Annotated in this window: 56 protein-coding genes and 1 other RNA gene (2 of these 57 cut by a window edge); 29 read left to right on the forward strand and 28 right to left on the reverse strand. The window is 49.6% G+C overall.

The window, feature by feature from the left end:
* Positions 1-222, forward strand: the 3' portion of a protein-coding gene (locus ACU8YC_RS18000) for an oxidoreductase (RefSeq protein WP_446895620.1). Its footprint begins 1,797 nt before the window's first position; the window shows 222 of its 2,019 coding nt (coding positions 1,798-2,019); the start codon falls outside the window, past its left edge; it ends in the stop codon at positions 220-222.
* 54 nt (positions 223-276) lie between these two features.
* Here ACU8YC_RS18000 and rlmG read toward each other — a convergent pair whose 3' ends face one another.
* The gene (gene rlmG, locus ACU8YC_RS18005; protein ID WP_151217808.1) at positions 277-1,413 is read right to left on the reverse strand and encodes a 23S rRNA (guanine(1835)-N(2))-methyltransferase RlmG; all 1,137 of its coding nucleotides are present in this window, start codon (positions 1,411-1,413) and stop codon (positions 277-279) included.
* A 201-nt stretch (positions 1,414-1,614) separates the two neighbouring features.
* On the opposite strand from rlmG, the gene ACU8YC_RS18010 reads away from it, so the two are divergent.
* The 4 genes from ACU8YC_RS18010 to sstT all read left to right on the forward strand — a co-directional run bounded on the left by ACU8YC_RS18010 (position 1,615) and on the right by sstT (position 5,913).
* The gene (locus ACU8YC_RS18010) at positions 1,615-2,118 is read left to right on the forward strand and encodes a M48 metallopeptidase family protein (RefSeq protein ID WP_151217809.1); all 504 of its coding nucleotides are present in this window, start codon (positions 1,615-1,617) and stop codon (positions 2,116-2,118) included.
* Positions 2,119-2,187: 69 nt separating this feature from the next.
* The gene (locus tag ACU8YC_RS18015; protein ID WP_446895621.1) at positions 2,188-3,186 is read left to right on the forward strand and encodes a Gfo/Idh/MocA family protein; all 999 of its coding nucleotides are present in this window, start codon (positions 2,188-2,190) and stop codon (positions 3,184-3,186) included.
* A gap of 271 nt (positions 3,187-3,457) precedes the next feature.
* Positions 3,458-4,426, forward strand: coding sequence for a TerC family protein (locus ACU8YC_RS18020; RefSeq protein ID WP_151217811.1), 969 nt, complete (start codon positions 3,458-3,460; stop codon positions 4,424-4,426).
* Between the two features lie 242 nt (positions 4,427-4,668).
* The gene (sstT, locus tag ACU8YC_RS18025; RefSeq protein WP_151217812.1) at positions 4,669-5,913 is read left to right on the forward strand and encodes a serine/threonine transporter SstT; all 1,245 of its coding nucleotides are present in this window, start codon (positions 4,669-4,671) and stop codon (positions 5,911-5,913) included.
* 16 nt (positions 5,914-5,929) lie between these two features.
* On the opposite strand, the gene ACU8YC_RS18030 is transcribed toward sstT, so the two are convergent.
* The gene (locus ACU8YC_RS18030) at positions 5,930-6,484 is read right to left on the reverse strand and encodes a YgjV family protein (RefSeq protein WP_446895622.1); all 555 of its coding nucleotides are present in this window, start codon (positions 6,482-6,484) and stop codon (positions 5,930-5,932) included.
* Here ACU8YC_RS18030 and ACU8YC_RS18035 point away from each other — a divergent pair.
* Positions 6,483-6,650, forward strand: a complete 168-nt coding sequence (locus ACU8YC_RS18035) for a hypothetical protein (RefSeq protein WP_279574265.1) — start codon at positions 6,483-6,485, stop codon at positions 6,648-6,650. The genes ACU8YC_RS18030 and ACU8YC_RS18035 overlap by 2 nt on opposite strands.
* A gap of 40 nt (positions 6,651-6,690) precedes the next feature.
* Here ACU8YC_RS18035 and ACU8YC_RS18040 read toward each other — a convergent pair whose 3' ends face one another.
* On the reverse strand, positions 6,691-8,178 hold the full coding sequence (locus tag ACU8YC_RS18040; RefSeq protein ID WP_151217813.1) for a UxaA family hydrolase: 1,488 nt from the start codon (positions 8,176-8,178) through the stop codon (positions 6,691-6,693).
* 15 nt (positions 8,179-8,193) lie between these two features.
* On the reverse strand, positions 8,194-9,606 hold the full coding sequence (uxaC, locus tag ACU8YC_RS18045; RefSeq protein WP_151217814.1) for a glucuronate isomerase: 1,413 nt from the start codon (positions 9,604-9,606) through the stop codon (positions 8,194-8,196).
* Positions 9,607-10,079: 473 nt separating this feature from the next.
* Between uxaC and ACU8YC_RS18050 the strand changes: the two genes are divergently transcribed.
* From ACU8YC_RS18050 to ACU8YC_RS18100, 11 genes are all read left to right on the forward strand, one after another.
* Positions 10,080-11,381, forward strand: a complete 1,302-nt coding sequence (locus tag ACU8YC_RS18050; RefSeq protein ID WP_151217815.1) for an MFS transporter — start codon at positions 10,080-10,082, stop codon at positions 11,379-11,381.
* 134 nt (positions 11,382-11,515) lie between these two features.
* Complete coding sequence (gene exuR, locus ACU8YC_RS18055) at positions 11,516-12,292, forward strand: transcriptional regulator ExuR (RefSeq protein WP_003024817.1); 777 nt, start codon at positions 11,516-11,518, stop codon at positions 12,290-12,292.
* Between the two features lie 348 nt (positions 12,293-12,640).
* A complete protein-coding gene (gene yqjA, locus ACU8YC_RS18060) occupies positions 12,641-13,303 on the forward strand; it encodes a DedA family general envelope maintenance protein YqjA (protein ID WP_151217816.1) in 663 nt (220 codons plus the stop codon).
* 18 nt (positions 13,304-13,321) lie between these two features.
* A complete protein-coding gene (gene mzrA, locus ACU8YC_RS18065) occupies positions 13,322-13,690 on the forward strand; it encodes an EnvZ/OmpR regulon moderator MzrA (protein WP_187253354.1) in 369 nt (122 codons plus the stop codon).
* 148 nt (positions 13,691-13,838) lie between these two features.
* Positions 13,839-14,207 carry a DUF1090 domain-containing protein gene (locus ACU8YC_RS18070; RefSeq protein WP_187253301.1) on the forward strand — a complete coding sequence of 123 codons (369 nt, stop codon included), beginning with the start codon at positions 13,839-13,841 and terminating at the stop codon, positions 14,205-14,207.
* A 33-nt stretch (positions 14,208-14,240) separates the two neighbouring features.
* Positions 14,241-14,546 carry a DUF883 family protein gene (locus ACU8YC_RS18075; protein ID WP_151217818.1) on the forward strand — a complete coding sequence of 102 codons (306 nt, stop codon included), beginning with the start codon at positions 14,241-14,243 and terminating at the stop codon, positions 14,544-14,546.
* Positions 14,547-14,548: 2 nt separating this feature from the next.
* Entirely contained in the window at positions 14,549-14,944 is a 396-nt protein-coding gene (locus tag ACU8YC_RS18080; protein WP_151217819.1) for a phage holin family protein, read from the forward strand.
* Positions 14,944-15,243, forward strand: a complete 300-nt coding sequence (locus ACU8YC_RS18085) for a YqjK-like family protein (RefSeq protein ID WP_151217820.1) — start codon at positions 14,944-14,946, stop codon at positions 15,241-15,243. Before ACU8YC_RS18080 ends, ACU8YC_RS18085 begins: the two co-directional genes overlap by 1 nt.
* 175 nt (positions 15,244-15,418) lie before the next feature.
* Positions 15,419-15,811: a DoxX family protein gene (locus tag ACU8YC_RS18090; RefSeq protein WP_005131473.1), complete on the forward strand. Its 393-nt coding sequence runs from the start codon at positions 15,419-15,421 to the stop codon at positions 15,809-15,811.
* Between the two features lie 72 nt (positions 15,812-15,883).
* A complete protein-coding gene (gene yqjG, locus ACU8YC_RS18095) occupies positions 15,884-16,870 on the forward strand; it encodes a glutathionyl-hydroquinone reductase YqjG (protein WP_187259057.1) in 987 nt (328 codons plus the stop codon).
* Positions 16,871-16,994: 124 nt separating this feature from the next.
* Positions 16,995-17,360, forward strand: a complete 366-nt coding sequence (locus tag ACU8YC_RS18100; RefSeq protein WP_003024853.1) for a DUF805 domain-containing protein — start codon at positions 16,995-16,997, stop codon at positions 17,358-17,360.
* 37 nt (positions 17,361-17,397) lie between these two features.
* Here ACU8YC_RS18100 and yhaJ read toward each other — a convergent pair whose 3' ends face one another.
* Entirely contained in the window at positions 17,398-18,294 is an 897-nt protein-coding gene (gene yhaJ, locus ACU8YC_RS18105; RefSeq protein ID WP_003024855.1) for a DNA-binding transcriptional regulator YhaJ, read from the reverse strand.
* A 104-nt stretch (positions 18,295-18,398) separates the two neighbouring features.
* Between yhaJ and ACU8YC_RS18110 the strand changes: the two genes are divergently transcribed.
* Positions 18,399-19,100 carry a pirin family protein gene (locus tag ACU8YC_RS18110; protein WP_151224390.1) on the forward strand — a complete coding sequence of 234 codons (702 nt, stop codon included), beginning with the start codon at positions 18,399-18,401 and terminating at the stop codon, positions 19,098-19,100.
* A 26-nt stretch (positions 19,101-19,126) separates the two neighbouring features.
* Positions 19,127-19,276, forward strand: a complete 150-nt coding sequence (locus tag ACU8YC_RS18115) for a hypothetical protein (protein ID WP_151217824.1) — start codon at positions 19,127-19,129, stop codon at positions 19,274-19,276.
* 54 nt (positions 19,277-19,330) lie between these two features.
* On the opposite strand, the gene ACU8YC_RS18120 is transcribed toward ACU8YC_RS18115, so the two are convergent.
* The 9 genes from ACU8YC_RS18120 to tdcA form a co-directional block, all read right to left on the reverse strand.
* Complete coding sequence (locus ACU8YC_RS18120; RefSeq protein WP_151224391.1) at positions 19,331-20,641, reverse strand: L-cysteine desulfidase family protein; 1,311 nt, start codon at positions 20,639-20,641, stop codon at positions 19,331-19,333.
* Positions 20,642-20,665: 24 nt separating this feature from the next.
* Positions 20,666-21,997 carry a hypothetical protein gene (locus ACU8YC_RS18125; RefSeq protein WP_446895623.1) on the reverse strand — a complete coding sequence of 444 codons (1,332 nt, stop codon included), beginning with the start codon at positions 21,995-21,997 and terminating at the stop codon, positions 20,666-20,668.
* 283 nt (positions 21,998-22,280) lie between these two features.
* On the reverse strand, positions 22,281-23,645 hold the full coding sequence (gene tdcG / locus ACU8YC_RS18130) for an L-serine ammonia-lyase (RefSeq protein ID WP_151217827.1): 1,365 nt from the start codon (positions 23,643-23,645) through the stop codon (positions 22,281-22,283).
* A gap of 87 nt (positions 23,646-23,732) precedes the next feature.
* The gene (locus ACU8YC_RS18135; RefSeq protein WP_003828585.1) at positions 23,733-24,128 is read right to left on the reverse strand and encodes an enamine/imine deaminase; all 396 of its coding nucleotides are present in this window, start codon (positions 24,126-24,128) and stop codon (positions 23,733-23,735) included.
* A 13-nt stretch (positions 24,129-24,141) separates the two neighbouring features.
* Positions 24,142-26,436 (reverse strand): formate C-acetyltransferase, encoded by a 2,295-nt coding sequence (gene pflB, locus ACU8YC_RS18140; RefSeq protein ID WP_446895624.1) that lies wholly within the window; start codon positions 26,434-26,436, stop codon positions 24,142-24,144.
* Between the two features lie 28 nt (positions 26,437-26,464).
* Positions 26,465-27,673 carry a propionate kinase gene (gene tdcD, locus ACU8YC_RS18145; RefSeq protein ID WP_187253308.1) on the reverse strand — a complete coding sequence of 403 codons (1,209 nt, stop codon included), beginning with the start codon at positions 27,671-27,673 and terminating at the stop codon, positions 26,465-26,467.
* Between the two features lie 31 nt (positions 27,674-27,704).
* Positions 27,705-29,036, reverse strand: coding sequence for a threonine/serine transporter TdcC (tdcC, locus tag ACU8YC_RS18150; RefSeq protein ID WP_005131699.1), 1,332 nt, complete (start codon positions 29,034-29,036; stop codon positions 27,705-27,707).
* Positions 29,037-29,058: 22 nt separating this feature from the next.
* On the reverse strand, positions 29,059-30,048 hold the full coding sequence (tdcB, locus tag ACU8YC_RS18155) for a bifunctional threonine ammonia-lyase/L-serine ammonia-lyase TdcB (protein ID WP_187253309.1): 990 nt from the start codon (positions 30,046-30,048) through the stop codon (positions 29,059-29,061).
* Between the two features lie 98 nt (positions 30,049-30,146).
* Positions 30,147-31,085 carry a transcriptional regulator TdcA gene (tdcA, locus tag ACU8YC_RS18160; RefSeq protein WP_151224393.1) on the reverse strand — a complete coding sequence of 313 codons (939 nt, stop codon included), beginning with the start codon at positions 31,083-31,085 and terminating at the stop codon, positions 30,147-30,149.
* 1,379 nt (positions 31,086-32,464) lie between these two features.
* On the opposite strand from tdcA, the gene ACU8YC_RS18165 reads away from it, so the two are divergent.
* Positions 32,465-33,673, forward strand: coding sequence for a type II restriction endonuclease (locus ACU8YC_RS18165; RefSeq protein WP_047351815.1), 1,209 nt, complete (start codon positions 32,465-32,467; stop codon positions 33,671-33,673).
* Between the two features lie 34 nt (positions 33,674-33,707).
* On the opposite strand, the gene ACU8YC_RS18170 is transcribed toward ACU8YC_RS18165, so the two are convergent.
* A complete protein-coding gene (locus ACU8YC_RS18170; RefSeq protein WP_446895625.1) occupies positions 33,708-35,132 on the reverse strand; it encodes a DNA cytosine methyltransferase in 1,425 nt (474 codons plus the stop codon).
* A gap of 714 nt (positions 35,133-35,846) precedes the next feature.
* Complete coding sequence (locus ACU8YC_RS18175; RefSeq protein WP_446895626.1) at positions 35,847-38,027, reverse strand: AAA family ATPase; 2,181 nt, start codon at positions 38,025-38,027, stop codon at positions 35,847-35,849.
* A 317-nt stretch (positions 38,028-38,344) separates the two neighbouring features.
* Between ACU8YC_RS18175 and ACU8YC_RS18180 the strand changes: the two genes are divergently transcribed.
* Entirely contained in the window at positions 38,345-38,959 is a 615-nt protein-coding gene (locus ACU8YC_RS18180) for a recombinase family protein (protein WP_446895645.1), read from the forward strand.
* Positions 38,960-38,975: 16 nt separating this feature from the next.
* Here ACU8YC_RS18180 and ACU8YC_RS18185 read toward each other — a convergent pair whose 3' ends face one another.
* Complete coding sequence (locus ACU8YC_RS18185; protein ID WP_446895627.1) at positions 38,976-39,326, reverse strand: hypothetical protein; 351 nt, start codon at positions 39,324-39,326, stop codon at positions 38,976-38,978.
* A 182-nt stretch (positions 39,327-39,508) separates the two neighbouring features.
* On the opposite strand from ACU8YC_RS18185, the gene ACU8YC_RS18190 reads away from it, so the two are divergent.
* The gene (locus ACU8YC_RS18190; RefSeq protein ID WP_045616205.1) at positions 39,509-39,715 is read left to right on the forward strand and encodes a hypothetical protein; all 207 of its coding nucleotides are present in this window, start codon (positions 39,509-39,511) and stop codon (positions 39,713-39,715) included.
* A 46-nt stretch (positions 39,716-39,761) separates the two neighbouring features.
* On the opposite strand, the gene ACU8YC_RS18195 is transcribed toward ACU8YC_RS18190, so the two are convergent.
* The 11 genes from ACU8YC_RS18195 to garP form a co-directional block, all read right to left on the reverse strand.
* Positions 39,762-40,052, reverse strand: a complete 291-nt coding sequence (locus ACU8YC_RS18195) for a hypothetical protein (protein WP_023568338.1) — start codon at positions 40,050-40,052, stop codon at positions 39,762-39,764.
* A 335-nt stretch (positions 40,053-40,387) separates the two neighbouring features.
* Positions 40,388-41,647 (reverse strand): primase-helicase family protein, encoded by a 1,260-nt coding sequence (locus tag ACU8YC_RS18200; RefSeq protein WP_446895628.1) that lies wholly within the window; start codon positions 41,645-41,647, stop codon positions 40,388-40,390.
* Positions 41,604-41,762 carry a hypothetical protein gene (locus tag ACU8YC_RS18205; protein ID WP_023568340.1) on the reverse strand — a complete coding sequence of 53 codons (159 nt, stop codon included), beginning with the start codon at positions 41,760-41,762 and terminating at the stop codon, positions 41,604-41,606. Before ACU8YC_RS18205 ends, ACU8YC_RS18200 begins: the two co-directional genes overlap by 44 nt.
* Before the next feature lie 464 nt (positions 41,763-42,226).
* Complete coding sequence (locus ACU8YC_RS18210; RefSeq protein WP_446895629.1) at positions 42,227-42,658, reverse strand: hypothetical protein; 432 nt, start codon at positions 42,656-42,658, stop codon at positions 42,227-42,229.
* A complete protein-coding gene (locus tag ACU8YC_RS18215; RefSeq protein ID WP_003844871.1) occupies positions 42,645-43,037 on the reverse strand; it encodes a hypothetical protein in 393 nt (130 codons plus the stop codon). The genes ACU8YC_RS18210 and ACU8YC_RS18215 overlap by 14 nt, the downstream gene beginning before the upstream one ends.
* 311 nt (positions 43,038-43,348) lie before the next feature.
* Complete coding sequence (locus tag ACU8YC_RS18220) at positions 43,349-44,746, reverse strand: tyrosine-type recombinase/integrase (RefSeq protein WP_446895630.1); 1,398 nt, start codon at positions 44,744-44,746, stop codon at positions 43,349-43,351.
* A 278-nt stretch (positions 44,747-45,024) separates the two neighbouring features.
* Positions 45,025-45,401: RNase P RNA component class A (gene rnpB, locus ACU8YC_RS18225), an RNA gene on the reverse strand.
* A 32-nt stretch (positions 45,402-45,433) separates the two neighbouring features.
* Positions 45,434-46,579 carry a glycerate 2-kinase gene (gene garK / locus ACU8YC_RS18230; protein ID WP_210905428.1) on the reverse strand — a complete coding sequence of 382 codons (1,146 nt, stop codon included), beginning with the start codon at positions 46,577-46,579 and terminating at the stop codon, positions 45,434-45,436.
* Positions 46,580-46,644: 65 nt separating this feature from the next.
* Positions 46,645-47,535, reverse strand: coding sequence for a 2-hydroxy-3-oxopropionate reductase (garR, locus tag ACU8YC_RS18235; RefSeq protein WP_003024889.1), 891 nt, complete (start codon positions 47,533-47,535; stop codon positions 46,645-46,647).
* Between the two features lie 30 nt (positions 47,536-47,565).
* Entirely contained in the window at positions 47,566-48,336 is a 771-nt protein-coding gene (garL, locus tag ACU8YC_RS18240) for a 2-dehydro-3-deoxyglucarate aldolase (RefSeq protein WP_151217829.1), read from the reverse strand.
* A 15-nt stretch (positions 48,337-48,351) separates the two neighbouring features.
* Positions 48,352-49,686: a galactarate/glucarate/glycerate transporter GarP gene (garP, locus tag ACU8YC_RS18245; RefSeq protein WP_003024898.1), complete on the reverse strand. Its 1,335-nt coding sequence runs from the start codon at positions 49,684-49,686 to the stop codon at positions 48,352-48,354.
* 402 nt (positions 49,687-50,088) lie between these two features.
* Here garP and garD point away from each other — a divergent pair, with 402 nt between their 5' ends.
* The 7 genes from garD to ACU8YC_RS18280 all read left to right on the forward strand — a co-directional run.
* Positions 50,089-51,660 carry a galactarate dehydratase gene (gene garD, locus ACU8YC_RS18250; protein ID WP_446895631.1) on the forward strand — a complete coding sequence of 524 codons (1,572 nt, stop codon included), beginning with the start codon at positions 50,089-50,091 and terminating at the stop codon, positions 51,658-51,660.
* 355 nt (positions 51,661-52,015) lie between these two features.
* Positions 52,016-53,275, forward strand: a complete 1,260-nt coding sequence (locus ACU8YC_RS18255; RefSeq protein ID WP_446895632.1) for an ABC transporter substrate-binding protein — start codon at positions 52,016-52,018, stop codon at positions 53,273-53,275.
* Positions 53,276-53,353: 78 nt separating this feature from the next.
* Positions 53,354-54,298 carry a carbohydrate ABC transporter permease gene (locus ACU8YC_RS18260; protein ID WP_187253311.1) on the forward strand — a complete coding sequence of 315 codons (945 nt, stop codon included), beginning with the start codon at positions 53,354-53,356 and terminating at the stop codon, positions 54,296-54,298.
* A 10-nt stretch (positions 54,299-54,308) separates the two neighbouring features.
* The gene (locus tag ACU8YC_RS18265; RefSeq protein WP_003024907.1) at positions 54,309-55,133 is read left to right on the forward strand and encodes a carbohydrate ABC transporter permease; all 825 of its coding nucleotides are present in this window, start codon (positions 54,309-54,311) and stop codon (positions 55,131-55,133) included.
* A gap of 11 nt (positions 55,134-55,144) precedes the next feature.
* A complete protein-coding gene (locus tag ACU8YC_RS18270) occupies positions 55,145-56,251 on the forward strand; it encodes an ABC transporter ATP-binding protein (RefSeq protein WP_187253312.1) in 1,107 nt (368 codons plus the stop codon).
* A 36-nt stretch (positions 56,252-56,287) separates the two neighbouring features.
* On the forward strand, positions 56,288-57,544 hold the full coding sequence (locus tag ACU8YC_RS18275) for a Gfo/Idh/MocA family protein (RefSeq protein WP_252838722.1): 1,257 nt from the start codon (positions 56,288-56,290) through the stop codon (positions 57,542-57,544).
* An 18-nt stretch (positions 57,545-57,562) separates the two neighbouring features.
* On the forward strand, positions 57,563-57,671 hold the beginning of the coding sequence (locus ACU8YC_RS18280; protein ID WP_187253314.1) for an ROK family protein. 812 nt of this gene lie beyond the right edge of the window; 109 of the gene's 921 nt are visible here — the first part of the coding sequence; its start codon is at positions 57,563-57,565; its stop codon lies off the right edge, out of view.

A 57,671-nucleotide genomic window follows, 5' to 3' on the forward strand; every position in this document is an offset into this window, starting at 1 on the left:
ATTGATGATGATGGCTTACACGTTGTGCTGAACGGCGAACCGGTGATCTTTAACGTGGATCACGTGGTGATTTGCGCCGGACAAGAGCCGCGCCGTGAGCTGGTCGATCCGCTCCACGCAGCGGGTAAAACGGTGCATCTGATCGGCGGCTGCGACGTGGCGATGGAACTGGATGCCCGACGCGCTATTGCGCAAGGGACGAGGCTGGCGCTGGAGATTTAACAAATTGTATCCCGGTGGCCGGATAAGGCGTTAGCCGCTATCCGGCACAAGGGCTTAACGACGACGACCGGTTTTGACCGCTTTCAGCACCACGAATTTATTATTGGTGGCGATGGTCACGCAGTTGCCAAAAATCTTCTTCAGCTTGTGGAAGTAGTCGAGATGACGGTTAGCCACAATGTACAGCTCGCCGTTGATTTTCAGACAGCGGCGGGCGTGGTGGAACATCTCCCAGGCGATGTTATCGGTCAGCGCGTGCTTCTGGTGGAACGGCGGATTACACAATACGGCGTTAAAGCGGAACGGTTCGACACCAGACAGCGCGTTGTTGATCATAAACTCACAGCGATCCATCGCTTCCGGCATGTTACTTTCCACGTTCAAACGGCTAGAAGCCACCGCCATGGGCGATTCATCAACAAATACCACGCTGGCTTCTGGGTTCTTCGCCAGCAGTGTCATACCGATGACGCCGTTACCACAGCCGAGGTCAACAATCTCCCCTTCGAGGTTTTCCGGCAAATGCTCGATAAAAAAGCGCGCGCCGATATCCAGTCCGGTACGGGAGAAAACATTGGCGTGGTTATGGATAGTCCAGTCAGTGCCTTCCAGCTTCCAGCTCAGCGTTTGCGAGGCAGTGGCCAGCTCAGGTTTGCTGAATGTGCAGTTGATCAGACGGGCTTTTTTCCACGCCAGCGTCGTGGTGGTTGGCCCTAACACTTTTTCGAACAGCTCCAGCGTCGAGGTATGCACATCGCGCGCCTTCGCGCCCGCGATGATGCGCGTTTGCGGCGTCACCACTTCACGCAGCGCGCGCAGCTGCTGTTCGAGCAGCGCCATGGTTTTTGGCAGCTTAATCAGCACCACGCCCGGTGCCTGCGGATATTCAGCGGTACTGTCGAGGAATTTGACGCTCGACTCGGCAATATCGTTGTGACGCAGGTTCTCGCGGGTGGCAAGCTCACTTAAGTAGGAATCGCCGATGCTGTACGGCGTATGTTCCGCCAGCGCACAGCCCAGCGCACCAAAGGTATCATTCAGGATCAGCACCGGGCCGCTAATCTCGGTATCGTCCAGCTGTTGCAGCAGATATTCATCTGCTGCTTCCCACGCCAGCAGCGGGTTAACGTCATCCGTTTCCGGGAAACGTTTAAGTGACAGCGAACGGAAACCGTTGTCTATGTGGCTCATCGGCCCTCCTGAATGGTAAAATTTCGGCGTATCCCTGAAAAGGGTGCGTGAGTATACAACATTTTGAATACACAAAATCATTCAAGTTGCGTCAAGGCGGCAAGTGAGTGAATCCCCAGGAGCGTACATAAGTACGTGACTGGAGTGCGCGAACGCAGCCAACACAGAGGCAGCTTGAAGGATGAAGTGGATGGGACATGAATGAACCAACTAACTTACCTCCAGGGCTACCCGGAACATTTGCTTTCTCAGGTGAGAACGCTGATTGCTGAACAGCGTCTGGGCGCAGTGCTGGAGAAGCGCTATCCGGGTACGCATGATTTCGCGACCGACAAAGCGCTCTGGCAATATACTCAGGATCTGAAAAATCAGTTTCTGCGTAACGCCCCACCACTGAATAAAGTCATGTATGACAGTAAGATCCACGTTCTGAAAAATGCGCTGGGCCTGCATACCGCCGTCTCTCGTGTGCAGGGTGGTAAGCTAAAGGCTAAAGCAGAAATCCGCGTCGCCACCGTGTTTCGCAATGCCCCTGAGCCCTTTTTACGCATGATCGTCGTGCATGAGCTGGCGCATCTGAAAGAAAAAGAGCACGACAAAGCGTTTTACCAGCTGTGCTGCCATATGGAGCCTCAGTATCATCAACTGGAGTTCGATACCCGCCTGTGGTTAACGCAACATTCGTTAAAGCAAACTGCGCCGTAGCGCACTGGCTTTGTCTTCAGGGCATGCTAAATTGACGAAAGAATCCCTTTCCACAGCCTGAAGGCCTTTATGATACGTTTCGCAGTAATTGGCACAAACTGGATCACCCGCCAGTTTGTCGATGCCGCCCATGAAACCGGCAAATATAAGTTAACCGCAGTCTATTCCCGTAGCCTTAAGCAGGCGCAGACCTTCGCCAACGATTACCCCGTTGAGCATCTGTTTACCTCACTGGAAGCGATGGCGCAAAGCGAGGCGATTGACGCCCTCTACATCGCCAGTCCAAACTCTCTGCATTTCCCGCAGACAGAGCTGTTTTTGCGGCACAAAAAGCATGTTATTTGCGAAAAACCGCTGGCCTCAAACCTGGCGCAAGCCGAAGCCGCTATCGCCTGCGCGCGCGAAAACCAGGTGGTACTATTTGAAGCATTTAAGACCGCCAGCCTGCCTAACTTCCTGTTGTTGCAGCAATCGCTACCCAAAGTTGGAAGAATCAGAAAAGCATTTATCAATTACTGCCAGTACTCCTCACGTTACCAGCGCTATCTGGACGGTGAAAATCCAAATACGTTTAATCCAGCGTTCTCAAATGGCTCGATTATGGATATTGGTTTTTACTGCCTGGCCTCAGCGGTTGCGCTATGGGGTGAGCCGCAGAGCGTTCAGGCCAGCGCCAGCCTGCTGGAGAGCGGCGTGGACGCCCACGGCGTGGTGGTGCTGAATTACGGTGACTTTAGCGTCACGCTTCAGCACTCAAAAGTCAGCGACTCGGTATTAGCCAGTGAAATTCAGGGCGAGTCAGGATCGCTGGTGATCGAGCACATCTCCGAATGTCAAAAAGTGTGCTTCGTTCCGCGCGGGGGGAAAACACAGGATCTGACGACGCCTCAGCACATCAATACTATGCTGTATGAGGCAGAGGCATTTGCTCATTTGGTTGAATCCGGCGAAGTGGATCACCCGGCACTGGCCGTCAGCCGTATCACCGCTAAACTGCAAACGGAGATTCGCCGCCAGACCGGCGTGGTTTTCCCGGCAGACGAAACGGTAACCTCGCTGACTGCGTAAAAGTGTGTAAATGGAATGTTGCAGGCCATTGACTGAAAGCATGGCCTGTAATATTTTGTAACCCGCAAAGGGGAGTAACTTCGTTGTCGGTTGATCGTCATTACGATGTGTGAAAAACCACATCCGGTCACCGGGCGATAACAAAGGAATACGCCATCGTATTCCTTTGTTGTTGTAAGTGAGACCTTGCCGAATGGCAAGGTCTATGCATAAAAAGCAGCGGCTAACGTCATTCGGCGTTGGCCGTTTTTTTTATGCATGGGGAAATACAATGAATACTGTTGGCACACCGTTGTTATGGGGTGGCTTCGCTGTCGTGGTGGTAATTATGCTGGCCATCGACCTGCTGTTGCAGGGGCGTCGTGGTGCGCATACGATGTCGATGAAGCAGGCTGCGGCCTGGTCCATCGTCTGGGTAACGTTGTCGTTACTGTTTAACGCCGCCTTCTGGTGGTATCTGGCGCAAACCCAGGGCCGAGCCGTTGCTGACCCGCAGGCACTGGCGTTCCTTACCGGCTATTTAATTGAAAAATCGCTGGCTGTAGATAACGTCTTCGTCTGGTTGATGCTGTTCAGTTACTTCTCCGTACCACCTGCATTGCAGCGTCGGGTGCTGGTGTATGGTGTGCTGGGAGCCATTGTTCTGCGTACGATCATGATCTTCGCTGGCACCTGGCTTATCACCCAGTTTGAATGGCTGCTGTACGTGTTCGGCGCGTTCCTGCTGTTTACCGGGGTGAAAATGGCGCTGGCAAAAGAGGATGAATCAGGCATTGGCGACAAACCGCTGGTACGCTGGCTACGTAGCCATTTGCGCATGACCGATACCATCGAAAACGAGCACTTCTTCGTGCGTAAGAACGGGCTGCTGTTTGTCACGCCGCTGATGCTGGTATTGATTCTGGTTGAGTTGAGCGACGTGATTTTTGCCGTCGACAGTATTCCGGCAATCTTCGCCGTCACTACCGACCCGTTCATCGTGTTGACCTCGAACCTGTTTGCTATTTTGGGTCTGCGCGCGATGTACTTCCTGCTGGCGGGCGTGGCGGAGCGTTTCTCCATGCTGAAGTACGGTCTGGCGGTCATTCTGGTGTTTATCGGTATTAAGATGCTGATCGTCGATTTCTACCATATCCCGATCGCTATCTCGCTAGGCGTGGTATTTGGCATCCTGTTTGTGACATTGATTGTCAACGCGTGGGTCAACCACCAGCACGATAAAAAGCAGCAAATACAGTAACTTTATCTGCTAGCTGAAAAGCCCGACGGCACACTGCGTGCGTTGGGCTTTTTGTTTATCATGTCAAAATAATGTTAACTCAAAGTTATAAAATATGATCTCAACGTGGAATCCAGCATATTTCTCTTCCCGAAGCTTTATCTTTCCTTATACTCAACCAGGCAAACACTTTGTTACATCCAGAAAGATGCGTCCTGAGAACGCACGATGGATGAGCAACAACACAATGAAAGGATCACGACATGACTACGCAACGTTCATCGGGGCTACTCTCGCGTTTGGCGCAAGGGAGCCTGGTTAAACAAATTTTGATCGGCTTGGTACTGGGGATTTTACTTGCACTGGTGTCAAAACCTGCGGCAGAAGCCGTTGGTCTGCTGGGTACGCTATTCGTCGGCGCATTAAAAGCCGTCGCGCCAATTCTGGTTCTGATGCTGGTAATGGCCTCTATCGCCAACCACCAGCACGGGCAAAAAACCAACATCCGCCCGATTCTGTTCCTCTACCTGCTCGGAACGTTTTCAGCCGCGTTAGCGGCCGTCGTCTTCAGCTTCGCCTTCCCGTCTACACTGCATCTTTCCAGCAGCGCCAGCGATATCGTGCCGCCATCCGGTATTGTTGAAGTGATGCGTGGACTGCTGATGAGCATGGTTTCCAACCCAATTGATGCCCTGCTTAACGCCAACTATATCGGTATTCTGGTATGGGCCGTTGGTCTGGGCTTTGCGCTGCGCCATGGTAATGAAACGACCAAAAACCTGGTCAATGATATGTCCAACGCCGTCACCTTTATGGTGAAGCTGGTGATCCGTTTTGCCCCGATCGGTATCTTCGGCCTGGTCTCTTCTACCCTGGCAACCACCGGTTTTGCCACGCTGTGGGGCTATGCTCATCTGCTGACCGTGCTGGTAGGCTGTATGCTGCTAGTGGCGCTGGTGGTCAACCCGCTGCTGGTATTCTGGAAAATTCGTCGTAACCCATATCCGCTGGTGCTGGCCTGTCTGCGCGAAAGCGGCGTGTACGCTTTCTTTACCCGCAGCTCCGCCGCCAACATTCCGGTGAATATGGCACTGTGTGAGAAGCTGAATCTGGATCGTGATACCTACTCGGTATCTATCCCGCTGGGCGCCACCATCAATATGGCGGGTGCGGCGATCACCATTACCGTGCTGACGCTGGCGGCGGTGAATACGCTGGGTATTCCGGTCGATTTACCGACGGCGCTGTTACTGAGCGTGGTGGCGTCGCTGTGCGCCTGTGGCGCATCGGGCGTGGCAGGTGGCTCCCTGCTGCTGATCCCGCTGGCATGCAATATGTTTGGTATCCCAAATGACATCGCCATGCAGGTGGTAGCCGTTGGCTTCATCATCGGCGTACTGCAGGATTCCTGTGAAACGGCGCTGAACTCTTCTACTGACGTTCTGTTTACCGCGGCAGCCTGCCAGGCTGAAGACGAACGTCTGGCAAATAACGCTCTGCGCGGCTAATCCCTGCGCCCCTCCGTTATCGGGCGGAGGGGCTCTTTTCTTGTACGCTTTTTTCAATTTTGAACGGATCAATTCCGAGTTTTTGCATCCGCCGGAAGCGCATAATGTTCAGGCCATTCATCACCAGAAAGCTGCCTTCGATCATCGTCCCGCCAATCGATCCCAACCAGAAATTATGAATAACCCAGCAGGCGGTTGCGCACCACATCACGCAGCGCACGGTTAACCCCTGGCAGCGAAACAGCGCCCAGGTGCTGGCCAGCGTGCCGATTATCGGCAACAGCTCCATCGCATGCTGTAACTTTGCCAGCCCGAGAACCAGAGTGAGAAGAATAAAAACGGCCATTACCCACAGTTTGCGGGTATGCATTGAGACGAGCGTGCGGATGGTGTTGAGCTCGGCGCTCATTCCCGCAGGCCAGGCGCCCATCAAAAAAAAATGCACGCCAATGGTGGCGCTGTAAACGGCCAGTTGCAGCCGGAACCGGCGCTCATCACGATTAAAAAAGGTGGTAATGCCGATCAGAAAGGCGATGACACCTACGCCCTGGGCCAGCCAATACGCGGTCATGAATGATCCTTATCAGGTAATGCAAAAACAAACGGCGTTCCAAATGATGAAACGCCGTTTTTTAAATCCACTCCATTTCGATTACCCAATTGATTTCGTGCCACAGCAAGGCGGCAAGTTCGCTCATCCCCGGGAGCTTACTGAAGTAAGTGACCGGGGTGAATGAACGCAGTCAACGCAGCTGCCGCGCGAAAGATGAAGGGTAATTACAACGTTACGCCGCTCTTAAATATTGCCAGTTCCCGGAAATCGTTGCGCTCATTGCAGGTCTGCTTGCCGTTGGCGAACTCAACGATGGTATCAACAAACTCACTCAGCAGTTGCGGCATCGCTTTACCGTGGATCAGCTGTCCGGCGTCAAAATCGATCCAGTGTTTTTTCTTCGCCGCCAGCTCGCTATTGGTGGCGATTTTCACTGTCGGCACAAAACCACCGTACGGTGTTCCACGTCCGGTACTAAATAGCACCATGTGGCAGCCCGCGCCCGCCAGCGCGCTGGTGGCGACCGCGTCGTTACCCGGCGCGCTCAGCAGGTTCAGGCCGTGCGTCTTCAGGCGTTCGCCGTAGCGCAGAACGTCAACCACTTTGCTGGACCCCGCTTTCTGGGTGCAGCCGAGCGATTTATCTTCCAGGGTGGTAATACCGCCCGCTTTGTTACCCGGCGATGGGTTCTCGTAGATCGGCTGGTCATGGGCAATGAAGTACTGCTTGAAGTCATTGACCATCGTAACCAGCTTGCCAAAAGTTTCTTCGTCACGACAGTGGTCCATCAACAACTGCTCGGCGCCGAACATTTCCGGCACTTCGGTCAGCACCGTGGTGCCGCCGTTCGCAATCACGTAGTCAGAGAAACGCCCCAGCATCGGGTTGGCGGTAATACCGGACAAGCCGTCAGAGCCGCCGCATTCCAGACCAAACTTCAGCTCGCCCAGTTTACCCGGCTCACGCTTATCATTACGCATCGCGTTGTATAACTGATGGAGATGTTCAATCCCCGCTTCCACTTCGTCTTCCTGATGCTGGCAGACCATAAAGTGAACGCGCTCAGGATCGAACTCACCTAAAGTTTCGCGGAAGGCATCCACCTGGTTGTTTTCACAGCCCAGACCAACGACCAACACCGCCCCCGCATTCGGATGGCGCACCATGTTTTGCAGCATGGTGCGGGTGTTAATGTGGTCGTCACCCAGCTGTGAACAGCCGTAGGTGTGGCTGAAGAGATGCACGCCGTCGATACCTTCGGCGTCGTTGGTCTCTTTCAAAAAGCGGTTCTGCATCTGACGCGCCATCGCGTTAACGCAGCCTACCGTTGGCAGGATCCACAGTTCGTTACGCACCCCAACGTCACCGTTCGCGCGGCGATAAATCTGCACATCGCGATCGGCAGGCTGCGTGACTTCGGCCTGGAAATCCGGTTGGTAGCGATACGTGTCCAGGTCGCTCAGATTGGTGCGGGTGTTATGGGCATGTATATGCTCACCCACCGCAACGTCCACCAGCGTGTGGCCGATTGGCAAACCGTATTTGATGACGTTTTCGCCCTTCGCAATATCGCGTAAAGCGAATTTATGACCACGAGAGACTGCCTGACGCAGGATTACCGCCTGACCGTCGACGATGACTTCGGTTCCTTCAGCCAAATCAGCAAGCGCAACTGCGACGTTATCCAGCGCATGGATCTTGATGTATTGCATACCGTCACCCAGACCTTAGTTCAGTTCAATGGCGAAGTAATCACGCGCATTGTTGAAGCAAATATTTCTCACCATTTCACCCAGCAGCTGGATGTCGGCAGGCGCTTCACCTGCGGCAACCCAACGACCAATCATCTGACACAGGATGCGACGGAAGTATTCATGGCGGGTGTAAGACAGGAAGCTACGGCTATCAGTCAGCATGCCGACGAAACGGCTCAGCAGGCCGAGCTGCGCCAGCTGCGTCATCTGACGTTCCATCCCGTCTTTCTGGTCGTTGAACCACCAGCCGGAACCGAACTGCATTTTCCCCGGCATGCCTTCGCCCTGGAAGTTACCGATCATCGTCCCCAGCACTTCGTTATCACGCGGGTTCAGGCAGTACAGAATGGTTTTCGGCAGCAGGTTTTGTTCATTCTGCTTGCTCAGCAGTTTGGACAGTTCTTCCGCCATCGGACGGTCATTGATGGAGTCAAAGCCAACATCCGCGCCCAGCAGCTTGAACTGGCGCAGGTTGTTATTACGCAGCGCACCGATGTGGTACTGCTGCACCCATTCGCGACGCGCGTATTCTGCGCCGAGGAACACCAGAACGGCGGTTTTGAACTGCGCCACTTCATGCTCGCTCAGGGTTTCACCAGCCAGGCGACGGGCCAGAATGCTGTCCAGCTCCGCTTCGTTAGATTCGGCAAACAGCACCACGTCCAGCGCATGGTCAGAGACTTTGCAGCCGTGCGCCGCGAAGTGATCCAGACGTTTGGTCAGTGCAACCTGCAGGTCGCTGAAGCGACGGATATCGGTATCTGACACTTCACCGAGTTTCGCCATATAGTCATTAAAGGTCGCCAGCTCAATGTTAAAGGCTTTATCCGGACGCCAGCTCGGCAACACTTTCACATCAAAGCTTCCGTCTTTAGCAACGGCCGCATGGTGCTCCAGAGAGTCAATCGGGTCATCGGTGGTACCGACCATTTTCACATTCATCTGCTGCATGATGCCGCGCGCGGAGAATTTATCCTGCGCCAGCAGTTCGTTGCACTGGTTCCAGATTTCGTCAGCCGTTGCCGGAGACAGCAACTTACCTGTAATACCAAACGGGCGACGTAATTCGAGATGGGTCCAGTGGTACAGCGGGTTACCGATAGTGTGCGGAACTGTGGCGGCCCACGCGTCAAATTTTTCACGATCGGACGCATCGCCAGTACAAAGGCGTTCAGCAACGCCGTTGGTACGCATCGCACGCCACTTATAGTGGTCGCCCTTCAGCCAGATGTCATACAGGTTATTGAAACGGTAGTTTTCCGCGATTTGTTGCGGTGGTAAATGGCAGTGGTAATCGAAGATCGGCTGGTCTTTAGCGTAATCATGATACAGACGGCGGGCAAATTCGGTATCCAGCAGGAAATCTTCAGTCATAAACGGGGTCATTATCGTCTTCCTCTCAGCGAGTGCGTCAGATTGCTTATGTTGCGATGCTGACAAAGTTATCACACCAATTTCCATGCACTGAAGATATTTTCGTGAGCTAGATCAACAAATGATGACAAAAAAATTACTCTCAAAGAGGTAAATCACACGTTAAACCGCGCCAGTACTGGCTTTGCTGAATCGAAATAATGACCACACGAAGATTCACACTTTTGTGATGGCACTCACCTTTTAAAGCTGTATGACAAGTTATCTTTTGGCCGTCGCGATACATAAGCCGACGGAATGCAAATTACCGATGTATCACCATCGGATTGACCGGTACGGAAACCGAATTAGCACAAATATTGACATGGCAATGTTCGGGGAGTACCGGCTTTTTTTTTCGGTTACCCCCTCGTAAAAAACATCCTCCGCTCTGGACTGGAAGATGACCGCTCGTTCGCGGACATAACAAAACGATGAGGTTTTACATGCGTAAAATTAAAGGGTTACGTTGGTACATGATTGCACTGGTGACGCTTGGCACCGTGCTGGGTTACCTGACGCGTAACACTGTGGCGGCAGCTGCGCCAACTCTGATGGAAGAGTTACACATCTCCACTCAACAGTATTCCTATATCATCGCAGCCTATTCTGCTGCATACACCGTAATGCAACCCGTTGCCGGTTACGTACTCGATGTGCTCGGCACAAAAGTAGGTTACGCGATGTTCGCCGTTCTTTGGGCCGTTTTCTGTGGTGCGACCGCGCTGGCTGGAAGTTGGGGCGGGTTGGCACTGGCGCGAGGTGCTGTAGGTGCTGCCGAAGCCGCGATGATCCCTGCGGGCCTGAAAGCCAGTTCTGAATGGTTCCCGGCAAAAGAACGTTCAATTGCCGTAGGTTACTTTAACGTTGGTTCTTCTATCGGCGCGATGATCGCTCCACCGCTGGTCGTCTGGGCTATCGTCATGCACAGCTGGCAGATGGCATTTATTATTTCAGGTGCCCTGAGCTTCATCTGGGCCATGTGCTGGTTGGTATTTTACAAACACCCACGCGACCAGAAAAAACTGTCTGATGAAGAACGTGATTACATTCTGAATGGTCAGGAATCTCAGCATAAAAACAGCACCGCGAAGAAAATGTCGCTCGGTCAGATCCTGCGTAACCGCCAGTTCTGGGGAATTGCGCTGCCGCGTTTCCTGGCAGAACCGGCGTGGGGAACGTTCAACGCCTGGATTCCGCTGTTCATGTTCAAAGTTTACGGCTTTAACCTGAAAGAGATTGCGATGTTTGCCTGGATGCCTATGCTGTTTGCTGACCTGGGCTGTATCGTTGGGGGTTACTTACCGCCGCTGTTCCAGCGCTGGTTCGGTGTTAACCTGATCGTTTCGCGTAAAATGGTCGTGACGATGGGCGCATTACTGATGATTGGCCCGGGGATGATTGGTCTGTTCACCAGCCCATACATTGCTATTGCCCTGCTGTGCGTCGGTGGTTTTGCTCACCAGGCGCTGTCCGGTGCGCTGATTACACTCTCTTCTGACGTGTTTGGCCGTAATGAAGTGGCAACTGCGAACGGCCTGACCGGTATGTCCGCCTGGCTCGCAAGTACGCTGTTTGCGCTGGTCGTCGGTGCACTGGCTGACACCATCGGCTTTAGCCCGCTGTTTGCCGTACTGGCGGTATTCGACCTGCTCGGCGCGTTAGTCATCTGGACGGTATTGCAGAACAAATCGGCCAGCGAGGTAGAGTCAGCGTCGCAAACTGGCGATCCCGCCGCGCAAAGTTAACCAGACAAGATTTAATAAGGTTATGTAATGCTAAGCCGCCAGTTATCTGGCGGCTTTTTTAACAGCGCGAGTGGAGCCGTAATCGCAAAAGTGGTATAACAAATAGAGTCTGCCGTATCATGCCTGGAGCGCATATGGAAATCACTGAACCACGACGTTTGTACCAACAACTTGCCGCTGATCTGAAAGAACGCATTGAGCAGGGCGTCTATCTGGTGGGTGAAAAGCTCCCCGCCGAGCGCTTTATCGCCGATGAAAAAAATGTCAGCCGTACCGTGGTTCGTGAAGCGATTATCATGCTCGAAGTTGAGGGCTATGTAGAAGTGCGCAAAGGTTCCGGCATTCATGTCATTTCAAATCAGGCGCGTCACCAGCAGGCCACCGACGAATCACTTGAATTCGCCAATTATGGTCCTTTCGAGCTGCTTCAGGCTCGTCAGTTGATTGAAAGCAATATCGCTGAATTTGCTGCTACACAGGTTACCAAGCAAGACATCATGAAACTGATGGACATTCAGGAACATGCGCGGAATGAAAAATGCTTTCGCGATTCCGAGTGGGATCTGCAGTTTCATATTCAGGTCGCGCTAGCCACGCAGAACTCTGCGCTGGCCGCCATCGTAGAAAAAATGTGGACCCAGCGTAGCCACAACCCGTACTGGAAAAAACTGCACGAGCATATCGACGCACGTACCGTCGATAACTGGTGCGATGATCATGACCAAATTCTCAAAGCGCTGATCCGTAAAGATCCGAACGCGGCAAAACTGGCCATGTGGCAACACCTGGAGAATACCAAAATCATGTTGTTCAACGAGACCAGCGATGACTTTGAGTTCAACGCTGACCGTTATCTTTTTGCGGAAAATCCTGTCGTTCACCTCGATACTGCAGTTAACAGCGCTAAATAAGCAATCTTTTCGATCCAGGCGCAACAAAGCGCCTGTTTCTCATGCTTAGTAAGCATTAGGTATAAAGTGTCAGCCTGTGTAAATCCTCTCGCCTCCCTCCATTGCGATAAGCAAAATCACAGTTCAACAACCGTAATTTCTATAACGGACAACGTTGACCTTTGTTACAATTAGTTGTTATTTGAATTTTTGTGTTTGAGAGCTTGCTTACTTCACAACTTTACAGGGAATAGTTCAGGCCGTGAATTTGTGTCAGACCGCGATCCATGTAAAAAACACCAATAAAATTGCGGCGTTACAAACTCCAGAAAACCGGCATGACGACAACCGATTCTCCAGGAATATTGAATGGAACTACTGACTCAATTACTGAATGCTTTATGGGCTCAGGATTTTGAAACGCTGGCCAATCCTTCCATGATTGGCTTGCTCTATTTCGTACTATTTACCATTTTGTTTCTGGAAAACGGACTGCTGCCCGCGGCCTTTTTACCTGGCGACAGTCTACTGGTGCTGGTCGGCGTACTTATCGCCAAAGGCGCGATGGGTTTCCCGCAAACGATATTGCTACTTACCACCGCGGCTAGCCTGGGTTGTTGGCTCAGCTATATCCAGGGGCGATGGCTGGGGAATACCCGCACCGTACAAAACTGGCTATCTCATCTGCCTGCGCATTACCATCAGCGCGCGCATCATCTGTTCCATAAGCATGGCTTGTCTGCGCTGCTGGTCGGTCGCTTCATTGCGTTTGTCAGAACATTACTACCGACCATCGCAGGATTGTCCGGCCTGAACAATGCGCGCTTTCAGTTCTTTAACTGGATGAGCGGACTGCTTTGGGTTCTGATTCTTACAACGCTTGGCTATTTGCTGGGCAAAACACCGGTATTTCTCAAGTATGAAGATCAGCTGATGTCTTGCCTGATGCTGCTTCCCGTTGTGCTACTGGTGTTTGGTCTGGCAGGTTCACTGGTTGTTCTTTGGAAGAAGAAATACGGGAACCGAGGGTAAATTATGCTGAAATCACGCATAACGCTCCGACGACTTGCCTGGTCCACCACCTTTATGCTGTTTATCGGCGCGCTGCTCCTGACCTTGTCGGTCATCCGCCAGCAGGAGTCAACGCTTGCCATTCGTGCTGTAAACCAGGGAGCCAGCATGCCTGATGGCTTCTCTATCTGGCATCACCTGGACGCCAACGGCATTCGCTTTAAAAGTATAACTCCGCAAAATGACGCGCTGCTGATCACCTTTGATTCCAGCGCGCAGAGCGCAGCAGCAAAAGTCGTGCTGGACCGAACGTTACCGCACGGTTTCGTTATTGCTCAGCAGGATGATGATAATCAGGCGGTGCAGTGGTTATCTCGCTTACGTGATACCCCACACCGCTTTGGTTAATCTCCAGGAATCTGAATTAGATCACTCACTTTGGTGATTTCATCGTTTAGCGCCTATGATTAATAAACTGGGTTAATGACTCAACGCTTTATTATTCTGGAGCACCGACCATAAGCCACAAGGTCGAATCACAATGGAAGGTTCAAGAATGAAATACCGCATCGCTTTAGCAATTAGCCTTTTCGCTCTCAGTGCCGGCAGTTACGCATCCACCCTCTGTCAGGAAAAAGAACAGGATATCCAGCGTGAGATTAGCTATGCCGAAAAGCACAATAATCAGAGCCGCATCAATGGGCTGAACAAAGCGCTGAGCGAAGTTAGGGCCAACTGTACTGACAGTAAACTGCGCGCCGACCATCAGAAAAAAATCGCAGAACAGAAAAATGAGATAACCGAGCGCCAACGTGATTTGGCCGAGGCGAAGCAAAAAGGCGATGCGGATAAAATCGCAAAGCGCGAGCATAAGCTTGCTGAAGCTCAGAAAGAGCTGAAAGAACTCGAGACTCGCGATTACTAAGTACGGTAACTAGCCACTCAACTGGAGAAAACTATGTCGAAAGATAATGCTACGGAAAACCTGCGCGCTGAGCTGAAATCTCTTGCGGATACGCTTGAAGAAGTACTTAGCTCCTCTGGCGATAAGTCGAAGGAAGAGATAAGTAAAATTCGCAGCAAAGCCGAACACGCGCTGCGCGAGAGTCGCCATCGCCTGAGCGAAACCAGCGATGTGATTGCCAAACAGACCCGTGAGGCTGCGGCAAAAGCAGATAACTATGTGCGCGAAAACCCATGGACAGGCGTCGGCATTGGCGCTGCAGTCGGTGTGGTCCTTGGTGTACTGCTGTCGCGCCGCTAACAATGGCAGACTCTCAACACGCACAAGGTCCAGGCAAAGGCGTACTGGGTATTGGACAGCGGATCCTGACGATTCTCGTTGAGATCGTAGAGACGCGGCTGCGGCTGGCCGTCGTTGAGCTGGAAGAGGAAAAAGCCAATCTCATCCAGATCCTGCTGATGCTTGGGCTGACCATGCTGTTCGCGGCGTTTGGACTGATGAGTCTGATGGTGCTTATCATCTGGGCCATCGATCCTCAATATCGCCTGAACGCCATGATTGCCACTACCGTTGTGCTGTTGCTTTTAGCGTTTATCGGCGGGCTATGGACGTTGCGAAAAGCGCGTAAAACAACGCTGCTACGCCATACGCGTAATGAACTCGCTAACGACAGGAAGGCCCTGGAGGATGAGGCATAATGAGCAGTAAAGTCGAACGTCTACAACGTAAGGCGCAACTGCTTGGACAGATCCAGCAGCAACGGCTGGATCTGTCTGCCGCTCGTCGCGACTGGCTGGAGGCAACCGAAGTCTACGATCGCGGCTGGAAAACGCTGTTGAACCTGCGCGGATGGGTGATAGTCGGGAGCAGTATTATGGCGGTTCGCACCATCCGTAATCCTAACCTGCTGGTACGCTGGGCTAAACGCGGCTTTAGCGTCTGGAGCATCTGGCGTCTGGTGAAATCGACCATCAGACAGCAGCAGTTGCGCGGCTGACCCTCTCGTCTCCCACCTAACCTCAAATTTTTTGAAGATTTCTGACAGTTTTCCTTGCTAACAATTGTCATTAGCCGCGTTTATGATTCTCTCCATCGACAGCAACGACGCACTCTGCGGCGTCGTTGCACAAAAAAACACAATAAGCCGCCTGAGTGGTTTCCTGGAGAGTATGATGAAGAAATTAGAAGATGTTGGTGTACTGGTAGCGCGCATTCTGATGCCTATCCTGTTTATTACCGCAGGTTGGGGAAAAATCACCGGATATGCGGGTACCCAACAGTACATGGAAGCCATGGGCGTCCCAGGATTTATGCTGCCGCTGGTTATTCTGCTTGAGTTTGGCGGCGGTCTGGCAATTCTGTTCGGTTTCCTGACTCGTACTACCGCGCTGTTCACCGCAGGCTTCACGCTGCTAACGGCGTTCCTTTTCCACAGCAACTTTGCTGAAGGTATGAACTCTCTGATGTTTATGAAAAACCTGACCATCGCAGGCGGCTTCCTGCTGCTGGCTATCACCGGTCCGGGCGCATTCAGTATTGACCGTGTACTGAATAAAAAGTGGTAAGCGAGCTATACTGAACACATCAAAAAGCGAGGAGATATCTCCTCGCTTTTGCTATCTGAGGAGACGAAAATCATGGGACAACTGATTGACGGCGTCTGGCACGACACCTGGTATGACACCAAATCAACTGGGGGGAAATTTCAACGCTCTGCATCGGCTTTCCGTAACTGGCTCACCGCGGATGGCGCTCCGGGTCCAACTGGTGAAGGTGGCTTCGCCGCCGAAAAAGACCGCTATCATCTGTACGTTTCTTTGGCCTGCCCGTGGGCGCATCGCACGCTGATTTTGCGTAAACTTAAAGGGCTGGAACCGTTTATTTCCGTTTCCGTTGTGCATCCGTTAATGCTGGAAAACGGCTGGACCTTTGACGACAACTTCCCGGCGGCAACTGGCGATACCCTGTATCAGCACGAATTTCTTTATCAGCTGTATTTACACGCCGATCCACACTACAGCGGTCGGGTGACCGTTCCGGTATTGTGGGACAAAAAGAACCACACCATTGTCAGTAACGAATCCGCAGAAATCATCCGCATGTTTAACACTGCGTTTGATGCGCAGGGTGCGAAAGCCGGGGATTACTATCCACCAACTCTGCAAAGTAAAATCGACGAGCTGAACGGCTGGATCTATGACAACGTCAATAACGGTGTATATAAAGCCGGATTTGCCACCAGCCAGGAAGCCTACGATGAGGCTGTGGAAAAAGTCTTTCAATCGCTTGCACGACTGGAGCAGATCCTGGGTCAGCATCGCTACCTGACCGGCGACCAGTTAACTGAGGCCGATATTCGCCTGTGGACCACGCTGGTACGCTTTGATCCGGTCTATGTGACCCACTTCAAGTGCGACAAACACCGTATCAGTGACTACCTGAATCTGTACGGTTTTCTGCGCGATATCTACCAGATGCCGGGTATTGCAGATACCGTCAACTTTGACCACATCCGTCATCACTACTTCCGTAGCCACAAAACAATCAACCCGACCGGTATTATTTCAATCGGCCCGTGGCAGGACCTCGACGAACCTCATGGGCGTGACGAGCGTTTCGCCTGATTTACACTGGCCTCCGTTTGGGGCCAAATAATTAATACTACAAACATTTACCAGCATTCCATTCGCAGCTATTCTTAATTTGATTGCTTTAAAAACAAGTAATTGAACGCAGAACGAGGCAAAAATGGATTGGTATTTAAACGTATTAAAGAACTACTTTGGGTTTGGTGGCCGCGCGCGTCGTAAAGAATACTGGATGTTTGTGCTGGTCAACATCATCTTCACGTTCGTGCTGGGCATTCTGGACAGAATGCTTGGCTGGGAACGCGCCGGAGGAGAAGGCATATTAACAACGATTTATGGGGTTCTGGTCTTTATTCCGTGGTGGGCGGTACAGTTCCGGCGTTTACATGACACCGATCGTTCAGCCTGGTGGCTACTGGTGCTATTGATCCCGATCGTCGGCTGGTTGGTCATCATTATTTTCAACTGTCAAAACGGCACTCCGGGGAGCAACCGCTTCGGCGCTGACCCCAAACAGCTGTCCTGAATTCAAATACGCCCCTTCCGTTGAAGGGGCGTATTTCTTATTTACCCGCGAATAGTTTCGGGATTTCCCGCAGACACCAGGATTTCGCCTCGCCCATGCTGTCCCGGCGCCAGGCCATAATAATATCAATTTCACTTGTCGATTCCGGGCTTACTACCCGCAGCCGACCTGCCGCAATGTCCTCTTCTACCAGCGGATACGGCATTGTCGCCACGCCAAGGCCGGCCAATAACGCCTGGCGTTTATCTTCTATCGTACTCACCGTCAGACGCGGCTGTTTATCCAGCAATTGGACCGTGAGTACCGGACGTTCACGGGCGGTGTCCGCCACCGCGATCCCGCGGTACTTCACACGGGTGACTTCCGATAACGGTTCTGGCTCCTGATGGATGGGATGATCCGGAGCCGCCACATAGACGTTCATCAGCGAGTATAGCTTGCGCGAATTGATTTCTGAGGATGAGCGAAAATGCATATCCGGCGCAATCACGATATCCGCCCGTCCCTGCTCCAAACGCTCCCATGCTCCGGCCAAGACTTCGGTAATAACGGAAAGCTGGGTATTGGCCTTCCCGGCAAGTCGGTCAATCAGCGGGAAAAACGCCGCTGTCGGCACCAGCGCTTCGGTAACGATGGTCAGATGCGTTTCCCAACCGCGAGCCAGTGCTTCGGCATCGGTGGTCAGTTTATCCGCGGCTTCCAGCAGTACGCGTCCACGCTCCAGCAGCATACGCCCGACGTTAGTGAACTTTGTGCGATGGCCTGAACGGTCAAACAGCACCACGTCCAGCTCTTCCTCCAGTTTCTGCATGGTATAGCTGAGCGCGGAAGGCACGCGCCCTAGTTCGTCTGCCGCTGCGGCAAAGCTGCCGCGCCTGTCTATTGCGTCCATGACGCGTAACGCTTCAAGCGTTAAAGCCCTTTCTTTGGCCATCTCGTTCTCATTCAGGAAATTTGAACATACCGGGCAGAATATCTGGCTAACAATGCATCGTCTAGCCATTTAACATAAAAGGAAGTAAAGAGAGGTCAATAACTATGATTACTACCCGTACAGCCAAACAATGCGGGCAAGCAGACTACGGCTGGCTGCAGGCTCGTTATACCTTCTCCTTTGGACACTATTTTGATCCTAAACTGCTGGGTTATGCCTCGCTGCGTGTTCTGAACCAGGAAGTTCTGGCACCGGGGGCCTCTTTCCAGCCACGTACCTATCCGAAGGTGGATATCGTCAATCTGATTCTCGAAGGGGAAGCGGAGTATCGCGATAGCGAAGGCAACCATATCCAGGCCAAAGCGGGAGAGGTTTTACTTCTCGCGACACAGCCGGGGATCAGCTATAGCGAACACAATATCAGCAAGGATAAATCGTTAACCCGAATGCAGCTGTGGCTGGACGCCTGCCCGCAGCGCGAAAATGCCTGCGTACAGAAAGCCACGCTGAGTGCCGGTAAGCATCAATTGCTGGCCTCGCCGGACGGTGAACAAGGCAGCCTGCACCTGCGCCAACAGGTATGGGTACACCACGTTGAACTGCAACAAGGTGAATCGCTGAGTTTTCAGTTACATGGGCCACGGGCTTACTTACAGTCGATCCACGGCAGATTCCATGCGGTGACCGCTGGCGCAGAAAAGGAAGCACTTACCTGCGGCGATGGCGCATTTATTCGTGACGAAACTAACATAACGTTAGTCGCCGATACCTCGCTGCGCGCTTTGCTGATAGATTTGCCCGTATAGTCAGAGAAAACAACGGAGTACGACTGTTGAGTAAGAAAACATCAAAAAAACGCCAGCCGCAGGTTGCGCCGGAAAAACGAGAAACAGTTCCCTTCGGCTATGAAGAAATGCTGACAGAGCTGGAAGCAATTGTGGCCGATGCTGAGCTACGGCTGGAAGACGAAGAAGCCGCCTGAAAAGGCGGCTTTGACTTATGCCGGATGACGACTCCACGTTACCCGGCCTGGAGATTAATGTGCCTTACTGGCCATGATCTCAATGATCTGTTTGTCGGTTTCCTGCATCGAACGACATGCCAGCGCACACAAGTTAGTGATAGATTGCTCGACGTTATGCGCCACAATCCCCTCGTTGCCGGTTACTGCAGTATCATCCAACGCCATCAGCACCGCTTTCCACGCCGCAGATGCGCTGGTTGAAACTTTCATCGCGCAGCTGTTTGAAGCGCCATCGCAAATCATGCCGCTCACGTCACCAATCATGCTGCTGATCGCCATCGCGATGGTGTTGTAGCGGCCATCCACGATCCATGCCATCCCTGCCGCAGCGCCCATCGCCGCCGTGGTTGCCGCGCACAGCGCAGACAAACGCGGAAGCTGATGATGGATGTAAATAGCGCTCAGGTGAGACAGCATCAGCGCACGCGCCAGTTTCTCCTCATCCGCGCCAAAGTGTTCAGCTACCACCATCACCGGGACGGTGGCGGTAATCCCCTGATTACCGGAACCGGAGTTGCTCATGGCTGGCAGCGTCGCCCCGCCCATTCGCGCATCCGATGCCGCACTGGTGCGGATCAGAATAGAGGTAGAAAGATCGTTCGCCAACAGGCCACGCGCGCACTGCTTCTCAAGCGTGGTTCCGATGTGCAAGCCCCAGTTACCGCGCAGCCCTTCCTGAGACAGCGCACCATTCAGTTTTGCCGCATCAAGAATAAAGCGGATTGACTCAAACGGTACCGCATTTACGAACGCCAGAATCTCTTCCAGCGAGGTGTGAGAAAGTACCGCCAGCGGTGACTCCTGCTCCTCTTCCTGCGCGTTCTGTTCTGTGGTGAACACCACGCCTTTATTGGTCTCGATATGCACAATGTTGGTATGCCCACCAACAATCGTCACGCACGCCCATCCTTCAGCGCTGTAAACCTTCGCGCGGGAAAAGAGGATATCCTCGCAAGGCTCCTGCAGCATCACCGCAACCTTGCCATCGCTCAACATCGCTTTCGCATCAGCGATCGCTTGTGGCGACGCATCTTTCAGTACCTCTAAACCGGCACGGGCATTTCCCCCCAGCGCACCCAGCGCCGCCGCGACAGGTAACCCGACCATTCCGGTACCCGGCACGGTAACGCCCATGCCATTTTTCATCAGGTTCGGTGAGACCCACGCATCAATACGTTCAACCGCACCGTCCAGCTCAGAGGATGCGACCGCTGCCGCCAGCGCCAGAGAGATAGGTTCCGTACAACCCAGCGCAGGCTTAACCTCCTCCTGCACCGCGCGGATAAAACTATCCCATAATGGATTCAATGTAGTCTCAAACATAACAACAACCTTTGCTCAGATAACTCAGGAAAATGCCAGGAACGGAGAAACGCACAGCAGCAGGCCCGTGATAATAATCAGATACAGGGAAGCGCCTTTGTACTTGTGCAGTGCAGGAACTTTGTAGACCAGCCAGGCCGGGATCAGACAACCCACCATGCCGAAGATAGGGCTACAAATAGAGGTGAAGCTCAGCACCGGCGCATTGAGCACAATTGCGCTCCAGGCCAGCAGGATGGCGAAAACCATAATGCCGCGCTGAACCAGAGTTTCTTTGATTTTCTCAGCTGGCATGTAGCGGCGCAGCACGTTCATTACGATCCCCTGAGTCGCTTCACGGAAACCTAAGTAGACGCCGAAGAAAGCGGTCATAACGGCAAAGATGTTCAGAACAACGCTGACGATTTTCACCCAGCCGGCACCCGCGCCGTTGATAAACTGCGCGGCAATCGCCAGAGCGGAAATGTTCTGCTCGTAGGCTTTAACCGCTTCGTCATGGCCCATCGCCAGCGTGAAGGAAACAGCGTAGAAAAAGACGGTAACAAACAGAATACCGAACGCGATATTCATCGCTCGCAGGGCTTTATGGCGCGCCACTTCAATGGATTTATTGCGCGAACGATACGAGATAACCATCGGGCTTAAGGTCTGAATAAACAGAATCGAGGTCAGCGTAAACGGCAGCGTGATGATCGCGTTTTTGATCAGTAGCGCCATCGGCGGCAGTGAACCTGCGTTATGCAGATGCCACATCCCTACCATTGACACGCCAAGCGCTGCCACTACCAGCAGCTTGGTCAGCACCATGCCGGTAGAGATTTTAAACAGCATTTGTTCACCACGTGACGAGATGGCCACCAGGATGCAAATCAGCACCAGGCCATAGAACGGGCTATCGGACAGTAAACCTTCAGTAACGCCAAAAGTGTGCAGGTAAGAGGCGCTATCGTTGGTGATCGCGGTGGAATAAACAAACATCCAGATAACCAGCATCACAAAATACAACGCACCTAACAGAATGCCCCAGTTTTTACCCAGGTAGCCGCTGATCACACTCGGGTAGTCTTTACATTCCGGGGACTCAGCCAGCGTATTGATAAACAACCGCTGGAACAGATACATGGCTGGATAGCCAATAACGGAGGAGAGCAAAAACACCCACAGCCCCATCAGCCCGACCTGGACAGGAAGAAAAACAATCCCCGCACCAATCGCCATACCGATACTCATAATGACCCAGCCAGTGTCCGTGCTGTCGAATTTAATGGCTTCACGCCATTCGCTTTCGGTCATTCCCGCCCGACGCGCCGGGGCAGATGCGTCGAGTATTACGCTGTTATTCGTTGCCGTTTCCATAAAAATCTCGCTCAAAATGTAGGGTAAGGTTTTATTATTTTTCCGTTCTGCATCAATGCGATACGCGGAACGAGTCGTGCAGGCGAGTTCGTTAGAATGGAGAAATCATACGCCGAGGGTCAGAGAAAAACTTCACAAACATACCCCTTTATTTCACAATGTTTAATAAAATTTTTCTTATTTATATTTATAAAATGGAACTATTTTCTCTTTTTGAGGCGGATCACAACAAAAAAAAGGGCACACTCAAGTGCGCCCAAAGGAGAAATAAACACAAATTCAGTTAACTGCAAACCACCTTGATCGCCAGCCCACCGCGTGAAGTTTCACGGTATTTGTCATTCATATCTTTGCCCGTTTCATACATCGTCTCGATCACTTTATCGAGCGAAACGCGTGGTTCTGATGTCCGACGTAGCGCCATACGCGCGGCGTTGACGGCTTTAACCGCATTGATCGCATTACGTTCAATGCATGGGATCTGCACCTGCCCAGCCACCGGATCGCAGGTCAGCCCCAGGTTATGCTCCATAGCAATTTCCGCCGCAATACACACCTGGGACGGGCTACCGCCAAGCAACTCTGTCAGCCCGGCAGCCGCCATTGAACAAGCGACACCAATCTCACCCTGGCAACCGACTTCTGCACCCGAAATCGAGGCGTTCATCTTATACAGCGCACCTATCGCCCCCGCGGCCAGCAAGTAGCGGGCAATGGAATTTGCATTTACCGGACGGCGGAATTTGTCGTAATAGGCCAATACGGCGGGAATAATTCCACATGCACCGTTGGTCGGCGCCGTCACAACCCGGCACCCGGCGGCGTTTTCTTCGCTCACGGCCAGCGCGAACATGTTGATCCAGTCAATGACGTTCATCGGGTCGCTGGACAGGTTGTCGCTGGAAACCAGCAACCGACGTAATGCCACGGCGCGGCGCGGTACATTAAGCGGGCCCGGCAGAACGCCTTCGGTATTCATGCCGCGCTCAATCCCCGCATGCATGACGTCCCAAATGGCAGCAAAGCCAGCATCGATTTCTTCTTTGCTGCGCATCGCCAGTTCGTTTTGCATCATCAGGCCGGAAACAGACAGCCCGTTGCGCTCACACAGTTTCAGCAGTTCGCTGGCGGAATGAAAATTGTAGGGCACGTGTGCTTCAACATCATGCGCCTGACCAAATTGCTCCTCTTCAACGATAAAACCACCGCCGACGGAGTAATAGGTTTTCCTTAACAACGTCTCGGTGCCGTTCCACGCGGTGAGACGCATACCATTTTCATGGCGCGGCAGCGTTTCGGCATGAAAGAGAATATTTTCATCTGGAGAGAAATCGACAACATGCGCGCCCTCTGCCACCGGTAACCGTCCGGTACGGGCCACTTCCTGAGTAAAACCAGCGATTGAATCTATATTCACATTTTGCGGACTGTTACCGGCCAGCCCCATCATGATGGCGATATCTGTCGCATGACCTTTTCCGGTCAGAGAGAGTGATCCGTAAAGATCGACCACAATATGCGTAGCCTTGGGGAGTTCCCCGCTGCTGACCAACAGATCGATAAAACTTTTACCTGCATTCATTGGCCCCACGGTATGGGAGCTGGAAGGTCCAATGCCAATTTTGAAAATATCGAATGCGCTAATCATATCCACACCCTCGGATTGCCGTTCAGTGAAGACCAGGTTTCACACTCATTAAGGATCGGGGCGATCCTGAGATCGCCCCGCAAGGGATTACAGCGTGTCGCCACGTACAGCGATAGCTTCAATCTCCAGCTTCACATCCTTCGGTAAGCGAGCGACCTGCACGCAGCTGCGCGTGGGATAGATAGCCTTGTGCTCATCAAAGAACTGCTGGTACACCTGGTTAATGGTGGCGAAGTCATTCAGGTCGGAAACGAAAACGGTCGTCTTCACGATATCGCTCACTTTCAACCCTGCAGACTCGACGATCGCTTTCACGTTTTCCAGGCTTTGACGGGCCTGATCGGCCACGTTTTCAGCCACTTCACCGGTCTGGGGACATACCGGAATTTGACCTGACGTCAACACCATGCTGCCCAGATCCACACCCTGTACGTAAGGCCCGATGGCCCCTGGCGCACATTCGGTTGCAATAACTTTTCTCATAGTCCCTCCGGCGTCAAAGCGCCTGGGTGAAAGTACGTGAAATAACATCCTGCTGCTGTTCACGGGTCAGCGCGTTGAAGCGTACCGCATAGCCAGACACGCGGATCGTCAGGTTTGGATAGTTTTCCGGGTGCTCGATGGCATCCATCAACATTTCACGGTTCATGACGTTCACGTTCAGATGCTGTCCGCCTTCCACATGCGCTTCATGGTGGAAGTAACCGTCCAGCAGACCGACCAGGTTGGTTTTACGCACCCCGTCCTCTTTGCCCAGCGCGGCCGGCACAATCGAGAAGGTGTACGAGATACCGTCTTTGGCATAGGTAAACGGCAGTTTGGCAACAGACGTTAACGACGCAACCGCACCTTTACGATCGCGGCCATGCATCGGGTTCGCCCCTGGCGCAAACGGCGTACCTGCGCGACGTCCGTCCGGCGTGTTACCGGTTTTCTGGCCGTACACCACGTTGGAGGTGATGGTCAGAATGGACTGCGTCGGCACCGCGTTACGGTAGGTTGGCAACACCTTAATTTTCTTCATAAAGCGCTCGACCAGGTCGCAGGCAATGCTGTCCACGCGCTCGTCGTTGTTACCGTATTGCGGATAGTCGCCTTCGATTTCGAAATCAATTGCCAGACCGTTCTCATCGCGAATCGGTTTCACGCGGGCGTATTTGATAGCCGACAGGGAATCCGCCGCCACAGACAGGCCCGCCATACCGCAGGCCATCGTGCGATAGACATCACGATCGTGCAGCGCCATCAGCGATGCTTCGTAGCTGTACTTGTCGTGCATGTAGTGGATGATGTTCAGCGCACTGATGTACTGCACGGCCAGCCAGTCCATAAAGTGGTCCAGACTCTCCATCACCGTGTCGTAGTCCAGCACGTCATCCATCAGCGGTACCGTTTTCGGCCCGACCTGGATTTTCAGTTTCTCATCCACACCGCCGTTGATTGCGTACAGCAACGTTTTGGCGAGGTTGGCACGCGCCCCGAAGAACTGCATTTGCTTGCCGATAACCATCGGGCTGACGCAGCAGGCAATGGCATAGTCATCGCTGTCAAAGTCGGCACGCATCAAATCGTCGTTTTCGTACTGTAAAGACGAGGTGATGATAGACACCTGGGCGGCGTATTTTTTGAAGGCGATCGGCAGCGCTTCGGACCACAACACCGTCAGGTTCGGCTCAGGTGCCGGGCCCATGGTGTGCAGCGTATGCAGATAGCGGAACGAGTTTTTCGTCACCAGCGTACGACCATCCAGCCCCATACCACCGATGACTTCGGTCGCCCAGATAGGGTCGCCAGAGAACAGGGTGTCGAATTCCGGCGTACGCAGGAAGCGCACCATACGGATCTTCATAATGAAGTGGTCGATCAGCTCCTGCGCCTGCTGCTCGTTTAAAACTCCCGCTTTGAAGTCGCGCTCAATGTAGATGTCGAGGAACGAAGCGGTACGGCCCAGCGACATCGCGCCGCCGTTCTGCGATTTCACCGCAGCCAGGTAAGCAAAGTAGACCCACTGCACCGCTTCCTGCGCATTACGCGCCGGACGAGAGATATCGCAGCCATACTTCGCTGCCATTTCCTGCATTTGCAGCAGGGCGCGACGGTGTTCAGACAGCTCTTCACGCAGGCGAATCGTGGCTTCAAGATTCTGGCCCCACTCCAGGTTCGACTGAAGATCGGCAAACTGCAGTTCACGCTCGCGCACCAGGTAGCGGATACCGTACAGCGCCACGCGGCGATAGTCACCGATGATACGACCACGGCCATAGCCGTCCGGCAGACCGGTCAGCACGCCGGATTTACGACAACGCAGCATATCCGGAGAGTAGGCGTCGAATACGCCCTGATTATGGGTTTTACGCAGTTCAGTAAACTGGTATTCAAAATCAGCATCCATCTCACGGCCATAAGCATCAAAAGAGCTTTTGATCATGTTGATGCCGCCAAACGGATGCAGAGCACGCTTGAGCGGCTTATCCGTTTGCAAACCGACGATTTTTTCCAGTTCCTGTTCAATATAACCCGCATCATGTGCGGTAATCGTGGTGGCAATATTGGTATCGAAATCTACCGGCGCATGCGTCGAGTTTTCAATACGGATGCCCGCCATAACTTTTTCCCACAATGCCGTGGTTGCAGGCGTGGCTTCGGCGAGGAAAGATTCATCCCCTTCATAAGGTGTGTAGTTGTGCTGAATAAAATCACGGACATTAATTTCTTCTTTCCAGTCCGTACCTTTAAAGCCATTCCAGGCTTCGGCATACAGCATATCGCTGGTATCGATATTTACCTTCATGAAAAATAATCTCTCTGCTGAAAATTAATTATGCAAATGCTACTGAGGTATTAATTTTGCCTAACGCAATGGCATCACGTGCAATCATTTTCTCTTCATTTGTGGGAATAACCGCACAAATAACACGAGCATCTTTATTTGAGATAATTCTTTCGCCATGTGAATTTGGCAAACTATTCATTTCGCTGTCGATATTCACACCTAAAACAGCAAGGTGTTCAATAACCAAGCGACGAATTAATACCGAGTTTTCACCTATTCCACCGGTAAAAATAATCCCATCAAGACGATGCAGCGATGCGGCATGTCCGGCGATATGACGTGCGATACGATGCACAAACGTTTTAATTGCCAATTGCGCACGCTCATGTCCCTCGTGCCAGGCTTTTTCTAACGTACGTAAGTCAGAAGACAAACCAGAAATACCCAGTAAACCGGACTCTTTATTCACTACGCGCTCAAGGTCGCTCAGCGTCTGGTTGGTTTCGCTTGCAATCCACGCCATCGCGCCGAAATCGACGTCGCCGCTGCGTGTCCCCATCATCAGCCCTTCCAGCGGCGTCATGCCCATTGAGGTATCAACGCTCTGCCCATTACGCACCGCACAGATTGACGCACCGTTCCCCAGGTGAGCCACAACCAGCCCCGAGTCATCACTCTGCAGGTCGAGAAGGTCATGCGCTTGCTGAGAAACATAGCGATGCGACGTGCCGTGGAAGCCGTAACGACGAACGCCCAACTCTTCGAAATATTTCCACGGTAAACCGTACAAATAGGCCTCAGGAGCCATCGTCTGGTGGAAGCTGGTATCAAATACCGCAACCTGCTGCCGGCCAGGGAAAAGATGCTGAGCAGATTCAATCCCGCTCAGGTTCGCATAATTATGTAAAGGAGCTAAAGGCGATACCCGGCGGATATTTTCTATAACTTCATCAGTAATAATGGCTGATTCGGTAAAGATATTTCCGCCGTGGGCAATGCGGTGGCCAATTAAGGCCACGCTGTCCATTAAATTACGTTTCTCAAGTTCAACAGCAATGGCTTTTAATGCGTCTTCGTAGCTGTGGTGAGCCAGCTTAGCTGGCTCTCCTCCATTAATTGCTATGAACGCATTTTCAGAGTTAATACCGTCTGCAATTCCCGCCAGTAAAACTTCACAGTTTGCTGCATCCAGCACTGAGAATTTAATGGAGGATGAACCACAGTTAATAACCAATACTACCGGAAACTCATTCATTTCACTACTCCGCTCATCCTGAGCTTATGGATTAAAACAGTTTGTAGACAATGTTCAGGATGGTCAGCAGACCAATCGCGGTAACAAACACGTTATCCAGACGGCCACGGTATTTCGCCAGTGACGGCGCTTTACGGATGGCATACATCGGCAGCAGGCAGAGCAGTGAGGCGATAATCGGCGCGCCCATTGCTTCAATCAGGTCCAGGATGTTCGGGTTGGCGTAAGCCACAACCCAGGTGGAGCCCATGATGAAGATCATGCTGATGGTGTTCAGTTTGCCGACGGAAACTTTCGTTTTATCGCCTTTATAACCAAACTTCAGCACCAGACCATTCAGACCTTCCAGCGTACCCAGGTAGTGCCCGAAGAACGATTTGAAGATAGCAACCAGGGCGATGATAGAAGCACCGTACTCCAGAACGGTCGCGAAGGTGGACTTCGTACCGGACAGTGACGCGAAGTGGTTCGCCAGGTAAGACAGTACCGGAATGTTCTGTGCTTTCGCATCCGCCATATTCGCCGGAGACAGCGTAAACAGGCAGCTAAAGGCGAAGAACATAACTACGGCAACCATCAGCATACTGGCGCGGGAGATGATTTTGGAACATTTCTGCTCGGTGAATTCACGACCGAAATCTTTCTCATACTCTTCACGTTTAGACACCACGAAGGAAGAAACGATAGGTGAGAAGTTGAAAGAGAACACCATGATGGAAATACCCAGCCACACGGTAACCAGAATGCCGTCGTGCCCGGTCAGTGCGATATTGCTGAGGTCAACCTGATCGATAACCGCAGAGTTCCAGTAAGGAATCAGTGACAGAGAGATAAGCACCAGGCTGGCGATAAACGGCCATACCAGGTAGCTCATCACTTTAACCATCAGATCCTTACCAAACCAGATGACGAATGCCATCAACAACAGCAGGAACAGAGCTACAAAGCCACGGTTTAACGCTGGCATCTGCAACTGGTTTTCCCAGAAGGTCATAAAGGTGTTGGTAATGGTGACGCCATAAATCCACAGCAGCGGACAAATCGCAAAGAAGTAGAGGAACGTGATAACCACCCCGCCCGTTTTACCAAAGTGCTCTTCAACCGTTTCTGTGATGTTGCCGGAAGGGTTAGAACCGGAAAGACACAGGCGCGCCAGCGCACGGTGGCAATAGAAGGCGATGGGGTATGCCAGCACCAGCATGATCAAAATGGGGATCAGTCCGCCAAAACCTGCGCGGATAGGGAAGAACAGCACCCCGGCGCCGATGGCTGTACCAAATAAACCCAGTGTCCAGGTGGTGTCCGATTTGCGCCAGGACGACTGTTTTGTCTGGCTGGATACAATGCTATCAGTAGTACTCATATCCTATCCTCAACGAAGTATATTAAGCGTCAACTAAACCAGTAATTTGAGATACACGAGAAAGGTCGATATTACCGCCAGAAATAATGCTAACTGTTTTTCTGTTCTGGATATAGCTATCTAATTTCCCGCTTAATAATGCTGCGCATGCCAGCGCGCCGGCACCTTCAGTCACAACTTTATTTCGCTGAATTAATGCCACCATGCTGTTGCGAATTTCATCTTCGCTGACCAGGACAATGTCATCCACCAACTCACGAACTATTTCATACGTTAAAGTACCCGGGCGGGAAACATCACAACCATCCGCCAGGGTGCCGGTCGTTCGGTGCGTGGTTATTTCTCCAGCGTGGAAGGAAGCCGCCATGCCGTGAACGTTTTCAGCCTGTACACCTATAATTTTAATGGTCGGGTTAATTGACTTAATTGCCACTGCAATACCCGCAATCAGTCCGCCGCCGCCAATTGGAACAATTACGTTATCGACATCGTACAAATCTTCCAGAATTTCCAGACCAATAGTGCCCTGACCGGCAATCACTTTCGGGTCATCATAGGGTGGAATAAAAATACGGCCTTCCGTTTCCACAATCTCGCTAACCTTCGCGATGGTGTCGTTGAAGTTGTCGCCATGCAGTACCACTTCTGCGGAATAATCGCAGGTTGCCGCCACTTTAGACTTCGGCGCGCCTTTTGGCATCACCACTTTGCCATCGATACCGAGCATAGCGCAGGAGAGAGAAACCCCTTGCGCATGGTTACCTGCAGAGCAAGCCACCACGCCCTTCATTCTTTCTGCTTCTGTTAATGAACTGAGCTTGTTAAAAGCGCCACGGATTTTAAATGAACCGGTACGCTGCATGTTTTCAAACTTGAGGAATATTTCCCCTTTGCAACGTTCACTAAAATAGTTAGAGCGAGGCATTCCCGTTTTATATATTTTCCCCGCCAGTCTTTTTTTCGCTTCGAGGATATCTTCAATTGCAACTGGGAGATCGTATGTAATGTGCATTAGAACCTCTTACTAGGGTATTAAAGTAAATAGATAGCCGTGACCATTGTCAGATATAGACAGATGGCGATTATTTCGTGTTAAAACAAATTCAATCTTTAATCAACTTCAATTAATTGCCTTCGTCTTCGACAATTATATGATGAATATTCTTTGGCTAATTCCACCAAAATAGATGCTGCTTTTTTAATTCGATAATTTTTCGACCACACGGCGGCATAACGCGCGACGGGTAACGTCTCTTCTACCGGGATAGTAATAAACTGGTTTGAGCCAAATGGTGTGGTCATATCACAGGGAATTACTGTTAAGAAATCAGCATTGAGAACAAGATTATAAATGGTGACGACGGAGTCGGTATTAACGATGTTTTCACTGCTGATGCCATTATTTTGTAACGTAGTTAGAAGTTCGCTGTAGTACCCCATATTCGTTTGTGGCAACACCCACTGTTCGTTTTTCAACGCGCTCAGCGAGGTGATGCCGGTGCATGTTCGGGACTTGCTGGCGACCAGGATGAAGTCTGACTCAAAGAGCGGCTCAACATGTAGATCGTGCAGTTTCATCTCATCACTTAGCGTACCGATGGCGAAGTCCAGACGCCCGTCACGAATCGCAGGTAAAAACGAGGAGAGCTGAGCTTCATACATGGAAACCTGCGCTTTCGGGAACACCTCTTTGAATTTTTTAATCATGCCGGACATGATGGTGAACGCAATCAGTGACGGAAAGCCAAACGACACATCAACGACTGCATTGCTCGTCATGCTGTTCATCTCATCAACCATGTTTTTCATTTCACGGGTAATGGATTCAGACCACGAGAGCATTACCTGACCAGCCTGAGTTAATGTCACGCCTGTATTTTTACGTACGACCAGCTCAATACCGAAATAAGCCTCTACATCATTTATGATTTTGCTGACAGCCGGTTGAGTTAAACCTAATTCTTTTGCAGCCGAGCCGATAGAACCGCTTCTGATGACTTCCTGAAAGACCACTAAGTGCTGTGTTTTAGGGAGCGTAATAGTATTCATATCGACCTGTGCTAATTACTTTGTTGACGGCAGGGAGTGTAGCAAATTAAGCATTCGAGGATATGTGCGACCACTCACAAATCCCCTTGACTTACATTTTGTAAGACTATTATAAAAAATGAAACCACTTATAAATCATATGGATATGAAATATCGATCTCACTTTATTCTGACTTTAATCAAAAAAAGATGGGGGGATAACGATTTTTTATGGCTATAACATCGCCATTTTATCCGTTATTTATAAAAACCAGGAAAGGCTATATTTCAATCAATTACAGAGTATTTATCGGGCAAAATGGCGCTTAAATTTAATAAGTAATTTATCAAATATAATTATATTTTATCGTTTGTGGTGATAAAATAACGCCATGCATCACATTTTCCAGCCTTATTTGTTTGCAAAGAAACATTGTGTTTATTAATTATTAATTAAAAACACACAATAAAACATCACATGCAACATCTCATTAACAGTGATTTTGTGCAATTTATTAGCAAGTAATTTTGTGATGGCGATCGATTGCGTTCGATTATTCTCGATAAAAACGTATCGCACAGCGTTTTGTGCTAACCATCACAAAAAATGAATTATCCCACGAAGCATTCCATAAAATAAAAGAAGCCCGCCGAATAAATAAAGGTCAAATAAAAGATTAGATGAAGGAGAAATAAACGCCTGAACCATGGTGAACCAATCGCAACGCAAAAACCCCGCCGAAGCGGGGTTTTATAAAGAGTGAAGCTGACCGATAAGCCGCGTTCTTTTGAGCATAGCGTCGTGGACAGTCATTCATCTATTCTACCCCCAGAAAGCAAAAACCCCGCCGAAGCGGGGTTTTATAAAGAGTGAAGCTGACCGTTAAGCCGCGTTCTTTTGAGCATAGCGTCGTGGACAGTCATTCATCTATTCTCCCCCCAGAAAGCAAAAACCCCGCCGAAGCGGGGCTTTGGAAAGAGTGAAGCTGACCGTTAAGCCGCGTTCTTTTGAGCATAGCGTCGTGGACAGTCATTCATCTATTCTACCCCCAGAAAGCAAAAACCCCGCCGAAGCGGGGTTTTATAAAGAGTGAAGCTGACCGATAAGTCAGCTTTGTATCCCATGCAATCAAGCACCAGAAGCGGTGGAATGCGGGTTGTAGCCCACAATGTATCCCATTCTGTATCCCATTTGAAGTGTACGATACGCCGATCTGCTTGCAAGGGATCAAATGCCAAGAGCTGGGGATGCATCCATCCTGGGGTGTTCATATGCATTTAGCTCCGTGATAGTCACACCTGCACTTATTCACTTAATTAATCAAGGAAAGTTTGCTGGCTCCCCTTGCGTTTCTGTGGAAAAATTGAGCTTCGAACTTTCAGACAACAGAGGGATGCTTATGTCGGTTTTTCAGGACTGGCTGCTCAGGATAGCTGGTGACAATTACTTTCTCTATATCAAACGATTGTCTGCCAATGATACTGGCGCAACAGGTGGACATCAGGTAGGACTATATATTTCTTCCGACATCGCTGAAAAACTACTTCCTTCCATCAACAATACCCAAGAACTGAACCCGTCTGTTTTTCTTACCGCGCATGTTTCATCACATGAGTATCCGGACAGCGAGGCTCGGGCTATCTATTACAATAATCGTTTTTTTGGCGGGACCCGGAATGAGAGAAGAATCACTCGCTGGGGAAGAGGAAGCCCACTCCAAGATCCTGAAAATACAGGAGCCCTTACGCTTCTGGCCTTCAAGCAGGATGAGCAAGGCGGTGATAGTTCAGAGGTGAACATATGGGTCTGCGTCAATCCTGATGAAGAGAATATTATTGAGTCCGTTATAGGGGAAGTCATCCCTGGGACGCTTTTATTTGGGCCATCCAGTGAAATTCTGGGGGGATTGTCTCTACAACATGTCCCAGTGAATCATAAATACAATATACCTGACGCCTGGAAGCAGCAGTTCCCATCAGGTAGTGAAATTATCCAGTATGCTGGCGGGCACTACGCAAAAAACTCCAATGACCCAGACGAACAGTTGATCGATCGACGCCGTATAGAGTACGACATTTTTCTTCTGGTAGAAGAGTTTCACGTACTGGACATCATTCGTAAGGGGTTTGGCTCAGTCGATGAGTTCATTGCACTGGCAAATTCCGTCAGTAATCGCCGAAAATCAAGAGCGGGAAAGTCACTTGAGCTACATCTTGAACATCTTTTCGTTGAGCATGGTCTACGACACTTTGCCACGCAAGCAGTAACTGAGGGCAATAAAAAACCTGACTTTCTGTTCCCATCTGCTGAGGCTTACCACGATATCGGATATCCCGAAGAAAATCTCCGTATGTTAGCCGTGAAGACAACATGCAAAGACCGTTGGCGTCAGATACTAAACGAGGCGGATAAAATTAGGCAGATACACCTTTTCACTCTACAGGAGGGAGTTTCTCAGGCTCAGCATAGTGAAATGCGAGATGCAGGGGTAAAACTGGTTGTACCATCATCATTACACAGGAAATATCCGGAAGCGGTGAGAGGTGAACTAATGACGCTGGGGGCTTTTATCGCTGAGCTCACAGGGCTTTACGCAGAACTGCCATAAGAAGCTCCCGGCATGTGGAAGCCGGGAGTATCCGTTATGTCTTATCAGGCTTGGCAGAAATAGCCTTGAGAATGTAAGGCTCCAGTAGTCTGGCTACTGCTTCAAAGACAGGGACCACAACGGAATTACCGAACTGACGATATGATTGAGTGTCAGAAACCGGAATCCGGAAAGGCTTGCCGTCTGGCGTTTCAAAGCCCATGAGGCGTGCGCACTCGCGGGGAGTCAGTCTACGTGGGCGGCGAGCTTGGTTTTCAGCATTCGCAAAATCGACTTCACCTACTGCCATATCCCAGCCACGGTCTATCAGAATCTCGGATCCATCTTTATGGTAACGAGCAGAAAGTGTGCGGGCCACGCTTTCTTTATCTTCGGGGTTAACGAGACCAAAACCAAAACCGTTGCCCTTAGCTGCATGCTTTTTAGCATAGTTGTAAAGGTACTCCCAGAGTTTAGGCGTGAGGATATATTTGCTATCAACCACTGGTTCCAGTAGCTCTCCAAAGGATGGACGTTGTTCGGGATAAAATCGACTGACATCGCGGAGGGTAAAGCCATTGTGAATATTCAGGTCGCGACGGAAACCCACCAGAACGATACGTTCACGATGCTGAGGAAGAAAACGCTTACCATCTATGACTTTAGGATCACTTTTCCCCATGTCATTTGCATCGGCAACTTCATAACCCAACTCGTCAAGCGTTTCCATGATGACCTTAAAGGTTTTACCTTTGTCATGGCTTTTCAGGTTTTTGACGTTCTCAAGCACAAAAATGGCTGGTTTTTTTGCCCGGATAATGCGTGCCACATCAAAGAAAAGTGTTCCTTGAGCCTCACACTCAAAACCATGTGCGCGACCCAGCGAATTTTTCTTACTCACTCCCGCAAGGCTGAAGGGCTGGCAAGGGAAGCCAGCCAGAAGCACATCATGGTCTGGAACATGTTCGTCGATGTAGGCATAAGCATCTGTCTCTGATACCTCTGGCTTGTCACTAAGGGTGACTTCTCGGATATCGAGATTAAATGTATGCGCTTGCTCGTCATTAAACCAGTTAGCTTTATAGGTGCGTACCGCTTGTTTATTCCATTCGCTTGTAAAGACACACTGGCCCCCGATCGCTTCGAATCCCTTACGAATCCCGCCAATCCCGGCAAAAAGGTCAACGAAACGAAACGCGTACTCTGGATGATTTGCTGGCGGTTCCGGAAGCATTTTTCGAAGAAGTGCCTCTTCGGCTGAGCTCAATGACTTGGGGGAACATTTATCATTGATCCAGCGGTTAAGCGTTTCCCGGCTCCAATCGTTTTTGCCAACTTTTCTTAAGAGCTCAGCCACATACTTTTGATCATAGATTTCCAGTACCTGCTCAATAAGTTTTCTATCATTTTCCTGTCGCTGCTTTTCTTCTACTTCAACTTTTTCAAGCAGATCCTGCGCCAGTAATTCAAATTCTGACATAACGCCTCCAATGGGTCTTATGAGTGACACTCTATCACTCATTTAACCCAGATGGAAATTTTATCACTGGATATTTAAACAGTATTCTACATGATTTCGGTTAATCCTTAAAAGCAGTTATAAAGGATTCTGAACCCATGAAAAAGAAAGCCTTTTTAGAACAACGTGATAATGACCAACACTGATATGAGTTAAGTGGTTTACCACGCTAATACTTAAGGGGCTAAGCACCGTTCAAAAGAGCCCCGCCTAACGCACCGTGGCATCCCCGCCAAATATCAGGAGGAGATTGTGCATCACCTTTCCAATAATTATATTATTTAGTAATAACAATCAATTAGTTATAACATCATGACATGTTAAGATGGTAATGGTTTCTAACTATAAAAAGATCCTTCAAAAATGATTGAAATGACTTTTTAAGCCATTATAATCAATAGCGTTACCACCCCGGGTGCCTCTTCACCTTACCTGTTACGTGCTTGTACACAGGGTGCAAGGACTAACCAGTGTCTCACTGGGTAGAAAAGGAGAGCCATCATGGGTCCGAAAGTCGTTGATGTATGCAAATACAAACGCTTTCGTTTCGGTCGCTGGGAAGATGTGTGCAAGCACAAACGCTCGTTACCGAATCGCTAAGTGATACACCCGTCGGTGGTAACCTAAGATATTCGAAGGTCGAGATTTAGCTATTCGACCTTCTATAAATTAATTTTATGCTATCGACTCATCTCTCATCATCGCATTAAAATGTGAATCATCACCGGTATCTGTAAATATTCTTTCAAACATCTCTAAATAAACATGAGCGTCGATTGCCCCTATCGTTTGAATATTTTTACCATCAGAGTGTGAGTGTCTATTTATAAATCGATAAAACGAGTTGTATCGTGGTTCCGCATGGGAATCTGCGAGTGACTTTAGCACCTCTTTTAGTCGATCCTTCTTACATGAAAAGCTGAAGTAATATTCAAGAATGTTCCTCATTACATTAGGTAAAATTATAGGATTGACTATTCCATTTTTTGCATCTTTTAGCGTTTGCCACAATGATTGATATTCATTGAGAAGTTCATCTCTTTTAAGTTTGAGGCATTGACTATGCGCGCCTTTAATCACTCGATAAAAAGCCCAGTCTTTTATTATTTTTTTCTCAGAACTGGCAGTTATGACCAACTCCTGGAAGAAAAAGAGGCTGTGTGTCAATATAATAAACTTCTTAGCTATCTCTTTTAATATCAAATCATTGAAAATCATTGATGATATTTCATATATATAATTATGAGAAAGGCTTGATATTGGATCGTCAATGACGATAAATTTATCTTTTATAATATCATCTTTATTTTTGAGGCCCTTGCATTGCTCTATAAAATATAAAAATGAGATTATTGTTTTTTCACCCTCACTTAATGATTTAAAAACACTCTTAGAATTACTTTGACCTTCACGGTGTAATTTATATGTTTCCGATTCATCCTGATGTTTGATCAAAGTAAACCCTGTCATACCGAGAGATACAAGACTATCATTAATCTTATTAATGGTTTCTTCAATATTAATAACTTCACTTGCTTTTAACCTGTTTTCCTCTTGCAACTTTGCATTTTGACTGTTAATGGTTTTAACTTCATCATTAAGCCTATCAACTAAACCATCCATTTCTTTTTCTTGTTCATGATAGCGATTGAGAGATGCTTCGTTAATAAACCTCAAATGGGAAAGAAGGTCTTGCGTCAGAATGACGCGTTCATCATCGTAATTATCAATTTTTTTGTTATGCGCTGCTATTTTTTCATTTATATCACTAACTTGCTTGTAAAGGTTATCAACTACGCCTATATCGCTAATTAAATCCACTAATTCTGATGGTGATGAAAGTTTGTTTACAATAAGCCTCTCATTAGAATCATAATGATTTCTAATGTCACTTATATTCTTAGCCAAAAGACTCTCATCTATTATTTCGCTAAGACCTTCGAAATTCACTAAATAATTATCTATATTACTTTTCCAGGCTGAATAACGTTCTTTTAGAGCCTCGATTTGTAACAATGTTTCGTTATAAGTCTCATCAAATATGCTATCTAACTCTTCTTTTAACCGTTCACTATCTATATGTTGCTGGCAAAATGGACATTGATCTTCAGAAAGATATCGTACACCATTTCTAACCCAATCAGAATTAGATAGTTTTTCAATAACTTTAGATAGATGACTATTGCCAGAACTCAGCAGTGGAGATTTTAATACTCGATGTTCTTCATCAGATAATATTGGTAAAATCAATTTTGGAACAGTAGTATACTTTACCTCTTTGAATTTTTCCAAGTACTTATATCGTCCCTCCAGTTCAATCAACTCATTGCTTTTAACTTTATCGTGTAGATCAATAGCCTCGAAGAGTTTTTGTTTTCTTGACATCCAATTTACGAGACCACTAATTTCCGACTTCCTAATATTTGCCGTTCTGTTCCATATCTCGTCAATTATTTTAGAGAGAACAGTTTCTTTTGATTCTCTTTTTTCTTCAATCTCGGTTTGTTTTAGATTTATTTTCTTATTATTTTTAATTAGCTCTTGATTATTTTCTTCAATTTTTTTTGTTATCTCAGCATTTTCATTATTGAGGGTGAATACACCAGGTTGAGTTTGGCTATTATGAAAAGTTTCATCAATATAATCCTGATTAAAAACAAGAAACTGGACATCCTCCTCTGGTGCCAACCTGCACTTTTCATACTCTGGATTTTTTGGATTGAAGAAGTATCCAGATATCGTAGATTTACCGCTCCCATTTAGCCCATAAATCAAAGTGACCTTAGAACTAAAATCAAATTCTGTATCAATATCCGGGTGGTAGCTTCTAACAGACTTAATAAATAATTTTGTCATTTGTTGTCCTTACATCGTAACAAAAATTATGTTTTGAACCCTAAAGAAAGATTGATGAGGTGGAGCTCAATGTTAGGAGCCAACATGGCTGTTGCCTTCCACGAGAGTTTGCCCGCTACAAAGCATACTTCTGGTTGGCTGAGGCTTTCCATCAAATTTTGGGAAGAATGTGAGGTTTATTGATTTGTATTAATAGGGTATACCTCACTGACAACATGATATTTAGTATCAATAGGGTGTCGGTATTAGGTAATTGATAACGTTTCAAGTGTGCTGTATACTTTGAGTGTTGAAGTCAAACCTCAAAGAGACAAATGATGAACGTCCTAATTTATGCACGAGCCTCTACCAGAGAACAAGATTCCACGCGTGCTATCCCGGCGCTGCGTGAGTTTGCAGGGGAGCGTGGTTGGGCTATCAGGAAGGAATATGTCGAGAATGCTTCCGGGGCTTCCCTTGAACGTCCTCAGCTATCTCTGTTGCTTGATGAGGCTAATACCGGGGATTTGTTGCTGGTTGAGTCTATCGACCGCCTGAGTCGTCTGGAGGCTGCACAATGGGAAAGTTTGAAGCGTACCATTCAGGATAAAGGACTGAAACTGGTGGTGGTGGATTTGCCCACCTCATGGAACATGCTTCAAGGGGAAAAATCTTCCCTTGTGGTGGATGGCATTATGGCGGCAGTTAACAACATGCTGATCGATATGCTGGCTACTATGGCCCGTCAGGATTATGAAACTCGTCGTGCACGTCAAAAGCAAGGTATCGAGAAAGCAAAAAAGGCGGGTGTGTATGTCGGTAAAGCTAAGGATAAAAGGGCGCGGGAGGTTGTTAAATCTTTACTCAGTGCAGGACACAAACCCGCTAAAGTAATGGAGCTGGCTGGAGTATCACGTGCCACTTTTTACCGCATCAAGAAGGAAATGGCGTGATTGCTCACGCCTAATTTTAAACCTCAGAACACAAACTAAGCGTATAGATAGCGGTCTGCCCGTCGTTGTTAGTTGGGCGCATAACGAAAACAGGATCACTCCCGTTGTCGATGTAAGTAACCGCTATTCCACCGTCTGGGGTGGCGTACATCTTCGCAATACTTTTCTCACCAATGAAACCCAGCCGCCAGGTTTTACCACCCATGCTCACTTTCATGCTTTTGTCCTGAACATCAAGACGAGTCTCGACTGAGGATTTTTGGCTACCAGAATCGATCTGCCCTTCCTGGATCGCCTTACAGGTGAATGTGGTTGCACTTGAGGCGAAGGGGAGAACGATCAGCGCCGCGAGAATCAATCTTTTCATGGTCTTCCTTTTTTTGTTGTGAATTAGGTATTCATCGGAAGTCATTATAAAATTACTAATTGATAAAAACGATCAATTTCTATTGTATCGATCGATAAAATTGATCAACATTGAAACTATAATCCCTATGCACAGTTGTTGGGAGCGATGGGTTTTGACAACGAAATCAAAGGAGAAAGTTTGTGACAAGAGTAATATTGGCGATATCAGGGCTACTGTTCTCGCAGTTTGTGGCAGCAGAGCAGATCACCATGTCCGATCCTCAGCAGGAAACGACGGAGAGTGGAAAGACGCTTTGTACGTACCAGAACAGCATTTATCTGTTCACTTACGTCACCAAAGGAAAATGTCCCTATACCAAAACCTTTCAAACCGATGATGCAGAGTAAGTGCACAGCAATGTGATGAAAACGCCACTCCTGCCGTACATTTTTATCAATCACAAGTGCCTGTGGAGGCAATAAACCGCCCATCTTCAATACGCCAGCGCCACGCTCGGTTTCCACTCACGTTCAGATAGAACTCTTCCAGATCGTAATTAATCGGCTCACGCGATTCTGCTGGTAGGATTGCATCGTTCAGATCCTGCCGCAAAACCAAGAAACCAGGAACTACCTCTACGAAAGGCAATCCCTCCCATTCGTTGTAAACACCGTCTATAGCGCCTGTTGGCGCACCCAATGCTCGTAACTGAGCATCAATTTCAGAGTTTTTTTGTCTTGCCATAGATAAAGTCTCCGGCGCTCTGCTGCGCCATTTGGGGAATGATGAATCCTGTCCGATATTCCTCGGTTCAGACGATAGATAAGTTTTTTAATTTCGCATTTACACGAAGTTGTTAAGCAATCATGCGTTTCGTCGTGGTGGCTACCTTCGCCATTAGCAAAGGTGCCACGCATAACGAACGACTGGACACGTGTTATGTTCCAACTGGGTTGTCACAGTCTTAAATAATAAGAAAAAAAGATTTAGGGCCGTTAGGGGCGTTTGCCCTGTTCAGCCCGTATGTTTCAGGTGCTGGGATAGAACGGCTCTATTTTGTGAGGGCCGTTTTAGGGCGGTTATGCAGCGTCGATCTTAGGGTAGTATTTCGACAGATACCATTCACGGGCGTGTCCCTTATCTAAGTCCGAATGATACCAGAGTGCACCCTTGGTTATTGTGGTGTCCTTAAATCGAGCGAGTGCGAATAATCTCGCGCTGGTATAACCGTGTTTGCGAAGCCATTCTGTTGCATCATTGTCCCGATTGAACGCCGGGCAACTCTCCCGAAAGGCATTGAACGAAAAAACCGCATGGCTTTCGGTGAATACCTCTGCCTCTGATTCTGCCGGGGACACACTGGCCTGTTTCATCCGTTCCAGTGCCACACTGTGTGGCGGGCGGTATGGATTAAAGTCACTGAGATCGTATTGCATAAACCAACGATAGACGGCTTCCAGCCCACCAGCGTTTAACCAGTCGCTGAGGCGAGCGATGAATGCTGCGGTTTCATCGTGATCCACTTTGTGTTTAACGAAGTGAGTCGCATAGTGGCGACGGTCGTTATCTTCCACTTCGATCGGCGTTGGGCTATTACTAAACGTCATGAACCGGGTGAATGTCGCAACCTTACGGGCGCTTTCATACAATGGTCTGATGTCCACCGTTGGTTCGGTTTGGATGGACTTCAGAGACTCCGCAACACGACGACTTGCCGTCGGCGGATCATCAAACACGATTATCAGATTATCGGCTAACGCGCCATTATGTTTTTCGGTCAGCTGTGCGTAGCTCGAATAATGTTTGGTCTGTCCCGCCAAAAGCGGAGATAGTATTTGCTGAAAGAGGAATCCCTTGCCCGTTCCTGTATCAGATGGAATCAAAAGATGCCATGTTGGGCGCTCTTCTGGGCGCTGAAGACAGTGGGCTAACCATGCGCAGACGTTGGTGCGATCTGCTTCATCCGGGAACATCCTCACTAAGTATTCAAACCATGGTGTAAGGATGTCTACTGGAGGCTTGTCACTGGAGAATCTGCGATATGTGTTCAGCGTGCCATCCTCAGAAAGGCCAGGCGGCAACGCCGGATTGAAGATGCTTTGGACGATGAATGGAAGTGTTCTAAATACAACTGACTGCCATTGTGAGTTCCATGAGTTCCCTGAAAAACGAGCGTAATGTACCGCAAGGGAATCGAGACTTTGATCAGTGCATGTGTTGATGTTGCGCAACTTAACGCCACCAGGCAGTGAAATCAGGGCGTATCCTTGGCTACGCAGGTGTAGCGAGAAGGCTTCAACCGGGGGTGTGGTTGTGTGTGTGGTCGTCTTTTGGATCATAGGTGTCGTGCTCCTGTGCGTCGTATAAAAGTTTAATAATCTGTGCTGCGCGTGAACGGTGTTCGCGCGTATTGTCCAGCCATTGTTCAATGTCTTTTGGAACGATTAACTGCATGGCTTAGTGTCCTGTTGTTGAAGGCTTTTCATAAAGCAAATGGTCGTAGTACACCCATGCTGTCCCGTAGTAAACGGCGAGATTTCGGATGTACATTAGGAAGCGTTCCCAGCTTAGGTAGGGCCAGACCTCCAGAGCTATTTCATATAGAATCGGGGTGAGTTCAGTGTGGCTCTGCCATGCATCAAATAGCGGTTGAGCAAACCGTTGAGGGGACCACCCTTGAGCCAGTAAAACGGCCCTGACTTTTCCTTCAAACGTGTTCGTGGCACGATTAAGGATTAGGCGGCATAGCCCGGTCTCGTGATCGTGGTCGATGCATGGAACTGTAAGTCTGGCCCCAGTGATCCAATCTTTCCCTTCTTGCTGTTCAGCCATCATGGCCCGATAAGATGGCCTATTCCTGTGAGCTAACCGTGTGGAATCCGACGGCATTGCAAATGCTTGAAATAGAGTGTCTCCCATTACACCTCCGTGAACGCTGCGAGAATGGCTTGCTCAGTAGTGATTGCGTCTTTGGCTTCCTGTTCTGCTGCTGCGATTTCCAGATTACGCTGACGTTTTTGGCGAACGATTTCCTGCACTTCGGCAGTGATCTCCAGCTTCAGACGTTCAGACGCTGCCGCTATGGCCTCTGTACGCTCTTGCTCAAGCAGACTCGTCGGTTTGAACATGCTCACCTCGAAGAAAGGCGAAGATTGATAATGGTTGCAGGCCTGAGGATTGAGGATGTAACCGTTGTCCAGGTAAGCTGCCGCCTTAGTGATGACCAGCGGGAACACCTCATTGAAGACGATGGTGGTGCTGACTTCGGACAAGGCTGCTTTTTCCGCTTGCGTGATACGTTCGTCATAAAGACGCTGGATGAGGGATGTTTGCTCTTTAGTTAGTTTCATTAATAATGCGCTCCTTTGCTTTAAGGATTTTGTTCAGATTGATGGATTTGCAGCACTTACAGCGGAATGGGCTATCGGTGCTGGTGGCGGTTTCGCTGAGAAAATACTCGTCGCGATGATGGATAAGTCCGCTTTTTTCATACTCATTGAGATGCAGATGGGCGTTGTTGTAACCCCATCTCTCCACGTACTCTTCAAAGGTGAAGACGTGATGTTGCTGGTGTTCCAGCCAGAGAAGGAAGCCGATTCGTTTCGGTGTCTGTGGTAGGCCCAGTAGCTTTAGCCGCGATTTGCACGCGTGCCATGTGGTGTGGTCAACCTTGCCGCGCAGACGTGCGGAGTCCGTTACGTCGATTGACGCTAAGTTTTTATTTTCCAAATAATGATTTCTTGATGGTAATAAAAAACCCGCAAGCGGATTGATCCAGCCTACCAAGGAGAAGAGGCAGAAACTGGCACCTGCGGGATTTTATGTGTTTCGGTGGGATGTCGGGGAAATCTTCCCCTTAATTACATAATAACACGAATCATTCTCATTTGTCAAGGGGTTTGTGTCTTTTATTATTAAAATCAATAAATTAAACAATGACAAGCGGCGACATCCTTGATGAGAGAAACACTTTGTGTGCCATAATTTATAAAAGTAGGGAGAGAATCCCCCACTGCACTTACAGGAGAGTTGATGGGAGTTTAGTCCCAGCAAATGCCATCAACCACTGGAAGTAAATTCGTCACAGTAAACTTGTGGGTGTATCGCTGGGTTTGCCCTTCCCCACTATGCTCATGTCCGACCACCTTCTGAACTGGCGTAAGCTCGTTAGTTTTTCGCGATTCAGTAATAAATGTGTGGCGAAGGCTGTGCACAATGCGGCGAGCGCCGTAATCATTGAGATAAGGGATCTCAAGAGTCTCACGAGCATCATGGAAGAAGTGGGTAATCTGGTTGAAGTTAGTAAGTTCAGGAAAAAGAGAATCGTCAGCAGAGAACCCCTCTACGTAGTCCATAAATCCAAGATCAAGCAGATGAAGTGATAGCGGTACTTGCCTCGTACCTGCTTCAGTTTTGGTATCATCAATCATGATGTAGTAACGCTGGGAATCATCATCAAGACGAACATCAGAACGCTTTAATTTGGCTATCTCTGCCCGGCGTGCGCCAGTATAGGCAAGAAGAAGAGGTATCCACTTTTTCCAACCTGAGAGAGATTTGAAATGGGCCACCAACTTTCGCATTTCTGTTGCACTGTAGTCACCGTAACTTTTACTCTTGGCCTCGTATGGAACATTAAGTGTCGGCGAAGTTGCCAGCACATCCATTTCAGATGTTAGGTAGGTAGAGAACAGCCCTTGGCACAGTTTCAGATAATCCTTAACCGTCTTCGGGGACACAAGGTCTTCTTCGGGAACATCATCCAGATCTAAGCATTCGCGAACCGTCATCTTGTTGTATGGCTTCATATTCTGACGGGGTAGACCCTCCACCACTTCGAGCAAATGTTTGATATCGCGGCGGGTGATTTTGTCCACTGGCGTATCAGCCCCCAGTACTTCCCTGATAACCGTGAAGTACTTTTCGTTCCCCTTCCGAATCTTCGGATTCCAATCTGATTTGAACACCAGAAAACCATCCCATGCTTTTTGCAATGTCATCGCTGGCGCAGGCTCTTCAACCACTGCGGCAGGTGCAGGAATTTGCGGTTTCATTTTGGTAAGGATCTCATGGTACTTCGAGAAGTCTTTACTCAAGAAGGCTTCATTGGCCTGCTGGGATTGGTGCAGAAGAATATCGTACTTGGACGCTGCGGCGGCAATGGCACTTTCCATGCCCGTAATGTCGAAACGCCGGGCCAGAGACTCAAGGAAAATTGATTCTGTTGGTGATTCCTCGCCGCTGTCGTAAAGCTCCTCATAGAATTCTTGGAAGAATTTAGCGAATGCCTTCGCTTCATCTGTGGAAAGCACTGGAATCGTGCTTCCGTTAAGTTTTCGTTGGCGCGGGGCTGCGGGAAGATCTTCAACATAGCCGTAAATCTCAGCGGTCTGCTCTGCTACAAAAGCATCAATGTCATGCTGGGAAAGTTTTTTCATTGTTCGGATGATTCTCTGCAACTGGTCGCGGTGTATGGTACCAGATCGCAAAAGGGTGAAGAATGGCGTTAGCCGGGAGATCAGGAACTGGCATCGGCGCGGACTATCTGTACCAAGCGAGCAACGGAAAAATTGATTGTCAGACAATCTGAGGTAGGCGTAAAAAACGCCGTTACGCTGAAGCGTATGAGGTAGGTAACAATCGTTGATGTATCCCATTCTGTATCTCATTTATGCTTCTAAGTACCTGAGATACATCAACTTATTGTTTTTAAAGAAGTTGAAGCTGACCGATAAGCCGGGTTCTGTCGTGGACAGTCATTCATCTAGGCCAGCAATCGCTCACTGGCTCAAGCAGCCTACCCGGGTTCAGTACGGGCCGTACCTTGTGAACCCCTATTTGGCCTTGCTCCGGGTGGAGTTTACCGTGCCACGGACTGTTACCAGCCGCGCGGTGCGCTCTTACCGCACCCTTTCACCCTTACCTGATCCCACTTACGTGGGCCATCGGCGGTTTGCTCTCTGTTGCACTGGTCGTGGGTTTCCCCCCCAGGCGTTACCTGGCACCCTGCCCTATGGAGCCCGGACTTTCCTCCCCTCCGCCCGTCTCCCCCGAAGAGGACGACGACGAAGCGGCGACTGTCTGGTCAGCTTCGGCGCGCAGTATAGAGGGTTTGCGGGTCAATGTCACCCCGCACTGCGCATTCCTATCGCCAACGTGGCGGCGATGTTCCTTGAAGCGCGATAAATATTATCAAATGCCCCGCGGAAGGCCTCTTCCAGCGTGCTGATGCTGGTCAAGACGCTAAATACCGCATCGATACCATATTGATGCACTACCTCTACATCACGCGTCAGGCTGCCGCCAATACCAATTACCGGTTTGTGGTACTTCTTCGCGACGTTCGCCACACCTACCGGCACTTTGCCATGAATACTCTGGCTGTCGATACGCCCCTCTCCGGTCACCACCAACGTACAGTCGTGAATATGCTCTTCCAGGTTGAGCGCCTGGGTCACAATCTCAATACCACTGCGCAGGTCCGCGCCTAAAAAAGCCATTAACGCGGCACCCATTCCACCAGCTGCACCGGCTCCGGGAACATCCTTCACATCGACCCGCAGCGATCTTTTAATGATGTCAGCATAGTGGGATAAATTACGGTCCAGTTCGAGAATGCGTTCTTCCGTCGCTCCTTTCTGCGGGCCGAAGATTCGCGAAGCGCCAGTATCACCGATGAGTGGATTGGTCACATCGCAGGCCACGCGAATGGAGCAGGTTTTTAATCGCGGATCCAGACCGGAAATGTCGATGCGGTTGAGGCTCATCAGACTGCCGCCCCCGTAGCCAATCTCTGTCCCATTGGCGTCGCAGAGCTTCGCGCCCAGCGCCTGCACCATACCCGCGCCGCCGTCGTTGGTCGCACTACCGCCAATGCCGATAATAATGCTCTGCGCCCCGCTATCCAGCGCCTGCAAAATCAGTTCCCCGGTACCGCGTGACGTGGTGACTAACGGATTGCGCTTCTCAGGAGGAACCAACGCCAGACCGCTGGCAGCCGCCATTTCGATAAACGCAGTTTTCCCATCTCCGGAGATACCCCAGCAGGCATTCACTTTTTCACCCAGCGGCCCCGTCACCCACGCGGAATATTCACTCCCTTGCGTGGCGGCGATCATGGCTTCGACCGTTCCTTCGCCGCCGTCGGCCACCGGAACTGAAACATATTGCGCATCGGGGAAAATTTCCCGAAATCCTTTTTCTATTGCCTGAGCTACCTCGGTGGCAGAAAGGCTTTCTTTATAAGAGTCTGGGGCAATTACGATTTTCATAGTTATGTAGCCTGACTGTGCCGCGCAAGGCAAGAAATACAGGGCGCGCATCCGCGCCCTTCTTGTTAGCGAGTGACTTCCACTTTCGCCAGTTTTTCGTAGTAGCATGCGAGCGCACTGTGATCGGCAGTGCCCAGCCCATCTGCGCGGAGCGCCTGCATCATCTCCATGACGGCAGCAGTCAGTGGCAACTGCGCACCGACCCCATGCGAGGTATCCAGCGCATTCGCCAAATCCTTAATATGCAGGTCAATACGGAAACCCGGCTTAAAGTTACGGTCCATAACCATTGGTGCTTTCGCGTCCAGTACGGTGCTTCCAGCCAGTCCGCCTCGGATCGCCTGATACACCAGATCCGGGTTCACACCCGCTTTGGTCGCCAGCGTCAGCGCTTCAGACATCGCCGCAATGTTCAGCGCCACAATCACCTGGTTCGCCAGCTTAGTAACGTTACCCGCGCCAATGTCACCGGTATGTACCACCGAACCAGCCATCGCTTTTAGCAGATCGTAATACTTGTCAAAAATCGCTTTATCACCGCCAACCATCACCGACAACGTGCCATCAATCGCTTTTGGTTCACCACCGCTGACCGGCGCATCCAGCATATCCACGCCTTTCGCTTTCAGCGCTTCGCTGATTTCGCGGCTGGCTAACGGCGCGATGGAACTCATGTCGATCAACACAGTGCCCGGCTTCGCCCCTTCAATAATACCGCCTTCCCCCAGCGCCACCTCTTTCACGTGCGGAGAGTTCGGCAGCATAGTGATGATCACATCGCACTGCTCGGCAATATCTTTCGCCGTGGCGGCGGTTTCTGCACCTGCGGCAATCACTTCCGCAATGGATTCCGGGTTACGGTCAGCAACCACCAGCGAGTAACCTGCCTTGAGGAGGTTTTTACTCATTGGTTTACCCATGATACCGAGGCCAATAAAACCAACTTTCATTGTCATGTCTTTATCTCTCTCTACTGTCGATGGTGGTTATTTCTTAAAAGAATCAGCCAGTTTCTGCGTGGCTGAACGGAACACGCCAAGGTCGCTGCCAACGGCAACAAACGTCGCGCCCCACTCCAGATAACGACGCGCATCTGCCTCTACCGGGGCCAGAATGCCGCTTGGTTTGCCATGTGCTTTCGCGCGGGCAAAAATGTGCTGAATAGCTTTCTGCACATCAGGATGTGATGCATTGCCGAGATGGCCTAACGCCGCAGCCAGATCGCTTGGACCGACAAAGACACCGTCAACGCCTTCGGTCGCCGCGATGGCGTCAACGTTATCGACGCCCTGTTGACTTTCAATCTGCACGATGATGGTGATGTTCTTATTCGACTGCGCAAAGTAGTCAGGTACGGTGCCAAACATATTGGCGCGATGGGAGACGGACACGCCGCGAATACCTTCCGGCGGATAGCGGGTCGACGCCACGGCGTTCACTGCCTCTTCTTCCGTCTCAACGAACGGGATCAGGAAGTTGTAAAACCCAATATCCAGCAAGCGCTTGATAATCACCGGCTCGTTGGTCGGTACGCGCACGACCGGCGCGCTGACGCTGCCTTTCAGCGCCATCAATTGCGGGATAAACGTCGAGATATCGTTCGGCGCGTGTTCGCCGTCCAGCACCAGCCAGTCAAAACCCGCCAGGCCTAAAACTTCGGTACTAATTGGGCTGGCTAATGCAGACCAGCAGCCAATCTGAATCTGTTGCGCCGCGAGGGCCGCTTTAAACTTATTCGGGAAAATCGTGTTATTCATCGCCTATACCTTTGTTTATTTCTGCAATTCCATACGTTTAATGTCACCGACAATAAACAGGTAGCAAACCATTGCCATCAGCGCCGAACACCCTACAAACATCAGCGCAGCATTAAATGAGTGCAGCTCGCTCACCAGATAACCAATCACCAGCGGGGTGACGATAGAGGCTACGTTGCCAAATACGTTAAATACCCCACCGCACAGACCGACGATTTCTTTCGGCGCGGTATCGGAAATCACCGGCCAACCCAGCGCGCCGAAGCCTTTGCCGAAGAACGCAAGCGCCATCAGCGCAACCACCAGAGTGGTGTTATCGGTGTAGTTACACAGAATAATGGTCGACGCGAGCAACATTCCGAGCACAATCGGCAGCTTACGTGCCAGAGTGATGCTGAAGCCACGTTTAATCAGATAATCAGAGAACACACCGCCGAGCACGCCCCCGGCAAATCCGCACAGCGCTGGAATCGACGCCACCAGCCCCACTTTCAGGATCGACATGCCTTTTTCCTGTACCAGGTAAATCGGGAACCAGGTGAGGAAAAACCAGGTAATGGTGTTAATAAAATACTGACCAAAGAACACGCCAAGCATCATACGATTTGTCAGCAACTGCTTGATATAATGCAGTTTAGGGCCACCTGATTTCACATCGCCGGGCTTTTTATGGTCCATATCCACGACCGCACCGTTTTCAGAGATAAACTTCAGCTCTTCTTGCGACATACGCGGGTGATCGGTTGGGTTATGGATAAACTTTACCCACAGGCCAGTGAGCACAAAACCGATAACGCCCATCACGGTAAAGACGTGCTCCCAGCCCCAGGCAAAGGTCAGCCAGCCCAGCAGCGGCGAAAACAGCGCCAGGGAGAAATATTGTGCGGAGTTAAAAATCGCGGATGCCGTACCGCGCTCTTTCGTCGGGAACCAGGCCGCCACAATACGGGCGTTCGCTGGGAAGGACGGCGCTTCTGAGAAGCCCAGCATAAAGCGCATGATGAACATTGAAATACCCGCCCAGGCCAGCGGGAACATGTCTACAAAACCCTGCAGAAAGGTAAACAGCGACCAGAAGAACAGACTGTAGGTGTAGACTTTCTTCGAACCGAACTTATCCAGCAGCCAACCGCCAGGGATTTGCATCAACAGGTAAGCCCAACCGAAGGCGGAGAAAATGTAACCCATTGAGATGGCACTGAGCTGCAACTCTTTCGCCACTTCCGTGCCGGCAATAGACAGCGTCGCACGGTCCGCATAGTTAACGGCGGTAACAATAAATATGATTAGTAATATTAAGTAACGGGTGTGCGTACCTTTCTTTTTCTCGACAACTGTATCCAGTATCATTCTAATTACCTCGGGTACATAAAGTTTTTATTATTATTTGGCAAATATCCCTGATGATAAATTACCGATAATAAAAACGTATAATTATTTATCAGACGCTATAAAACCGTGATTTAGTATAATCAGCAGCCCAACGTTAATCATTGTGCAAGCGCTCATTAAACGCGAGTTATTAAAATAATGTTTTGGGCATATGCACACATGCATGGGCGCTAATCCACACATTTACGTATTGCTACCCCTGGTGGGACGGCCTTGCTGAGTTTAAGTGATCATTGTCACATTCTTCGCGATAAACTCCTGGCATTCTTATTTCACGATACCGAATCTTTATTACTGACAATGAGATTCAAAATATAAATATCTACACTATTATCACCACTTGTTGGAGAATACTGGACAATGGCCGACATCGAAATTAGACAAGAATCGCCAACGGCGTTTTATATTAAAGTTCACAACACAGATAATGTGGCGATTATTGTCAATGACAATGGTCTGAAAGCCGGGACACGTTTTCCGGACGGACTGGAGCTAATTGAACATATTCCCCAGGGTCATAAAGTGGCGCTCGTGGATATTCCAGTTCACGGCGAAATCGTGCGTTATGGCGAAGTGATAGGCTATGCCGTTCGCGATATCCCCCGTGGCAGCTGGATTGATGAATCAATGGTTGAGCTGCCCAAGGCCCCGCCGCTGGAGACGCTGCCGCTGGCAACCAAAGTGCCTGAGCCTCTGCCGCCTCTCGAGGGTTATACCTTCGAAGGCTACCGCAATGCTGACGGTAGCGTTGGCACCAAGAATCTGCTCGGCATCTCCACCAGCGTGCACTGCGTGGCGGGCGTGGTGGACTATGTAGTGAAAATCATTGAGCGCGACCTGCTGCCCAAATATCCGAATGTCGACGGCGTAGTCGGGCTCAATCATCTGTACGGCTGCGGCGTGGCGATTAACGCTCCAGCCGCCATCGTGCCCATTCGAACTATTCACAATATTGCGCTAAACCCGAACTTTGGCGGTGAGGTAATGGTCATTGGCCTCGGCTGTGAAAAACTGCAGCCAGAGCGCCTGCTGGAAGGCACGCACGATGTAAAAAGCATTCCGGTCGACAGCGCCAGCATCGTCAGCCTGCAGGATGAAAAACACGTCGGCTTTCAATCGATGGTTGCCGATATTTTGCAGGTGGCCGAACGCCATCTGGCAAAGCTCAATCAGCGCCAGCGTGAAACCTGCCCGGCATCAGAACTGGTGGTCGGCATGCAGTGCGGCGGCAGCGATGCGTTTTCCGGCGTAACGGCCAACCCGGCTGTAGGCTATGCCTCCGACCTGTTAGTACGCTGTGGCGCCACCGTGATGTTCTCTGAAGTTACCGAAGTACGCGATGCCATCCACCTTCTGACTCCACGTGCGATTAACGAAGGTGTGGGTAAACGCCTGCTCGAGGAGATGGCCTGGTACGACAACTACCTGGACATGGGCAAAACGGACCGCAGCGCTAACCCTTCTCCAGGTAACAAGAAAGGTGGTCTGGCAAACGTGGTGGAAAAAGCGCTGGGTTCTATTGCGAAGTCGGGCAAGAGCGCGATTGTCGAAGTCTTGTCGCCGGGCCAGCGTCCAACCAAACGTGGCCTGATTTACGCTGCCACCCCCGCCAGCGATTTTGTCTGCGGTACGCAACAGGTTGCTTCCGGGATCACAGTACAAGTCTTTACCACCGGTCGCGGTACACCGTATGGCCTGATGGCCGTGCCGGTGATAAAAATGGCGACGCGAACCGAGTTGGCCAATCGTTGGTTTGACCTGATGGATATCAACGCAGGCACCATCGCCACCGGAGAAGAAACGATTGAAGATGTGGGTCTGAAACTGTTCGAGTTTATTCTCGACGTCGCCAGCGGACGTAAGAAAACCTTCTCAGATCAGTGGGGGCTGCATAACCAGCTGGCGGTGTTTAACCCGGCGCCAGTGACCTGATTATCGAAACGAAAGCCAAAGAAAAAACGGGGATTTATCCCCGTTTTTTATGTCGATGCCTAAACAGATAAAGTGATAATGTTCGCATTTTTAGAGGTTTTTTTTAACGCCTGTTTTTTTCGTTTCAAACCTGAAAAATGAAGCTAACAATATGAAATAAAAAGAAATAATATCAACATTGTTTTACGTTATATTTTCGTTTTGATAAAAGAGAAACCCACCGAAAGACAATCTTGTTTTAATGCGATAAACCTCTCTTTTTTACTGCTTTGACTTTCTCCGATGTTAAACAGATTATTCATAGGTTCCTGTAATTTACCTCATTAGCATTCTGACCTGAATAAAGAGGGAAGTTATGTATACCCTGAATAAAAATAACGTCGCATTGGCCTGTCTTATTTCCTGTTTACTGGCAACACCTGTCGTCGCGAGTGCTGAAGGCCAGTCGGAAGCAAAGCCTGTTAAATTACGCTACACATTATGGGACCGCAATCAACTCCCTGGCGAACAACAGCTCGTTAAAGAATTTGAAAAAGACAATCCTGGTATTAAGATCGAAATTGAACTAACGCCTTATGACCAATATTTTATCAAACTCAGTTCGGCAGTCGGTGGAAATGTAGCACCGGATGTATTCTGGATGAACATGCCTAATTTCCAGCAATATGTGAAAAATGGCATGCTGGAACCACTGAGTAATTATCTGAAAGATAAATCAGTGCCGAAACTGGATGATTTTGTTAAAAGCTCAGTCGATGCCTACCAATATCAGTCGCAGCAATACGCTATCCCAAGAGATATTGATGCAATTGCCGTCTGGTACAACAAAAAAATGTTCGATCAGGCTGGTGTGAGTTATCCCGATAAAAACTGGACGTGGGACGATCTAAAACAAAAATCAGAGCAGTTACGTAAAGGGCTGGATAAACAGTCTTATCCACTGGCAATGGAATTCAGCAGCGGACAGGATAGTTACTTTAACCTGCTATTACAGGCCGGAGATAAGATTGTCCTACCGGGGAGCAAAACGGATGTTGCCAATGACAAAGCTATCGCCGTCTATCGCGATGTTCAAGGCATGCTGAACGCAGGACTGATCCAACCCCCAGGCGAGATGGAAGCCTCAGATGTCTTCCAGTCAAATCGAGTGGCCATGGTCTACGCTGGGTCATGGTGGGCACTACCTTTCTCTCAAAACGAACTGATTAAAGATCACGTCGGCGTAGTGCCAATGCCTAAAATGGCAGAGCAGGCAGGTGTATCCCATAGTCTGGCATTTGCTATGTCAGCCAAAAGTCAGCATAAAGATGCGGCGTGGAAGTTCATTGAATTCATGAGCTCTGAGCATGCGCAGCAGACGCTGGCTACGGGAAAAGTCGTGATCCCCGCCAATCAAAAAGTGGCCAAAGAGTGGGCTGAAGGCTTTAAGGATATTGATGTTTCAGCCTATATCGATTCGTTAGCTTTCTCACATAAATATCCAACCGCTGGCTCTAATACCGCCAAGTGGAATAGCATCCTGAATGATGGCTTGAAAAAAGTGTGGACGGGTACTGACCCAGAGAAAGTAATGCCTGGTGTTGCTAAACGCGTTGAACGAGAAATGCAGAAATAATCCTGAGGGAGCCATGCTCCCTCTCGCTTTCGCCCGCGCAATATATTTTGGTTGCACAGTGAGCATCCCGGAGTCTGTATGAGTTATTCAGATGAAGCCGCATCCCCACAATTACCGACCAGGGAGGCGCAAAAAAAGTCCCTGACCAAGCTGGAAAAAGAAGAACGCTTCTGGGGATGGATAATGATTCTGCCATTACTGGCGGGGTTAATTGTTTTCTACTTTACTCCGTTCTTCCAGAACGTTTTCTATAGCTTCACCGATCTTGGCGAGTTTCAGATCTGGACGACGATCAGCTTAGATAACTATATTAATTTATTCAGCGATGATGAGTTTCGTTCAGCAATATATAACACTCTGGCCTATGTATTTATTTGCGTACCAATAATCACCGTTTTGTCATTACTGCTCGCAATTGGCCTGAATCAGGCGATTCGCGGTCAGTGGTTGTTTCGCACGCTGTTATTTCTGCCCGCTGTCACTATGCCTGCGGCCATTGCTATGGTCTGGCAGTGGTTGATGAACCGAAACTTCGGCTTAATTAATCAGATCCTGGCCTTTTTCGATCTTCCAGCCATCGGGTGGTTATCCGATCCCGATGTCGTCCGGCTGAGCGCCTCACTGGTGATTATCTGGTCGGCTATCGCGCTGAAGATGATCATTCTGCTCGCCGGATTGCAGGGGATCCCCAAACAAATTTATGAAGCGATGTCGCTGGATGGCATCAGCAAATTGCGTGGATTCTGGTCTATTACCTTACCGCTAATGATCCCCACGCTGTTTTTCGTACTGGTGATCTCTTTTATCGAAACGCTGCAAATTTTCGATGTGGTTTATCTGCTGTTTGGCAGTTCATCCATGGTGGACGATCAGACGATGACTATCGCCTATCTCTTCTATAAATACGCCTTTATCTACCATGAAAAAGGGTATGCCTCAGCGATCGCGGTGGTGATTTTTGTTATCACGATGGTCCTGACGCTGCTGCAAATATGGATTGGTAAACGACTTAAAGCACAGTGAGGCAACCACGATGTTCATGACTAAACGTGAAAAATGGCTAATTTACGGTTTGATGATCCTCGCGACGCTAGTAACTGTGGTTCCCTTCATCTGGATGATCATCACCTCTTTTAAAACCCAGGCAGAAAGCATCGCCTTTCCGCCGATCCTGCTACCTGCCAACCCAGGGTTTCAGGCTTACGGTAAAATCTTGCATGAAATGCCTTTTGGCAGCTTTTACTTTAACTCGATCGTCTCCACGCTGGTCATCGTCATTTTGCAGACACTGATTGCGGCAATGGCAGCGTACGGTTTCTCCCGACTGCGTTTTAAAGGGCGAGATGTCCTGTTTATGCTGTGTATTTCAATTCTGATGGTGCCCGGTCAGATCTTTTTAATCCCACAGTTTTTAACCGTTGAAAAAATCGGTTTGCTGAACTCAATTCCTGGACTGGTGCTACCGGGTTTATTCAGCATATATAGCGCCTTTTTATTGCGTCAGTTTTTTCTGTCAGTACCTAAAGAACTGGAAGAGGCAGCCATTATGGATGGGTATAACCATCTGACTATTTTCTTCAAAATTATGCTGCCATTAATTAAACCAGGGCTGATTGCCTGCGTCATTATTAACGGATTGTGGAGCTGGAATAACTTAATGTGGCCGCTGATCGTTAATACCTCCATGGATAAAATGACATTACCGGTAGGGTTAGCCTCGCTTTCCGGACGCTCAGGCGTGGAATATCCGATGTTAATGGCGGGCGCATTGCTGGCGATTATCCCGATGTTGTTACTTTATATCTTCTTCCAGCGCTATTTTATTCGCGGCATCGCTGGTGCCGGAATTAAAGGATAAGGGGCAGTGTTATGTCAGGTATTCAATTACAGGCAGTAAGCAAAGTCTATCCCAATGGCTTTCAGGCGATCCATGGCGTTGATCTTGAAATCCACGATGGCGAATTCATGGTGTTTGTCGGGCCATCAGGCTGCGCCAAATCAACGCTGCTGCGCATGATTGCAGGTCTGGAAGATATCACTCATGGTCATATAGCAATCGGAGAGAAGTGCGTCAACGACCTGCTACCAAAGGAGCGAGGCGTTGCCATGGTCTTCCAGAATTATGCCCTCTATCCCCACATGACGATTTATAAAAATATGGCATTCAGTCTGTTAGGGAAAATGAGCAAAGAAGAGATTGATATCCGCGTACGGGAAGCTGCACACAAGCTGGAAATAGAGACATTACTCGATAAAAAGCCCGGCCAACTTTCGGGCGGTCAATGTCAGCGCGTTGCCGTTGGCAGGGCTATCGTGCGTAAGCCAGACGTTTTTTTATTTGATGAGCCGCTTTCCAACCTGGATGCAAAGCTGCGTGTTTCAATGCGCGTGCGGCTGACAGAACTGCATCGACAACTGCGTCACGAAGGCGTGAGCGCAACCATGGTGTACGTCACGCACGATCAGATTGAAGCGATGACGATGGGAGACAGAATTTGCGTTCTTAATGGCGGTCGTATTATGCAGGTGGATACCCCAGGAAATATCTACCATCATCCCAGGAATAAATTTGTTGCTGGTTTTATTGGCAATCCGGCAATGAATATCCTGCTGCTTGATATTGAACCCGGCGCTCGTGGCCTCCGCCTGGCTGATAATTTAATCCTGCCATTGAATACACGCTTGAGTAACCTACTGGAGCAATACCCGCACTCCAGCGTCTGGTTCGGCATCCGGTCAGAGGCCATTCAGTTAGCCTCGCAGCATGACGTCTCTGCGTTCGATGCGCACATTACCAACGTAGAAAGGATGGGCAACGAAGACCTTCTGCATTTTGATATTGGTGAACAACATATGATCTTACGTATTAACTCCACCCCCGACTGGAACCCTCTTCCTGGCGAATCTATCAAAGTGAAATTTAATCTGGAAGCCGCCTTTTTGTTTGATAAAAAACATGAAGAAAATTTGGCCTGACCGTTATTCAGGCTAAGTGAAAAATGAGAGGTTTATATGTGTGCGAATAAAGTAACCGTATTAGTGGTAGGGGCTGGTGCGCGCGGAGAAATATATTCTCGCTATGCGCTCGAACATCCAGACAGAATGCAGGTGGTAGGCGTTGCTGAGCCCAGAGAGGCATATCGCAAGCAGTTTGTCGCACAGCATAAGATTGCCCCAAACAACGTATTTTGCGACTGGCAAGAGGCTGCGGCCCAACCCAAAATGGCCGACGTAGTACTTATTTGCACCCAGGATAATATGCACAAAGATCCAGCCGTAGCGTTTGCCAATCTCGGCTATCACATTCTGCTGGAAAAACCGCTCGCCCCTACACCAGAAGATTGCCGGATCATTATTGATGCGGTCAAACGCAACAACGTATTACTGGCGGTCGCCCACGTTCTGCGCTACACCCGCTATACGCAAAAGCTGAAATCGCTGCTTGATGATGGCGTAATTGGCGATATTGTCAGCATGCAGCATCTCGAACCCGTAGGTTACTGGCATCAGGCACACTCGTTTGTACGTGGTAACTGGCGCAATGAAGCAGAATCGTCATTTATGTTGTTACAGAAATCCTGTCATGATTTGGACTGGATCCGCTACATCATGGGCGACAACTGCCAGGACGTGGGATCATTTGGCAGCCTGAGTCACTTTGTGAAAGAGAATCAGCCTGCTGGCGCCAACGATCGCTGCCTTGATTGTCAGGTTGAAGCAACTTGCCCTTGGTCAGCCTGCAAAATTTATCTGGGTGAAAACCACAAATGCACTCCACACTTCCGTCGGGTACTGACTGCAGACCCCAACGAAGAGAATGTTCGCCAGGCGCTGCGCGATGGGCCTTATGGTCGTTGCGTTTATCGTTGTGATAATGATGTGGTGGATCATCAGGTTGTTAACTTACGTTTTGCCCACCAACAGACAGTGACATTTACCATGACCGCGTTTACCAAAATGGAAGATCGAAAAACACGTCTCTTTGGTACCAAAGGTTATCTGGAAGGTGACGGCGAACAGATCCGTGTGTTTGATTTCCTGACAGATAAAGAGACAGTACATCAAATAGAGGAGATCGCCGCAGGGACGCAAACCCAGATGGGGGGGCATAGCGGTGGCGATTACTACCTGATGGATCGCTTTATCCACGCAGTGATGGCTAAGGATCAAAATATGATCCTTTCCGGCCCAGATGAGTCACTGGAAAGCCACTTAATGGTCTTTGCCGCAGAGCGCGCTCGCAAGGAAAACTGTCTGGTTACGCTGTGAAGCCGGAGGAGATGAGGCATGTTTTACGGTGTTGATATTGGTGGAACCAAAACTGAAATTGTCGCTTTTGATAAGGAAATGCAGGTTTGCTGGCGCAAGCGCGTCGCCACGCCAGTCCAGGATTATG

This window comes from Citrobacter sp. VF227 (assembly GCF_052950715.1).

Bases quoted from the DNA above. Each gene is read 5' to 3' on its own strand.
- rlmG (WP_151217808.1), bottom strand. From the start codon at position 1,413: ATGAGCCACATAGACAACGGTTTCCGTTCGCTGTCACTTAAACGTTTC.
- ACU8YC_RS18010 (WP_151217809.1), top strand. From the start codon at position 1,615: ATGAACCAACTAACTTACCTCCAGGGCTACCCGGAACATTTGCTTTCT.
- ACU8YC_RS18015 (WP_446895621.1), top strand. From the start codon at position 2,188: ATGATACGTTTCGCAGTAATTGGCACAAACTGGATCACCCGCCAGTTT.
- ACU8YC_RS18020 (WP_151217811.1), top strand. From the start codon at position 3,458: ATGAATACTGTTGGCACACCGTTGTTATGGGGTGGCTTCGCTGTCGTG.
- sstT (WP_151217812.1), top strand. From the start codon at position 4,669: ATGACTACGCAACGTTCATCGGGGCTACTCTCGCGTTTGGCGCAAGGG.
- ACU8YC_RS18035 (WP_279574265.1), top strand. From the start codon at position 6,483: ATGAATGATCCTTATCAGGTAATGCAAAAACAAACGGCGTTCCAAATG.
- ACU8YC_RS18030 (WP_446895622.1), bottom strand. From the start codon at position 6,484: ATGACCGCGTATTGGCTGGCCCAGGGCGTAGGTGTCATCGCCTTTCTG.
- ACU8YC_RS18040 (WP_151217813.1), bottom strand. From the start codon at position 8,178: ATGCAATACATCAAGATCCATGCGCTGGATAACGTCGCAGTTGCGCTT.
- uxaC (WP_151217814.1), bottom strand. From the start codon at position 9,606: ATGACCCCGTTTATGACTGAAGATTTCCTGCTGGATACCGAATTTGCC.
- ACU8YC_RS18050 (WP_151217815.1), top strand. From the start codon at position 10,080: ATGCGTAAAATTAAAGGGTTACGTTGGTACATGATTGCACTGGTGACG.
- exuR (WP_003024817.1), top strand. From the start codon at position 11,516: ATGGAAATCACTGAACCACGACGTTTGTACCAACAACTTGCCGCTGAT.
- yqjA (WP_151217816.1), top strand. From the start codon at position 12,641: ATGGAACTACTGACTCAATTACTGAATGCTTTATGGGCTCAGGATTTT.
- ACU8YC_RS18070 (WP_187253301.1), top strand. From the start codon at position 13,839: ATGAAATACCGCATCGCTTTAGCAATTAGCCTTTTCGCTCTCAGTGCC.
- ACU8YC_RS18075 (WP_151217818.1), top strand. From the start codon at position 14,241: ATGTCGAAAGATAATGCTACGGAAAACCTGCGCGCTGAGCTGAAATCT.
- ACU8YC_RS18080 (WP_151217819.1), top strand. From the start codon at position 14,549: ATGGCAGACTCTCAACACGCACAAGGTCCAGGCAAAGGCGTACTGGGT.
- ACU8YC_RS18085 (WP_151217820.1), top strand. From the start codon at position 14,944: ATGAGCAGTAAAGTCGAACGTCTACAACGTAAGGCGCAACTGCTTGGA.
- ACU8YC_RS18090 (WP_005131473.1), top strand. From the start codon at position 15,419: ATGAAGAAATTAGAAGATGTTGGTGTACTGGTAGCGCGCATTCTGATG.
- yqjG (WP_187259057.1), top strand. From the start codon at position 15,884: ATGGGACAACTGATTGACGGCGTCTGGCACGACACCTGGTATGACACC.
- ACU8YC_RS18100 (WP_003024853.1), top strand. From the start codon at position 16,995: ATGGATTGGTATTTAAACGTATTAAAGAACTACTTTGGGTTTGGTGGC.
- yhaJ (WP_003024855.1), bottom strand. From the start codon at position 18,294: ATGGCCAAAGAAAGGGCTTTAACGCTTGAAGCGTTACGCGTCATGGAC.
- ACU8YC_RS18110 (WP_151224390.1), top strand. From the start codon at position 18,399: ATGATTACTACCCGTACAGCCAAACAATGCGGGCAAGCAGACTACGGC.
- ACU8YC_RS18120 (WP_151224391.1), bottom strand. From the start codon at position 20,641: ATGTTTGAGACTACATTGAATCCATTATGGGATAGTTTTATCCGCGCG.
- ACU8YC_RS18125 (WP_446895623.1), bottom strand. From the start codon at position 21,997: ATGGAAACGGCAACGAATAACAGCGTAATACTCGACGCATCTGCCCCG.
- tdcG (WP_151217827.1), bottom strand. From the start codon at position 23,645: ATGATTAGCGCATTCGATATTTTCAAAATTGGCATTGGACCTTCCAGC.
- ACU8YC_RS18135 (WP_003828585.1), bottom strand. From the start codon at position 24,128: ATGAGAAAAGTTATTGCAACCGAATGTGCGCCAGGGGCCATCGGGCCT.
- pflB (WP_446895624.1), bottom strand. From the start codon at position 26,436: ATGAAGGTAAATATCGATACCAGCGATATGCTGTATGCCGAAGCCTGG.
- tdcD (WP_187253308.1), bottom strand. From the start codon at position 27,673: ATGAATGAGTTTCCGGTAGTATTGGTTATTAACTGTGGTTCATCCTCC.
- tdcC (WP_005131699.1), bottom strand. From the start codon at position 29,036: ATGAGTACTACTGATAGCATTGTATCCAGCCAGACAAAACAGTCGTCC.
- tdcB (WP_187253309.1), bottom strand. From the start codon at position 30,048: ATGCACATTACATACGATCTCCCAGTTGCAATTGAAGATATCCTCGAA.
- tdcA (WP_151224393.1), bottom strand. From the start codon at position 31,085: ATGAATACTATTACGCTCCCTAAAACACAGCACTTAGTGGTCTTTCAG.
- ACU8YC_RS18165 (WP_047351815.1), top strand. From the start codon at position 32,465: ATGTCGGTTTTTCAGGACTGGCTGCTCAGGATAGCTGGTGACAATTAC.
- ACU8YC_RS18170 (WP_446895625.1), bottom strand. From the start codon at position 35,132: ATGTCAGAATTTGAATTACTGGCGCAGGATCTGCTTGAAAAAGTTGAA.
- ACU8YC_RS18175 (WP_446895626.1), bottom strand. From the start codon at position 38,027: ATGACAAAATTATTTATTAAGTCTGTTAGAAGCTACCACCCGGATATT.
- ACU8YC_RS18180 (WP_446895645.1), top strand. From the start codon at position 38,345: ATGAACGTCCTAATTTATGCACGAGCCTCTACCAGAGAACAAGATTCC.
- ACU8YC_RS18185 (WP_446895627.1), bottom strand. From the start codon at position 39,326: ATGAAAAGATTGATTCTCGCGGCGCTGATCGTTCTCCCCTTCGCCTCA.
- ACU8YC_RS18195 (WP_023568338.1), bottom strand. From the start codon at position 40,052: ATGGCAAGACAAAAAAACTCTGAAATTGATGCTCAGTTACGAGCATTG.
- ACU8YC_RS18200 (WP_446895628.1), bottom strand. From the start codon at position 41,647: ATGATCCAAAAGACGACCACACACACAACCACACCCCCGGTTGAAGCC.
- ACU8YC_RS18205 (WP_023568340.1), bottom strand. From the start codon at position 41,762: ATGCAGTTAATCGTTCCAAAAGACATTGAACAATGGCTGGACAATACG.
- ACU8YC_RS18210 (WP_446895629.1), bottom strand. From the start codon at position 42,658: ATGAAACTAACTAAAGAGCAAACATCCCTCATCCAGCGTCTTTATGAC.
- ACU8YC_RS18220 (WP_446895630.1), bottom strand. From the start codon at position 44,746: ATGAAAAAACTTTCCCAGCATGACATTGATGCTTTTGTAGCAGAGCAG.
- garK (WP_210905428.1), bottom strand. From the start codon at position 46,579: ATGAAAATCGTAATTGCCCCAGACTCTTATAAAGAAAGCCTTTCTGCC.
- garR (WP_003024889.1), bottom strand. From the start codon at position 47,535: ATGACAATGAAAGTTGGTTTTATTGGCCTCGGTATCATGGGTAAACCA.
- garL (WP_151217829.1), bottom strand. From the start codon at position 48,336: ATGAATAACACGATTTTCCCGAATAAGTTTAAAGCGGCCCTCGCGGCG.
- garP (WP_003024898.1), bottom strand. From the start codon at position 49,686: ATGATACTGGATACAGTTGTCGAGAAAAAGAAAGGTACGCACACCCGT.
- garD (WP_446895631.1), top strand. From the start codon at position 50,089: ATGGCCGACATCGAAATTAGACAAGAATCGCCAACGGCGTTTTATATT.
- ACU8YC_RS18255 (WP_446895632.1), top strand. From the start codon at position 52,016: ATGTATACCCTGAATAAAAATAACGTCGCATTGGCCTGTCTTATTTCC.
- ACU8YC_RS18260 (WP_187253311.1), top strand. From the start codon at position 53,354: ATGAGTTATTCAGATGAAGCCGCATCCCCACAATTACCGACCAGGGAG.
- ACU8YC_RS18265 (WP_003024907.1), top strand. From the start codon at position 54,309: ATGTTCATGACTAAACGTGAAAAATGGCTAATTTACGGTTTGATGATC.
- ACU8YC_RS18270 (WP_187253312.1), top strand. From the start codon at position 55,145: ATGTCAGGTATTCAATTACAGGCAGTAAGCAAAGTCTATCCCAATGGC.
- ACU8YC_RS18275 (WP_252838722.1), top strand. From the start codon at position 56,288: ATGTGTGCGAATAAAGTAACCGTATTAGTGGTAGGGGCTGGTGCGCGC.